At 71.0% G+C, this 54296-nt stretch carries 56 protein-coding genes (2 of these 56 cut by a window edge); 26 read left to right on the top strand and 30 right to left on the bottom strand.

Annotated elements, in window-relative coordinates; translation table 11 throughout:
- On the bottom strand, positions 1 to 803 hold the 5' portion of the coding sequence (locus OG246_RS08095; protein WP_266457934.1) for an alpha/beta fold hydrolase. Its footprint begins 172 nt before the window's first position; the window shows 803 of its 975 coding nt (coding positions 1–803); the start codon lies at positions 801 to 803; its stop codon lies beyond the left edge, outside the window.
- 91 nt (positions 804 to 894) lie between these two features.
- On the opposite strand from OG246_RS08095, the gene OG246_RS08090 reads away from it, so the two are divergent.
- Entirely contained in the window at positions 895 to 3078 is a 2184-nt protein-coding gene (locus OG246_RS08090) for a BTAD domain-containing putative transcriptional regulator (RefSeq protein ID WP_266457932.1), read from the top strand.
- Here the strand turns inward: OG246_RS08090 and OG246_RS08085 are convergent.
- The 4 genes from OG246_RS08085 to modA are packed head-to-tail and all read right to left on the bottom strand — an operon-like array spanning position 3042 to position 6423.
- Complete coding sequence (locus OG246_RS08085; protein ID WP_266457929.1) at positions 3042 to 3506, bottom strand: cupin domain-containing protein; 465 nt, start codon at positions 3504 to 3506, stop codon at positions 3042 to 3044. The genes OG246_RS08090 and OG246_RS08085 overlap by 37 nt on opposite strands.
- A gap of 57 nt (positions 3507 to 3563) precedes the next feature.
- Positions 3564 to 4709 carry an ABC transporter ATP-binding protein gene (locus OG246_RS08080; RefSeq protein ID WP_266457926.1) on the bottom strand — a complete coding sequence of 382 codons (1146 nt, stop codon included), beginning with the start codon at positions 4707 to 4709 and terminating at the stop codon, positions 3564 to 3566.
- Positions 4706 to 5599, bottom strand: a complete 894-nt coding sequence (locus OG246_RS08075) for an ABC transporter permease (RefSeq protein ID WP_266457923.1) — start codon at positions 5597 to 5599, stop codon at positions 4706 to 4708. Before OG246_RS08075 ends, OG246_RS08080 begins: the two co-directional genes overlap by 4 nt.
- The gene (gene modA, locus OG246_RS08070) at positions 5596 to 6423 is read right to left on the bottom strand and encodes a molybdate ABC transporter substrate-binding protein (RefSeq protein ID WP_266457920.1); all 828 of its coding nucleotides are present in this window, start codon (positions 6421 to 6423) and stop codon (positions 5596 to 5598) included. The genes OG246_RS08075 and modA overlap by 4 nt, the downstream gene beginning before the upstream one ends.
- A 191-nt stretch (positions 6424 to 6614) precedes the next feature.
- On the opposite strand from modA, the gene OG246_RS08065 reads away from it, so the two are divergent.
- The 3 genes from OG246_RS08065 to OG246_RS08055 all read left to right on the top strand — a co-directional run bounded on the left by OG246_RS08065 (position 6615) and on the right by OG246_RS08055 (position 9492).
- The gene (locus OG246_RS08065) at positions 6615 to 7115 is read left to right on the top strand and encodes a molybdopterin-dependent oxidoreductase (RefSeq protein ID WP_266457917.1); all 501 of its coding nucleotides are present in this window, start codon (positions 6615 to 6617) and stop codon (positions 7113 to 7115) included.
- Between the two features lie 106 nt (positions 7116 to 7221).
- Positions 7222 to 8154, top strand: coding sequence for a LysR family transcriptional regulator (locus OG246_RS08060; RefSeq protein ID WP_266457914.1), 933 nt, complete (start codon positions 7222 to 7224; stop codon positions 8152 to 8154).
- A gap of 177 nt (positions 8155 to 8331) precedes the next feature.
- Positions 8332 to 9492 carry an NAD-dependent formate dehydrogenase gene (locus OG246_RS08055; RefSeq protein WP_266457911.1) on the top strand — a complete coding sequence of 387 codons (1161 nt, stop codon included), beginning with the start codon at positions 8332 to 8334 and terminating at the stop codon, positions 9490 to 9492.
- A 12-nt stretch (positions 9493 to 9504) separates the two neighbouring features.
- On the opposite strand, the gene OG246_RS08050 is transcribed toward OG246_RS08055, so the two are convergent.
- The gene (locus OG246_RS08050; RefSeq protein WP_266457909.1) at positions 9505 to 9900 is read right to left on the bottom strand and encodes a molybdopterin-binding protein; all 396 of its coding nucleotides are present in this window, start codon (positions 9898 to 9900) and stop codon (positions 9505 to 9507) included.
- 39 nt (positions 9901 to 9939) lie between these two features.
- Positions 9940 to 10494, bottom strand: a complete 555-nt coding sequence (locus OG246_RS08045) for a DUF4231 domain-containing protein (protein ID WP_266457907.1) — start codon at positions 10492 to 10494, stop codon at positions 9940 to 9942.
- A gap of 179 nt (positions 10495 to 10673) precedes the next feature.
- Here OG246_RS08045 and OG246_RS08040 point away from each other — a divergent pair, with 179 nt between their 5' ends.
- Together OG246_RS08040 and OG246_RS08035 are read left to right on the top strand one after the other, a co-directional pair.
- On the top strand, positions 10674 to 12230 hold the full coding sequence (locus OG246_RS08040; protein ID WP_266457906.1) for a serine/threonine-protein kinase: 1557 nt from the start codon (positions 10674 to 10676) through the stop codon (positions 12228 to 12230).
- Between the two features lie 28 nt (positions 12231 to 12258).
- Positions 12259 to 13068, top strand: a complete 810-nt coding sequence (locus tag OG246_RS08035) for a metallophosphoesterase (RefSeq protein ID WP_266457905.1) — start codon at positions 12259 to 12261, stop codon at positions 13066 to 13068.
- 15 nt (positions 13069 to 13083) lie between these two features.
- Here the strand turns inward: OG246_RS08035 and OG246_RS08030 are convergent, their stop codons facing one another.
- From OG246_RS08030 to OG246_RS08020, 3 genes are all read right to left on the bottom strand, one after another.
- Complete coding sequence (locus tag OG246_RS08030; RefSeq protein ID WP_266457902.1) at positions 13084 to 13836, bottom strand: GAF and ANTAR domain-containing protein; 753 nt, start codon at positions 13834 to 13836, stop codon at positions 13084 to 13086.
- Positions 13833 to 14564, bottom strand: coding sequence for an ANTAR domain-containing protein (locus OG246_RS08025; protein WP_266457900.1), 732 nt, complete (start codon positions 14562 to 14564; stop codon positions 13833 to 13835). Before OG246_RS08025 ends, OG246_RS08030 begins: the two co-directional genes overlap by 4 nt.
- 82 nt (positions 14565 to 14646) lie before the next feature.
- Positions 14647 to 15084 carry an STAS domain-containing protein gene (locus OG246_RS08020; RefSeq protein ID WP_266457897.1) on the bottom strand — a complete coding sequence of 146 codons (438 nt, stop codon included), beginning with the start codon at positions 15082 to 15084 and terminating at the stop codon, positions 14647 to 14649.
- A 302-nt stretch (positions 15085 to 15386) separates the two neighbouring features.
- On the opposite strand from OG246_RS08020, the gene OG246_RS08015 reads away from it, so the two are divergent.
- The gene (locus OG246_RS08015; RefSeq protein ID WP_266457894.1) at positions 15387 to 15605 is read left to right on the top strand and encodes a hypothetical protein; all 219 of its coding nucleotides are present in this window, start codon (positions 15387 to 15389) and stop codon (positions 15603 to 15605) included.
- Between the two features lie 83 nt (positions 15606 to 15688).
- A complete protein-coding gene (locus OG246_RS08010) occupies positions 15689 to 16108 on the top strand; it encodes a DUF5994 family protein (RefSeq protein WP_266457892.1) in 420 nt (139 codons plus the stop codon).
- Positions 16109 to 16147: 39 nt separating this feature from the next.
- On the opposite strand, the gene OG246_RS08005 is transcribed toward OG246_RS08010, so the two are convergent.
- Entirely contained in the window at positions 16148 to 16720 is a 573-nt protein-coding gene (locus OG246_RS08005; protein ID WP_266457890.1) for a GNAT family N-acetyltransferase, read from the bottom strand.
- A gap of 86 nt (positions 16721 to 16806) precedes the next feature.
- Positions 16807 to 17781: a TauD/TfdA family dioxygenase gene (locus tag OG246_RS08000; RefSeq protein ID WP_266457887.1), complete on the bottom strand. Its 975-nt coding sequence runs from the start codon at positions 17779 to 17781 to the stop codon at positions 16807 to 16809.
- 165 nt (positions 17782 to 17946) lie between these two features.
- Here OG246_RS08000 and OG246_RS07995 point away from each other — a divergent pair, with 165 nt between their 5' ends.
- Both OG246_RS07995 and OG246_RS07990 read left to right on the top strand, forming a co-directional pair.
- Positions 17947 to 18360 carry a cupin domain-containing protein gene (locus OG246_RS07995; protein WP_266457885.1) on the top strand — a complete coding sequence of 138 codons (414 nt, stop codon included), beginning with the start codon at positions 17947 to 17949 and terminating at the stop codon, positions 18358 to 18360.
- Between the two features lie 56 nt (positions 18361 to 18416).
- Positions 18417 to 19082 carry an SDR family oxidoreductase gene (locus OG246_RS07990; protein ID WP_266457883.1) on the top strand — a complete coding sequence of 222 codons (666 nt, stop codon included), beginning with the start codon at positions 18417 to 18419 and terminating at the stop codon, positions 19080 to 19082.
- A gap of 66 nt (positions 19083 to 19148) precedes the next feature.
- Here the strand turns inward: OG246_RS07990 and OG246_RS07985 are convergent, their stop codons facing one another.
- From OG246_RS07985 to OG246_RS07965, 5 genes are all read right to left on the bottom strand, one after another.
- A complete protein-coding gene (locus OG246_RS07985) occupies positions 19149 to 19487 on the bottom strand; it encodes a MerR family transcriptional regulator (RefSeq protein ID WP_266457881.1) in 339 nt (112 codons plus the stop codon).
- A gap of 499 nt (positions 19488 to 19986) precedes the next feature.
- The gene (locus OG246_RS07980) at positions 19987 to 20313 is read right to left on the bottom strand and encodes an SCO5918 family protein (RefSeq protein WP_266457879.1); all 327 of its coding nucleotides are present in this window, start codon (positions 20311 to 20313) and stop codon (positions 19987 to 19989) included.
- Between the two features lie 71 nt (positions 20314 to 20384).
- Positions 20385 to 21905, bottom strand: coding sequence for a DEAD/DEAH box helicase (locus OG246_RS07975; RefSeq protein WP_266457877.1), 1521 nt, complete (start codon positions 21903 to 21905; stop codon positions 20385 to 20387).
- Positions 21902 to 22114 (bottom strand): hypothetical protein, encoded by a 213-nt coding sequence (locus tag OG246_RS07970; protein WP_266457875.1) that lies wholly within the window; start codon positions 22112 to 22114, stop codon positions 21902 to 21904. The genes OG246_RS07975 and OG246_RS07970 overlap by 4 nt, the downstream gene beginning before the upstream one ends.
- Positions 22115 to 22193: 79 nt before the next feature.
- Positions 22194 to 22397 carry a cold-shock protein gene (locus OG246_RS07965; RefSeq protein ID WP_055611897.1) on the bottom strand — a complete coding sequence of 68 codons (204 nt, stop codon included), beginning with the start codon at positions 22395 to 22397 and terminating at the stop codon, positions 22194 to 22196.
- Between the two features lie 321 nt (positions 22398 to 22718).
- Here OG246_RS07965 and OG246_RS07960 point away from each other — a divergent pair, with 321 nt between their 5' ends.
- The gene (locus OG246_RS07960; protein ID WP_266457869.1) at positions 22719 to 24053 is read left to right on the top strand and encodes a hemolysin family protein; all 1335 of its coding nucleotides are present in this window, start codon (positions 22719 to 22721) and stop codon (positions 24051 to 24053) included.
- Positions 24050 to 25075, top strand: a complete 1026-nt coding sequence (locus OG246_RS07955) for a hemolysin family protein (RefSeq protein ID WP_266457867.1) — start codon at positions 24050 to 24052, stop codon at positions 25073 to 25075. The genes OG246_RS07960 and OG246_RS07955 overlap by 4 nt, the downstream gene beginning before the upstream one ends.
- 37 nt (positions 25076 to 25112) lie before the next feature.
- Here the strand turns inward: OG246_RS07955 and OG246_RS07950 are convergent, their stop codons facing one another.
- Positions 25113 to 27056, bottom strand: coding sequence for an Ig-like domain repeat protein (locus OG246_RS07950; protein ID WP_266457865.1), 1944 nt, complete (start codon positions 27054 to 27056; stop codon positions 25113 to 25115).
- A gap of 348 nt (positions 27057 to 27404) precedes the next feature.
- On the opposite strand from OG246_RS07950, the gene OG246_RS07945 reads away from it, so the two are divergent.
- A complete protein-coding gene (locus tag OG246_RS07945) occupies positions 27405 to 27905 on the top strand; it encodes a hypothetical protein (RefSeq protein WP_266457862.1) in 501 nt (166 codons plus the stop codon).
- Positions 27906 to 27924: 19 nt separating this feature from the next.
- On the opposite strand, the gene OG246_RS07940 is transcribed toward OG246_RS07945, so the two are convergent.
- Together OG246_RS07940 and OG246_RS07935 are read right to left on the bottom strand one after the other, a co-directional pair.
- Complete coding sequence (locus tag OG246_RS07940; protein WP_266457859.1) at positions 27925 to 29301, bottom strand: DUF3500 domain-containing protein; 1377 nt, start codon at positions 29299 to 29301, stop codon at positions 27925 to 27927.
- A gap of 139 nt (positions 29302 to 29440) precedes the next feature.
- Positions 29441 to 31141, bottom strand: a complete 1701-nt coding sequence (locus OG246_RS07935; RefSeq protein ID WP_266457857.1) for a lysyl oxidase family protein — start codon at positions 31139 to 31141, stop codon at positions 29441 to 29443.
- A gap of 375 nt (positions 31142 to 31516) precedes the next feature.
- Between OG246_RS07935 and OG246_RS07930 the strand changes: the two genes are divergently transcribed.
- Entirely contained in the window at positions 31517 to 33424 is a 1908-nt protein-coding gene (locus OG246_RS07930) for a serine/threonine-protein kinase (protein ID WP_266457854.1), read from the top strand.
- On the opposite strand, the gene OG246_RS07925 is transcribed toward OG246_RS07930, so the two are convergent.
- The gene (locus tag OG246_RS07925; RefSeq protein ID WP_266457851.1) at positions 33411 to 33776 is read right to left on the bottom strand and encodes a nuclear transport factor 2 family protein; all 366 of its coding nucleotides are present in this window, start codon (positions 33774 to 33776) and stop codon (positions 33411 to 33413) included. The genes OG246_RS07930 and OG246_RS07925 overlap by 14 nt on opposite strands.
- Positions 33777 to 33844: 68 nt before the next feature.
- Here OG246_RS07925 and OG246_RS07920 point away from each other — a divergent pair, with 68 nt between their 5' ends.
- Positions 33845 to 34363 carry a helix-turn-helix domain-containing protein gene (locus tag OG246_RS07920; RefSeq protein WP_266457848.1) on the top strand — a complete coding sequence of 173 codons (519 nt, stop codon included), beginning with the start codon at positions 33845 to 33847 and terminating at the stop codon, positions 34361 to 34363.
- Here OG246_RS07920 and OG246_RS07915 read toward each other — a convergent pair.
- Positions 34353 to 34808, bottom strand: a complete 456-nt coding sequence (locus OG246_RS07915; RefSeq protein WP_266463964.1) for a DUF5707 domain-containing protein — start codon at positions 34806 to 34808, stop codon at positions 34353 to 34355. The genes OG246_RS07920 and OG246_RS07915 overlap by 11 nt on opposite strands.
- A gap of 342 nt (positions 34809 to 35150) precedes the next feature.
- Between OG246_RS07915 and OG246_RS07910 the strand changes: the two genes are divergently transcribed.
- The 3 genes from OG246_RS07910 to OG246_RS07900 are packed head-to-tail and all read left to right on the top strand — an operon-like array spanning position 35151 to position 38549.
- On the top strand, positions 35151 to 37520 hold the full coding sequence (locus OG246_RS07910) for a histidine kinase (RefSeq protein WP_266457845.1): 2370 nt from the start codon (positions 35151 to 35153) through the stop codon (positions 37518 to 37520).
- The gene (locus OG246_RS07905; protein WP_266457842.1) at positions 37517 to 38200 is read left to right on the top strand and encodes a response regulator transcription factor; all 684 of its coding nucleotides are present in this window, start codon (positions 37517 to 37519) and stop codon (positions 38198 to 38200) included. The genes OG246_RS07910 and OG246_RS07905 overlap by 4 nt, the downstream gene beginning before the upstream one ends.
- Before the next feature lie 31 nt (positions 38201 to 38231).
- A complete protein-coding gene (locus OG246_RS07900; protein WP_266457840.1) occupies positions 38232 to 38549 on the top strand; it encodes an SCO4225 family membrane protein in 318 nt (105 codons plus the stop codon).
- Positions 38550 to 38613: 64 nt separating this feature from the next.
- On the opposite strand, the gene OG246_RS07895 is transcribed toward OG246_RS07900, so the two are convergent.
- The 5 genes from OG246_RS07895 to OG246_RS07875 all read right to left on the bottom strand — a co-directional run bounded on the left by OG246_RS07895 (position 38614) and on the right by OG246_RS07875 (position 43849).
- Positions 38614 to 39711, bottom strand: a complete 1098-nt coding sequence (locus tag OG246_RS07895) for a CU044_5270 family protein (protein WP_266457838.1) — start codon at positions 39709 to 39711, stop codon at positions 38614 to 38616.
- On the bottom strand, positions 39708 to 40406 hold the full coding sequence (locus tag OG246_RS07890) for an RNA polymerase sigma factor (protein ID WP_266457837.1): 699 nt from the start codon (positions 40404 to 40406) through the stop codon (positions 39708 to 39710). Before OG246_RS07890 ends, OG246_RS07895 begins: the two co-directional genes overlap by 4 nt.
- Positions 40407 to 40593: 187 nt before the next feature.
- Complete coding sequence (locus OG246_RS07885) at positions 40594 to 41841, bottom strand: YncE family protein (RefSeq protein ID WP_266457836.1); 1248 nt, start codon at positions 41839 to 41841, stop codon at positions 40594 to 40596.
- 368 nt (positions 41842 to 42209) lie between these two features.
- Positions 42210 to 42788, bottom strand: coding sequence for a hypothetical protein (locus tag OG246_RS07880; RefSeq protein ID WP_266457835.1), 579 nt, complete (start codon positions 42786 to 42788; stop codon positions 42210 to 42212).
- A gap of 71 nt (positions 42789 to 42859) precedes the next feature.
- A complete protein-coding gene (locus OG246_RS07875) occupies positions 42860 to 43849 on the bottom strand; it encodes a helix-turn-helix domain-containing protein (protein WP_266457834.1) in 990 nt (329 codons plus the stop codon).
- Positions 43850 to 43986: 137 nt separating this feature from the next.
- Here OG246_RS07875 and OG246_RS07870 point away from each other — a divergent pair, with 137 nt between their 5' ends.
- The 5 genes from OG246_RS07870 to OG246_RS07850 all read left to right on the top strand — a co-directional run bounded on the left by OG246_RS07870 (position 43987) and on the right by OG246_RS07850 (position 48610).
- Complete coding sequence (locus tag OG246_RS07870) at positions 43987 to 45051, top strand: trans-acting enoyl reductase family protein (protein WP_266457833.1); 1065 nt, start codon at positions 43987 to 43989, stop codon at positions 45049 to 45051.
- Positions 45052 to 45140: 89 nt separating this feature from the next.
- Positions 45141 to 46085 (top strand): RNA polymerase sigma factor SigJ, encoded by a 945-nt coding sequence (gene sigJ, locus OG246_RS07865; RefSeq protein ID WP_266457832.1) that lies wholly within the window; start codon positions 45141 to 45143, stop codon positions 46083 to 46085.
- 123 nt (positions 46086 to 46208) lie between these two features.
- Positions 46209 to 47402 (top strand): NAD(P)/FAD-dependent oxidoreductase, encoded by a 1194-nt coding sequence (locus tag OG246_RS07860; protein ID WP_266457830.1) that lies wholly within the window; start codon positions 46209 to 46211, stop codon positions 47400 to 47402.
- A gap of 111 nt (positions 47403 to 47513) precedes the next feature.
- The gene (locus OG246_RS07855; protein WP_266457827.1) at positions 47514 to 48206 is read left to right on the top strand and encodes a hypothetical protein; all 693 of its coding nucleotides are present in this window, start codon (positions 47514 to 47516) and stop codon (positions 48204 to 48206) included.
- Positions 48207 to 48238: 32 nt separating this feature from the next.
- Positions 48239 to 48610 (top strand): hypothetical protein, encoded by a 372-nt coding sequence (locus OG246_RS07850; RefSeq protein WP_266457824.1) that lies wholly within the window; start codon positions 48239 to 48241, stop codon positions 48608 to 48610.
- Positions 48611 to 48616: 6 nt separating this feature from the next.
- On the opposite strand, the gene OG246_RS07845 is transcribed toward OG246_RS07850, so the two are convergent.
- Positions 48617 to 48922: a hypothetical protein gene (locus OG246_RS07845; protein WP_266457821.1), complete on the bottom strand. Its 306-nt coding sequence runs from the start codon at positions 48920 to 48922 to the stop codon at positions 48617 to 48619.
- Positions 48923 to 49068: 146 nt separating this feature from the next.
- On the opposite strand from OG246_RS07845, the gene OG246_RS07840 reads away from it, so the two are divergent.
- Together OG246_RS07840 and OG246_RS07835 are read left to right on the top strand one after the other, a co-directional pair.
- Positions 49069 to 51417, top strand: a complete 2349-nt coding sequence (locus OG246_RS07840) for a histidine kinase (protein ID WP_266457818.1) — start codon at positions 49069 to 49071, stop codon at positions 51415 to 51417.
- Positions 51417 to 52073 carry a response regulator transcription factor gene (locus tag OG246_RS07835; RefSeq protein WP_266463963.1) on the top strand — a complete coding sequence of 219 codons (657 nt, stop codon included), beginning with the start codon at positions 51417 to 51419 and terminating at the stop codon, positions 52071 to 52073. Before OG246_RS07840 ends, OG246_RS07835 begins: the two co-directional genes overlap by 1 nt.
- Positions 52074 to 52096: 23 nt before the next feature.
- On the opposite strand, the gene OG246_RS07830 is transcribed toward OG246_RS07835, so the two are convergent.
- Together OG246_RS07830 and OG246_RS07825 are read right to left on the bottom strand one after the other, a co-directional pair.
- A complete protein-coding gene (locus OG246_RS07830; RefSeq protein ID WP_266457815.1) occupies positions 52097 to 53014 on the bottom strand; it encodes a peptidoglycan-binding protein in 918 nt (305 codons plus the stop codon).
- A 160-nt stretch (positions 53015 to 53174) separates the two neighbouring features.
- Positions 53175 to 53831: a TetR/AcrR family transcriptional regulator gene (locus OG246_RS07825; RefSeq protein WP_266457812.1), complete on the bottom strand. Its 657-nt coding sequence runs from the start codon at positions 53829 to 53831 to the stop codon at positions 53175 to 53177.
- Between the two features lie 204 nt (positions 53832 to 54035).
- Here OG246_RS07825 and OG246_RS07820 point away from each other — a divergent pair, with 204 nt between their 5' ends.
- On the top strand, positions 54036 to 54296 hold the 5' portion of the coding sequence (locus tag OG246_RS07820) for an MBL fold metallo-hydrolase (RefSeq protein WP_266457810.1). 591 nt of this gene lie beyond the right edge of the window; 261 of the gene's 852 nt are visible here — the first part of the coding sequence; it begins with the start codon at positions 54036 to 54038; the stop codon falls past the right edge of the window.

Raw genomic sequence — 54296 nt, 5'->3', positions numbered from 1 at the left:
CCCCAGTCCTGCTGGAGGACGGTGACCGGCATCCGCAGGCGGTTTCCGGACTCCCGGTCGGCCAGATCGTGTACGACGTCGATGCCGGCGGAGGCACGGTAGTCGGCGACGATGGACGGCACCGCCTCGCGGGACGCCTTCAGGTACGCGGCGCGGATGTCGTCCGGGATCGCCGTCGTCCCCGGGTCCGTTGACTCCGTCTGCCGCGCCCACTGGTCGAGGAAGTGGCCGAAGAACGCGTCCGGGGCCGCGCCGATGAGTTGTTCCGGCAGACCGGGCGGCTGGGCCATGAGGTACAGGTGGAAGGCGACCGCCGCGGTCGTGCCGTGCAGGACGTCCCACATGTCCAGCGTGGGCAGGACGTCGAGCGAGGCGAGGTGTGTGACCGCGCCGGGATGGTCGAGTCCGGCGCGGAACGCGACGAGCGCGCCTCGGTCGTGGCCGGCCAGGGCGAAGCGCTCGTGGCCCAGGGCGCGGGCGAGGGTGACGATGTCGGCTGCCATGGTGCGCTTGGAGTACGTCGACCCGGCGTCGGTTTCCGTGAGTTCGGCGGCTTCGGCCGGCTTGTCGCTGGCGCCGTAGCCGCGCAGGTCGGGGCAGATGACCGTGTGATCGGCAGCGAGGTCGGTGGCTACGTGCCGCCACATCAGATGGGTCTGCGGGAAGCCGTGCAGGAGGACGACGGGGGTGCCGCCGGAGCCGCCGACGGCGACGTTCAGGGACACGTCGGCGGCGACGGGGATGCGGTGGTAGGCGAAGCCGGGGATGGTCGGAGGCTTGGTCGAGGGCGTGGTCGAGGGCACGGGTTTCTGCCTTTCGGAGGGGGCGGGGCAGGGACGACTCGAGCTTGCCGGGCGTGAATCAGCGGTGAATCAGCGCGCGTACGGTGGTGGCGTGGAGCAGTGGATCGACTTCGGGGTGCTCGGGGCCGTCGTGGCCGAGCGCGGCGGGGGCTCGCTCGCGTTGAAGGGGCCGCGGCACCGGGCCGTACTCGCCCGGCTGATCGTGGCCCGGCGGCGGGTCGTGTCCGTCGCGCGGCTGGTCGAAGACCTGTGGGAGGACCCGCCCCCGGGTGCGGTGGGTGCCGTACAGACCTTCGTCGGTGCGCTTCGGCGGGCGCTGGAACCGGAGCGTGCGCCGCGTGCGCCGGCTCGGTTGCTGGTCACCGAGGGGCCCGGGTACGCGTTGCGTGTTTCGCCGGATGCGGTGGACGCGTGGCGGTTCGAGGCGGTCGTCGGGGGTGCCGTGGAGCTGTCGGCCGAGGAGGCGCTCGGGGGGCTGGAGGAGGCGCTCGGGTGGTGGCGGGGGCCGGCGTACGCCGAGTTCGCGCACGAGGGCTGGGCTCGCGGGGAGCGGTCCCGGCTTTCCGAGCTTCGGCTACAGGCCGTTGAGCGTCGCGCCGCTGCCCAGCTCGCGCTCGGTCGTGCCGCCGAGGCGGTGCCCGACCTCGATGCGCACGCCGCCGGGCATCCCTGGCGCGAGGACGCCTGGTGTCTGCTTGCCCTGGCGCTCTATCGGGCGGGGCGTCAGGCGGATGCGCTTGCGGTGGTGCGGCGGGCGCGGGTTGCGCTGGCGGACCAGTTGGGGCTGGACCCCGGCCCCGCTCTGCGGCGCCTGGAGGCGGACATCCTGGTGCAGGCTCCCGGGTTGGAGGTGGGTGGTTTTTCGCCCCCTCCGCCCCTTCCCATTCCCGTCACTTGGGGGCTCCGCCCCCAAACCCCCGCTCCTCAAACGCCGGAGGGGCTGAAACCGGGCGTAGCCCGGAAGCACGGGTCGGGTAGGGGCGGAGGGGGCGAAAAAACCCACGGCCCGCCCCCGGACGCCGCCGCGCAGATCTGGACTCGGGCCACCGCCGCGTACGACCGCGCCGCCGGTGCGGGGTCACGCGCCCGGCTTGAGTCGGCCGTCGGGCTGATGCGCAGCCTCGCGGTGACCGGGGGCGGTGGGTTGGAGGCGGCGCGGGAGCATCGTATGGCGGCCGTCGACGCGGCGGAGGAGTCCGGCGACGCGGAACTGACCGCCCGCGTGATCGGCGCGTTCGACGTCCCCGCGATCTGGACGCGCGTCGACGATCCGGACCTGGCCGAGCGGCTCGTCGCGGCCGCCGAGCGCACCCTCGCGGCCCTTCCGCAGGCCCCGGCGTACGACGCGGCGCGCTGCCGCCTGCTGGCCACGATCGCGCTGGAGATGCGCGGCACCCGTTCCTCTCGCGGACCGGAGGCCGCCCGCGAGGCGGCGGAGACCGCTCGCCGCCTCGACGACCCGGCGCTGCTGGCGTTCGCCCTCAACGGCACGTTCATGCAGTCCTTCACCCGCGCGGGACTCGCCCCGCGCCGTGACGAGATCGGCGCGGAACTGGTCACCCTCTCCGCCCGTCACGGTCTGACCACCTTCGAAGTCCTGGGCCACCTCATCCGCATCCAGGCCCGCAGCGCCCTCGCCGACTTCCCGACGGCGGACGAACACGCCGCCGCCGCAGATCGGTTGGCGGAGCGTCATGAACTGCCGCTCGTAGGCGTGTTCACCGAGTGGTACGGGGCTCTGCGGACGGCCGCGTCCGGGCAACGGCAGGCGGAAGCCGAGGCCGCCTATCGGGCCGCCGCCGCGCGGCTGGACGGCGCCGGCATGCCGGGACTGGAGCGCGGACTCCTCCCTCTCGCGTCGCTGTGCCTGCGCTTGGCGCACCGGGCGCCGACGACGGGGGTGGACCTGCGCGCGGACTGGGGCCCGTACCGCCCCTGGGCCGAGCCGCTCGCCCTCCTGGAGACCGGCCGCCGCACCGAGGCGGGCACGGCACTGCGCGCCCTGCCGGAACCACCCCGGGACCTGCTGTACGAGGCCCTGTCCTGCCTGGAGGCTGCCGCCGCGCTCCGACTCGGCGACCCTCTCGTACTGAGGCGGACACACGCCCGCCTCCTCCCGGCCGCCGACGAACTCGCGGGCGCGGGCAGCGGGTTGATCAGCCTCGGCCCGGTGAAACAGTGGCTCGCGGAGATCGCGACGCGCCTGGGGTCTCTGGGGGCGGCGGCTGCCCCGAGGATTCAGGCTCCCGAGTCGATGAGGTGGAAGTCCTCGTAGTCGAAGCCGGGGGCCACGATGCAGCTGACCAGAACTTCCTGGTCTGTTGCGGGGCGGGCGGACTGCCAGATGCCGCCGGGTACGAGGGCCTGGGGGTGTTCGCCGGTTTCGATGCCGGGGCCGACGCGGACGACCGTCGGGTTCGGGTCGGGGGTGTCGGCGTCGCCTCCGAGGAGGAGTTCCAGGGGGCCGCCGCGGTGCCACAGCCACAGTTCGTCGGAGCGGACCTTGTGCCAGGCGGAGGTGTCTCCGGGGGCGAGGAGGAAGTAGATCGCGGTCGCGGCGGCGCGGGGGCCGGGGTAGCCGTCCGGGCGGAAGGTGTGTGTCGCCTTCCATGTCTCGATGAACCAGCCGCCTTCCGGGTGCGGCTGCATACCGAGGGCTTCGGCCAACGCCGGTGTCTTGGAACGGGGTTCAGGTGAGGTCATTGCATGCGTCTACCACGCCGAGCGGAAGCGGATCAATGTCCGGCGGGCGTGTTCGGGTCACGCCGGATACGCGTGCGTCTGTGCCGCCTTCACCGTCGCCCAGACCGGCGCGCCCTGGTGCAGGTCGAGTTCGGCGGCGGCGACGGTGGTGAGGTCGGCTGCCAGGGGGAGTTCGCCGGTGAGGTCGGCGCGGATCTGGTCGCCGTGGGTTTCCAGGCCGCCGACCTCGCACTGCCAGAGATTGCGGGCGCTGGAGCCGGTGGGGCGGTCCCGGTAGAGGGTGACGGCGCTCGGCGGGAAGGCCACGAAGACGGGGCCGGTGAGGTCCTCGGTGGTCGTGATCGTCGTGATCGCCGGGCCCGCTTGGAGGTCGTCGACGGCTTCGAGGTGGACCGTGTGGCCTTCCGCCCGGCCCTTGTAGAGGTTGAGGCCGACCAGCTGCGCGATGTAGTCGGTACGCGGGTGGCGGGCGATGTCCGACGGGGTTCCGTCCTGGACGACCCGGCCGTCCTCGATGACGACCAGCCGGTCCGCCAGCACCATCGCGTCCAGCGGGTCGTGCGTCACCAGTACGGCCACGGCCTCGAAGTCGGCCAGATGGCGCCGGAGTTGGGCCCGTACGTCGAGGCGGGTGCGGGCGTCGAGGGCGGCGAGCGGTTCGTCGAGCAGGAGCAGCCGGGGGTGGGTGGCCAGCGCGCGGGCGACGGCGACGCGCTGGGCCTGACCGCCGGACAGACGGCGGGGCTTGGCACCCGCGTGGTCGGCCAGGCCCATGCGGTCCAGCCATGCGGCGGCCTGGGCGCGGGCTTCCGCCTTCGGTACGCCCTGGCAGCGCGGCCCGAAGGCGACGTTGTCGAGCGCGGTGAGGTGCGGGAAGAGCAGGTAGTCCTGGAAGACCACGCCGACCGGGCGGGACTCGGGCGGCGTACGGTCCAAGTCGGCGCCGTCCAGGCGCAGATGCCCGCCGGTGGAGAGCGGGGTGAGCCCGGCGAGGGCGCGCAGGGCGGTGGTCTTCCCGGCGCCGTTCGGGCCGAGGAGCGCGACGACGTCGCCGGGCGCGGCGGTGAGCGTGACGTCGAGGTGGAAGGAGCCGCGGTCGACGACGAGGCGGGTGTCGAGCCCCTTGCCGGACGCCTCGGACGCCTCGGACGGCTTGGACGCCTCGGGCGGCTCGGATGCCGACACCAGGGGTACGTCGGTCATGACACCCCCGTCATCCAGCGGTCCCGCAGCCCCGCGAGCACCGCGATGGACACGGCCAGCAGTACCAGGCTCAGCGCGATCGCGGCGGCCGGGTCGCTCTGGAGCGCGAGGTACACGGCCAGCGGCATGGTCTGAGTGCGGCCGGGGAAGTTGCCCGCGAAGGTGATCGTCGCGCCGAACTCGCCGAGCGCGCGCGCCCAGGCCAGTACGGAACCCGCCGCGATACCGGGCGCGATCAACGGCAGGGTGACCCGGCGGAACGCGGTGAAGCGGGAGGCGCCGAGGGTCGTCGCGGCCTCCTCGTAGCGCGGATCGGCGGCGCGCAGCGTGCCCTCCACGCTGATGACCAGGAACGGCATCGCCACGAACGTCTCCGCGACCACCACGCCCGCCGTGGTGAACGGCAGCGTGATCCCGAAGGCCGAGTCCAGCCACTGCCCGACGACGCCGTTGCGGCCGAGGGCCAGCAGCAGCGCGACACCGCCGACCACCGGGGGCAGTACGAGGGGCAGGGTGACCAGGGCTCGTACGAAGCCGCGTCCCGGGAATTCGGTGCGGGCCAGCAGCCAGGCGAGGGGTACCCCGAGGACCAGGCTCACCGCGGTGGCCGCCGTCGCCGTGACCAGCGACAACTGCAGGGCCTGCCAGACCTCGGGGCTGGTCAGCTGCTCCGGGAGGCTCCGCCAGGGAGCCCGTACGAGGAGGGCGATCAGGGGGAGAAGCAGGAAGGCCAGTCCGACGAGGGCCGGTAGCAGGAGGGGCAGCGGCACCCCACGCCGGAGACCCGGAACTCCACGCCGGGCACGCGGTACCCCGCCCCGGACACGCCGACGCCGTGGCCCACCGGTCAGCCGGTCGGTCACGGCGTCGGCCTTGCCCAGGTCGGTCACGGCTTGAGGAACCCCGCCGCCGTCAGCACCTGCTGGCCCTCGGCGGACTGCACCAGCGCGATGAACGCCTTCGCCGCGGCGGCGTTGGGCGCGTCCTTGAGCAGGGTGATCGGGTAGTCGTTGATGGCGTCGGCCGACTCGGGGAAGTCCACGCCCTCCACCTTGTCACCCGCCGCGTTCACATCGGTCTTGTAGACGACGGCGGCGTCGGCCTCCTTCAGCTCCACCTTCGTCAGGGCGCTCTTGACGTCCTGCTCGTAGGAGACCGGGGTGAGCTTGAGGTCGCTCGCGTCCAGCGCCTTCTGCGCGGCGGCGCCGCACGGCACGGTCTTGTCGCAGAGCACGACCTTGAGGCCGGACTTGGTGAGGTCCTTGAGGGAGGCGATCTTGTCGGGGTTGCCGGGCAGGGTCGCGATCTCCAGCTGGTTGCGCGCGAAGGTGGCAGGGGTACCGGACGCGTCCTTCGCGTCCGTCACGATCGCCATCGTCTTGGGGCTCGCGGAGGCGAACACATCGGCCGGGGCACCCCCGGTGATGCTCGCGGCGAGCGTGTCGCTGCCGCCGAAGCTGAACGTCACCTTCGTACCGGGGTGGGCCTCCTCGAACTCCTTGCCCAGCGTCGTGAAGCTCTCCTTGAGCGAGGCGGCGGCGAAGACGGTCACCGTGCCGGTGAGCTCCGGAGAGGCGGAGGACGAGGAGTCGGACTTCACCGAGGAGTCGTCGGAGTCGGAGGAGGAGCAGGCGCTCAGGGCCAGCAGCGCGGCGGCACCGGCACCGGCCACTCGCAGGGTCCGGCGGGTCCGACGTGCGGAACGGGTCTTCACGGGGCTACTCCCTCTGACGCTTCAGATGAGCATGCTGGCTACTCGGGCGGGCATGCGCCGATCATACTGCCGCATATGCAAGGCGTAAGTCTCCTGTCACATCGCATGAGCTGCATGATTACCGCAGGGTGCACGCATGTGCGTTTATACGGGACCGTGATCTGGGTACCGTCTTCCGGGAGGTGGTGCCCATGAGCCGGCCCTCGACGGAAACCCCCGCTCAAGCCTCGGCGAAGCTCGCCCTGACCGGCGACGTCGCCCGCCCGGCCCGGCTGACGGTGGCCGACCTGATGGCCTGGCCCCAGCACCGGGTGCGGGCCGGCTTCGAGTGCGCCACCAGCGGCGTACAGCACCACCGCTTCGGCGGCCCGCTGCTGCACGACGTCCTCACCGACGCCGGACCCGGGTTCGACCCCGTCCGCCGCAAGGACCGCCTGCGCTTCCTCATCGCCGTGACGGGAACGGACGGCCACCACGCCCTCCTGACCTGGGCCGAGATCGACCCCGACTTCGCCCACGCCCCGGTCCTGCTCGCGGTCTCCATCGACGAAACCCCGCTCGACCTGGCGGGCCCCCAACTCGTCCTGCCCCAGGACCGCTGCGGAGCCCGGCACATCAGCGGCATCAACGCGATACGGGTGGACGGCGGCTACTCGTCCTGGCTGTCGGGCGACGGCCCCCGCCTCACCTGACCTGCCGCTGGGAGGGCACCGACCGTGACAGGAGCGCCCGACGTCTGCGACGCTGACCGGCCGGCGGAAACCCGCCGAAACGGACCTCGCCGACAGGAGGTGACGCATGCTGTTGCGCCAGCTGGAGTACCTGGTCGCGCTCGCCCGTGAGCGGCACTTCGCGCGGGCGGCGGCCGCCTGTTTCGTGTCGCAGCCGTCGCTGTCCGCCGCTATCCGGCGGCTGGAGCACGAGCTGGACGTGCCGATCGTGCGGCGGGCCAGGCGGTACGAGGGGCTGACCCCCGAGGGTGAGGTCGTGCTCGCCTGGGCGCACCGCATCCTCGCCGAGCGGGACGCCCTGCGCCAGGAGCTGTCGGCACTGCGCGGCGGCCTGACCGGCACCCTGCGCCTGGGCATCGTCCCCACCGCGCTGCCCGCCGCCTCCCTCCTCACCAACCCGTTCTGCGAGCGCCACCCGCAGGCCCGGGTCAGCCTGCAGTCGCTGTCCTCCGCGGAGATCACCCACGGTTTCGCCGAGTTCGAGCTGGACGCGGCGATGACGTATCTGGACGACGACGAGCTCCGTCACGTACGACGGTTTCCGCTGTACGAGGAGCGGTACGTGCTCCTCACGCCGGACGACGGCCCGCTGGCCACCGCGTCGACGGCGCGCTGGGCGGACGCGGCGGCGCTGCCCCTGTGTCTGCTGAGCCCCCGGATGCGCAACCGCCGGATCATCGACGAGTGCTTCGCCGCCGACGGTGCGAGTGCCGAGCCCGCGATCGAGTCGGACAGCGTCGCCGGGCTGTACGCGCATCTGCCGGGCGGCCGCTGGTCGAGCGTGATCTCGCACGCGTGGCTGCACATGTTCGGCGTACCGGAGGGGATGCGGGTGGTGCCGCTGAAGGGTCCGGCGCACGGGCCGCGGGTGGGGCTCGTGGTGGCCGAGGGCGATCCGCAGTCCGTCCTCGCGGAGGCGCTGCTGAAGGTGGCGCGGGGCGCGGGCGTACGGGACGCGCTGGACGCGCTGCTCCACACCTACCTGGACGTACGGGAATGAGGCGGCCGTCGGCCGGACGCACCGGGCGTGCAGGTGTGGGACAGCCGTCGGCCGGAGCGTCGGGAGTGAGATAGCCGCCGTCTATCCCGGCATAGCAAGGAACGCTTTGACCTGCGGAATCGACCCCGAGGATGGTGAAGGGAACCTTCCGACAACGGAGTTGAGGAGAGCCGCGACATGGCCAAGGTGCTCTGCGTGCTGTACGACGACCCGACCGACGGATACCCCACGACGTACGCCCGGGACGACCTCCCCGTCATCGACCACTACCCGGGCGGCCAGACCACACCCACCCCGAAGGCGACCGACTTCACCCCCGGCCACCTGCTCGGCAGCGTGACCGGCGAACTGGGGCTGCGCCGCTTCCTGGAGGAGCGCGGCCACACCCTCGTCGTCACCTCGGACAAGGACGGCGACGGCTCGGTCTTCGACCGTGAGCTGCCCGACGCGGACGTCGTGATCTCGCAGCCGTTCTGGCCGGCGTACCTGACCCCCGAGCGCATCGCCGCCGCCAAGAACCTGAAACTGGCGGTCACGGCGGGCATCGGCTCCGACCACGTCGACCTCGACGCGGCCATCGCGCACGGCGTGACGGTCGCCGAGGTGACGTACTGCAACAGCATCAGCGTCGCCGAGCACGTGGTGATGATGACGCTGTCGCTCGTACGGAACTACCTGCCCTCCCACCAGGTGGTCCTGGACGGCGGCTGGAACATCGCGGACTGCGTGGCCCGTTCGTACGACCTGGAGGGCATGCACGTCGGCACGGTCGCCGCCGGGCGGATCGGGCTCGCGGTGCTGCGCCGCCTCGCGCCCTTCGACGTGAAGCTGCACTACACGGACCGGTACCGGCTGCCGCGCGAGGTCGAGGAGGAGCTGGGGCTGACCTGGCACGAGAGCTCCCAGGACATGGCCCCGCACTGCGACGTCGTCACCATCAACGCGCCGCTGCACCCGGAGACGGAGGGCCTGTTCGGGGACGAGCTGCTCGGCGCGATGAAGCGCGGCGCGTACCTGATCAACACGGCGCGGGCGAAGATCGTGGACCGGGACGCGGTCGAACGGGCGCTGGTGAGCGGGCAGTTGGCCGGTTACGCGGGTGACGTCTGGTATCCGCAGCCCGCCCCGGCCGACCACCCGTGGCGCACCATGCCGCACCACGGGATGACCCCGCACATCTCCGGCTCCTCGCTCTCCGCGCAGGCCCGTTACGCGGCCGGCACCCGGGAGATCCTGGAGTCGTGGCTCGACGGCACCGCGATACGCGACGAGTACCTGATCGTCGACGGGGGCGCGCTGGCGGGGACAGGGGCGCACTCGTACTCGACGTCCACCTGACCTGGGCGCGAGCTAGGTGCGGTCGATGTGCACGTTCGTCGACTTCACCCTCGCCGTGGCCTCCATGCCGACCTCCAGGCCCAGTTCCTCGACCGCCTCGCGGGTGAGGAGGGAGACAAGCCGGTGCGGACCGGCCTGGATCTCCACCTGGGCGGCGACGTCGCCGAGCTTGACGGCGGTGACGATGCCGGCGAAGGCGTTGCGGACGGAGGTGTAGGAGGAGACCTCCTCCTCGCCTCCGGTCTTCGCCAGCTCGACGGAGAACGCGGCCAGATCCCGGCCGTCGATGAGCCGCCGCCCGCCGTCGTCCCGGTGGGTGGCCACCCGCCCGGCGTCCGCCCACCGCCGGGCGGTGTCCGGGCTCACGCCGAGCAGCCGGGCGGCCTGGCCGATTGTGTAGGACTGCATATGCGTCACGATACGTCGAGCCGCACCGGCCTTTGACCTCTACTGGACCCCGCGCCGGGCCTCCGGAACGGCGGGCGGGAGCTGGACGTCGGAGGTGACCTGGCCGCCCAGCGTCATGACGTTGAGGGTCGCGGCGTTCTCGTTGGCGATCGCCGTCTCCACGCGGGCGACCAGCGTCCGGAACGCTTCCTTCTGCGAGAGGCCGGTGTAGGGGCCGATCTTGGTTTCGAAGTAGATGCGCTCGTGCACGAGGAGCTGTTCGGTCGAGCGGTAGTTCTTCCACTGCTCGCGGTAGCGGTAGACGCTCTCCAGGGACACCGAGCCGACCACGACCAGGCTCAGCACGGTCGCGCCGAGCTTGGCGAACGACAGGTCGAGGTTGACCAGAACCGGCACCAGCGCGCCCCCGACGACGGACAGCGTCCGCATCCTGAGGTGCATGGCCTTCATCTTGACGGCTTTCCTGTCGTACCAGCCCCGGTACTGGTCCAGCCTGCTGTCCACATAGCCCTGCGCGGTGGCCGCCTCCGGCCCGGGGGTGGCGGGGTGGGCTTCGAGTAACTGGTCGTCGCGCTGGTCATCCGTCCCTGGCATGCGTGGGAGTACATCGGTGACCTTGGGCACAGTCAAGCCCCGCCAGCGCGCGGAGACGGTCCCGCAACCTGCGACGGTTATGGTGTCGACGCGAATCGAACAAAAAGCACACAGCTACACAGCTACGGAGCTGCACAGCACAGGGCAAGTGGCGCGGAGAGAGTCGGCGAGGGCGCGTTGTGTCGGACGAGGGGCGGCTGATCGCCGGACGGTACCGGTTGGCCGAGCAGATCGGGCGCGGTGGCATGGGCACCGTGTGGCGGGCCGAGGACGAGGTGCTCAGCCGGCATGTCGCGCTGAAGCGGCTGCATGTCCAGCGGCATCTCACCGACGACGAGCTCGGCACGCTCTACGAACGCACCCGCCGCGAGGCGCGCAGCGCCGCCCGGATCGCCCACCCCAACGTGGTCGTCGTCCATGACGTCGTGGACGACGAGGGGCTGCCCTGCATCGTCATGGAGTACGTGCCCTCGACCACCCTCGGTGCGCTGCTCAAGGGCGGCGGCGCACTCCCGCCCGGTGAGGCCGCCCGGGTCGGGCTCGGCATGGTCGCCGCTCTGCGGGCCGCGCACGCGGCCGGGGTGCTGCACCGCGACGTGAAACCCGGCAACGTACTCCTCGGCGCCGAGGGCCGGGTCGTCCTCACCGACTTCGGCATCGCCATGGCGAGCGGCACCTCGACGCTGACGAAGACCGGCGAGCTCGTCGGGTCGATCGACTACATCGCGCCCGAGCGGATGCGGGGCCGCAGGCCCGGACCCGCCGCCGACCTCTGGGCGCTGGGAGCGACCCTGTACCAGGCCGTCGAGGGACGGCCCCCGTTCCGCAAGGACACCGCGGTGGAGACGGCGTACTCCGTTGTCGCCGACCCGCTCGAACCGATGAAGCAGGCCGGGCCTCTCGAACCCCTCATCGAAGCGCTGCTGGCCAAGGACCCGGACGAGCGGCCGTCGGCGGAGGAGACGGAACGGGCGCTGCGGGCGGTGCCGCCTGTCGGGGCCGGGGAGGCACCGACGCGGGCCCAGACGTACGCCCCGGCGCAGCCACCGACCGCGTTCACTCGGCGGGAGCCCGCACCGGCGCCGATCCCGGCTCCGGCTCCGGCGTCGGCTCGGCCGAGGAAGAAGCGGCGTGCGTTCGCCTGGAGCCTGGCCGCCGTGACGCTGGCAGCCGCCGTCGTGGCCGGTTGCATCCACGTCATGTCGCGCGACGAGGGCAGCGGTGCGGGCGGCACCGCCCAGGGCACCGCGACCACCCCCGCGCCGACGACTGCGTCCACCCCTCCCCCCGTCCCCAAGGGTTTCCACCTCGTCACGGACAAGACGCTGGGCGTCGCCTTCCCTGTCCCGGACAGCTGGAAGCGCGGCAACGCGACGAGCGAACAGGTCGACTACGCCGACAAGTCGGGCCTGGCGGGCCTCACGATCGGCATGGTGGAACCCGCGGGCGCGAGCCCCATGTCGCACTTCCTGACCATCGAGGCGAACACCAAGGTCAACTACCCCACGTCGTACCGGAAACTGCGTATGCAGCGCACCACGTTCCAGGGACTGCCCGCGGTTGTATGGGAGTTCACCTTCGAGGGACGGGTCCGGATGTTCCGCGCCATCGACTTCGGCTTCGGGCAGGAGGGCGGCCGGGAGTACGACATCTACCTGTCGGCGCCCGACAAGCAGTGGGACACTTTCCGCCCTGTCTTCGACAAGGTCAAGGCGGGCTTCCGCACGCTCCGTTGAGGGTTTCCCGCCGGAAGGGTCGGTCCCGATGGACGACGACGTCACCCTGCACGGCCCGGCGGGCTGGGAAGGATCCCCGCGCCGGTACGGCCCGGTCGCGCGGGTCGCCGTGCTCTCCGACATCCACGCCAACGTCCCCGCTTTTGAAGCGGTGCTCGCCGAACCGGACGTCGCTGCCGCCGACTTCGTCGTACTCAACGGCGATCTGACCTGGGGACCGCAGCCGCAGGAGACGTACGAACTGATCGCCGCGCTCGGCGACCGGGCCCTGTGCGTACGGGGCAACTGCGACCGCTACGCCGCCGAGATCGGCACCGGTGTGCGGGTGGCCGACACCCCGCGCCAGCAGTGGATCGCCGACCGGCATTCGCCCGAGGCCCTCGGCTTCCTCACGCGCGTGCCCTTCGGAGTCGTCGTCGAGATCGACGGACTGGGCCCGGTGCACTTCTGCCACGGCTCCCCGCGCAGCGACCACGAACTGGTCACGCCCGCAACGCCGTCCGAGCGGTTCACGCGGCTGTCCGCGGCGATCGACGCACGCGTCCTGGTCACCGGCCACTCGCACCTCCAGTTCGACCGCGCGGTGGCCGGCCTGCGCAGCGTCAACCCGGGAAGCGTCGGGCAGCCGTACCACTCGGGCGAGCCGGGCACCGCGCACTGGGCGCTCCTCGGCCCCGACGTCCGGCTCAGGAGCACCCGTTACGAGGTCTCGGACGCCGTGGCCCGCGCGCATCGGGCGGCCGACCCGGACGCGGAGCGCTATGTCGCCGCCCTGCTCACTCCGCCGGCTCCCGAGGAGATCGTCGAGGAGGCGGAGAGCCTGGTCTTCGTGAATTGAGTCGACTGACGGACGTCACTGGCCGGGGACGGCCGGCGCCGGGATGTCCGCGGTGTCGAAGTCGCCGGCGATGATCAGCGCGGCGAGGTCCGACAGCCGCAGGTGACGGGCGCGCGCGTAGGAGCGGAACGCGGCGAAGGCGTCGTCCACCGAGGTGTTCCAGCGCTCCGCCAGTACGCCCTTGACCTGTTCGACCAGGATGCGGCTGGTCAGCGCGTTCTCCAGCTGGCTCTTCTCGATGTGCGACTGCTCCAGTGTGCGTTGCTGGAGGATCGCGATGGTGGCCACGTCGGCCAGCGCCTGGGCGAGCGCGATGTCGTCGTCGCCGAGGCGGTGGGGCGTGGTCTGGAAGAGGTTGAGGGCGCCGACGACACGGTGGCGCAGGCGCAGCGGAATCGCGTGGGTCATCACGTAACCCGTCTCCCGCGCGCGTGCGGCGAAGCGCGGCCAGTCCGCCGTCACGTCCTGGCGCGACAGGTCTATGTTCGTCCGGGCCGCACCGGTGCGGTAGCACTCGACGCACGGGCCCTGGTCGTGCTGGAGCGCGAACAGCTCCAGCAGACGCGTGTGTTCGTCCGACGCGGCGATCAGCTGCAGTTCGCCGTGCGCGTCGACGAGCAGGATGCCGGCCGCCGACACCTTCAGCAGTTCCACGCAGCGGGTGGACAGCCGTTGCAGCAGATCGAGGACGTCGAAGTCCTCGACGAGGGAGTCCGCCACCTCCACGAAGATCTCCACCAGGCGTCGTTCGCGGGCCATGCCGATCATCCCTCTCCACCGTCGGGCGAAAAAGGCCCGCTCATGTCGTCCATATCGTCGTCGAAACGGAGCCTGCGGGCGACCACGTCGTCGGCCACCTCCCCGAGGGGACGCTCACTGCTGTAGGCGAAGGCCCGCAGGCGCAGCATGGCGTCCGCCATGGACACCCCGGCCTGGACACTGATCATGCCCGTGGCCTGGTGCACCTTCGCCCTGTGGAGCCCCGTCGGCCACGCCAGGAACGTGCCGGGACCCTGTGCGTATCCGCCGTCCCCCCGCCGGTCCCCGTTGAGGAACGCGCCGGTCAGCGCGCCGGCCAGGGCCGTGGCATCCGTCCACTGCTGCTCGCTGATCCGCCGGTCCCCGTCGCTCAGCATGGTCAGTACGCCGATCCGGATGGCCCCGATGCTCAGCGGGAAGCAGCTCACACCGTGTACGCCCAGCTCCCGCGCCGACGGAAGCAGCGCGGGCCAGCGGTCGGGGCGTACCCGGTCCAGGTCCGGCTCCGTGACGGGGGTGCCGGTGCGGACCGCGTCCGGGCCCGGCCCCTCGCCCAGCGTGAACTGGAGTTCCTCGAAACGGGCGCTCACCTCGGGGTGGCACCAGAGCGGCTCGGGTGTCCGGCCGTCGCCCACCAGGAGCGACAGCGCGACGCCCTCGGCGCGCAGCGCCCGCGCGCACGCCTCGGCAGGATTCCCGCGCCCGCCGAGGCGCAACGACCGCAGAACGTCGGCCATGCCGTCGCTGATCACCGGATCCCGTTCCGCAGCGGCCGGGGCTCCTCGGGAGAGGCGCCGAGCGGCCTTCGCCCTCCGTACCCTACGCGGGCAGGTCTCCCGCCGCGCTGTACTCCTTCAGGGGTTCGGCGGCGACTCCGCGCCGGGCGTCGTGGGCGGTCGCGTACCGGGGGAACCGCTCGTCGACGGAGGCAGCGCGGAGCACCAGACCTATGCCCGGCCGGGTGTAGACGACGCGCGCCCACCCGCGCCGCTCCTGGCAGTCGTCCCACGCCGCGCACAGCGGGTCCAGGACGCTGCCGTCCATGAACGTGACGCGGCTCAGGTCGACGACGAGGAAGAGCCGCCCGGTGCCGTGGCGGACGTCTTCGAGGTCGCGGGTGAAGTCCGGCGCGGTCGTCAGATCCAGCTCGCCGTCGGCGCGGACCGTACGGCACTCGCCGTGCGGGTCGTGATGGTCGTAGGGGTGACGCGGGTCGTACGGGTGGCGCGGGTCGTGCGGATCGGGATGCGGGTTCATGTGCCCCATCTCCTTTGTCTGCCTGCCGGATGGCTTTCGCCTTGCGCAGTGCCTCTGTTGCGCGGAACGGGACTGCACGGAGAGGGCCGGGGGCAGGGGCTGCCGCACACTCAGCGTATTGCTCTGGGGGTGTGGGGAGTTGCTCGCTTCGGTATCTGGCCGAGTGGGTGATCGGCGGGTGATCGGAGAGGCTCTTCCCGTCCGGTTACCGGCGGTTCGGGGGCGAAAGGCGTCCGGTCTCCGAAGTCCGCCTCGGCCATGGGCGGGGTACGGTGGGTGAACCGAGGGCATGTCGTACGCCGGTGATCGAGCCGGTCTCGTTCTCGGCGCAGGACGACGCCGGGCCGATCGTCGCCCGTGGCAGGTTCCGCCCTATGACCGCCATTCGGTCCCTACGCCGGCTCCTCGTCCTCGATGTCTCTGTTGCGTTCGACGGCTCTGTTGCGTTGAACGCCTCTGCTGCGTTCGACGGCTTCGATGTCCCTGACGGCTTCGAGGTGTTCGACGCCTTCTGCCAGTGAGCCTGTTCCGTCCCGCGTGCCGCGGTCCGCCGCGCACGAGCCACCGGCACGCCGAAGTCGTGCCCCCAGACAGGAGCGCTTCCATGGCCACCGCCGTCCAGCCGCTGCCCTCCCAGCCCCTCGCCCGCCTGAGCCTGCCGCCGCACAGCACCCTGCCCCGGCGCGTCGACGGGGCATGGTGGCCCCGCTCGCGCGACCTTCTGGTCGAACTCCCGCTGCTGATAGGCGAGTTGCCCCGTGCGTGGGGTCAGATCACCGGCGTGTCCGTGAACTCGGAGATGTGGCACGCCTCGCCCGGGCGGATGCTCGTCGCCAACCATGTCGTACGGCTGCACAGGACCTCCGGGCCGCACGGCCGCCACGTCCTGCGCCTGCTCAGCGGCCAGGGCAGGGGCCGCCGTGACCTGCTGGTCGTACCTCCGGAGCTTGTCGCGGCGGACGCGGAGCCGCTGATGGCGGCCGTGGCGGCTGCCGAGGCCGGCGGCGCCCGCTCGCCTCGCTGAAGTTCCGCGCGCGCCGCAAACTGAAGTCCTGCCCCCGGATCACCGCAGCGGTCTGCGGATCCATACGTCCCGAGCAGCCGTTTCCCGCCCGGGAGTTGAGGCACCGGGGCCGAGTTCGCCGAGTTTCGACCAGCCCCAGGCGTGCAGGGTGCTCGCCGCCGCGTTCTCACGGGTGTAGCCCTCGGGACGCTCCACGGCGGCGACGACGAGGTCCGCACCGAGACGGAACAGCAGTCGCTCGCTCAGCCGTGTCGCGATGCCCTGGCGGCGGTGGGCCGGCAGCACCATCAGGCCGGCCAGCCGGAACGTCCGCCCGGAGACGGCGAGTTCCTCGATCTCCTTCGGCAGGTCGCCCCGGAATCCCGACCACCACTCGCCGGTACGGGCGAGCCGGAACCCGTAGGCGCAGCCGACAAGACCTCCCCCGTCGGCGACCGTCATGTCGAAGCCGGGCTGCTGCACATGCTGTTCGAACCGGCGCAGAAAGCCCTGGCGGTCGCGGTACTCGGCACCCGCCACACCGTCGTACGCCGTGACATGGACGTCCGCGACGGCGTCCCGCTGCTGCTCGGCCTGCCACCGCGACAGCCCGCGCAAGTACACCTCGGTCATACGGGCCTCTCTGTCACTGTCATACGGGCCTTCGCCAACGGGGCCTCCGTGCAAGGGATCTCCCCCGGCCGCGGGACGGTCACTCGTCACCAGCGCCCCGGCTCGGTGCCGACGATCGGTTCGGAGGGCTTGCCGTCCACGCCGACCGGGACGTCACCGGTGAGCATGACGCGGTGCATGACGCGCGGGAAGTCCAGGTGGGCCAGGTCGTTCGGGGCCAGGTGGATGGTGGCGCGGTTGTCCCAGAACGCCACGCTGCCCGGCTCCCACCGGAACCGGACGGTGTACTCGGGCCGGACCGCCTGCTCGAGCAGCATCTCCAGCAACAGGCGGCTCTCCGCGCGGGACACGTCCTGGATCTGCTCGACGTAGTAGCCGTTGACGAACAGCACGCGCTCACCGGTCTCCGGGTGCACCCGCACCAGGGGGTGGCTGGAGGCGACCTGCCGGTCCAGCAGATGCCGCAGGTACGCGTCGTCGCCCGGCCGCGGCTGGTACCCGACCCCGAGCCGGTGCTCGGCGCGCAGCCCGTCGACGAACCGCCGCACCGGCTCCGACAGTCCCGCGTACGCCGCCGCCAGGTTGGACCACGTGGTGTCGCCGCCGTACGGGGGTACGGTCTCGGCGCGCAGGATGGTCGCGGCCGGCGGGTCGATCCTGGCGCCGTGGTCGCAGTGCCAGCCCCTCAGCAGGGTGTGGCGGCGCCGCTCCAGCCACTCGGCGTGGTCCATGCCGTACCGTCCGCCCAGCTCCAGCCGGTCGGCCGTCGTCTCCACCTGCGGGAACCCCTCCGGAGACGCGCTGCCACGCTTCCCCAGCGTCACCGGCTCACCGAACCGCCGCGCGAACGCGACATGGGCCGCGTGATCCAGCCGCTGCCCCCGGAAGAACACCACCTTCCAGCGCAGCACAGCCGCCCGGACCACCGCGACCACCGCGTCGTCCAGCGGCCCGGCCGCCAGGTCCACCCCGGTGATCTCCGCGCCGATCAGCCCCGCGACCGGCTTCACCTCGACGCCTTCGACACCATCGACGCCTTCGACTCCGTCATCTGTCGTCATCTGCGCTCCGTTGACCGTGAGTCCGACCCCGTCGAAAGAATCATGGACCGCCGCCCGGCCTTCAGGACAGGGCGTGTGACGCCCACGAAGCGAGGAAGCGCAGGCCAAGGGGCGGCCGTAGGGTGAGAGGAAGGTTCGGCCCGACCCCCACTCAGGAGAGCCCCCGTGGAAATCCTCAAGCCGCAGCCCACCACCAAGGCCCCTGCCGACTGGTTCACCGGAGACGTCTGGTTCGACGTCATCTACGCGGGCCAGGAACCGTCCCGGATGCGCGTCAACATGGTGCGCTTCTCGCCCTGCGCCCGTACCGACTGGCACTCGCACGCCCTCGGCCAGACCCTGCACATCGTCTCCGGGACCGCGCTGATCGGTACCCGCGACGGCACGGTCATCGAGGCCCACCCCGGCGACACCATCCACACCCCGGCCGGCGAGGAGCACTGGCACGGTGCCGCTCCGGACCGCTTCATGGAGCACCTCGCCATGTGGGAGGGCCTCGGCGACGGCAGCCCCGAGACCGAGTGGCTCGAGAAGGTCAGCGACGAGGTGTACAGCGCCCCGCGCAGCAGTACCCGCTGAGCGGCCGGACCCGGAACGAACGAGTACGTCACGCCCCCGGCCACCGAAGGAAGTCCATGACCACCATCGCCATCATCGGGGCGGGCCCCGGTCTCGGAGCCGCCGTGGCGCGGCGGTTCGGCCGGGAGGGCCACGACGTCGCCCTCGTTTCGCGCGACCGTGAACGCGTCGACGCCCTCGCCGCCGGCCTGACCGGCGCCGGCATCACGGCACGCGGTTTCGCCGCCGACGTACGCGATCCGAAAGCCCTGGAAGCGGCCCTGGACGCCGCGGCCGCGACGCTGGGCCCGATCGAGATCCTGCAGTACAGCCCCATCCCGCACCGGGACTTCATGCGGCCGGTCCTTGAGACGGCCCCCGCCGATCTCGTGGGCCCGATCGAGTTCTCCCTGTACGGACCCGCCACGGCCGTCCGCCAGGTGCTGCCCTCCATGCGGTCGCTGGGCCGCGGCACCATCCTCCTGGTGAACGGCGGCACCGCCGTGGTCCCGCACCCCGACCGGGCAGGCACCTCGATCGCCTTCGCGGCGGAGAGTGCCTACGGCCACCTGCTGCACGACACGCTCGCAGGCGACGGCATCCATGTGGCGCAGCTCGTCATCCCGGGCGCGATCATCTCGGGCCACGACAGGAAGGACCCCGCGGTGCTCGCGGACACCCTGTGGGGCATCCACAAGGAGCGGCACGGGTTCCGGCACTACGCGGACGACCTCGACAGCTGATCGGGAGCCCTGAGGTGTCGCCGCCCAGGCGGACCGCTCAGAGCCGGCGGGTCCGCGATCCGGCGCTCAGCTGGAACCGTTGGAGGATTCCTTCGCGGCGCGGCGGTACTCGGCGTTGATGCGCTGTGCTTCCTCGAGCTGGTCCTCGAGGATGACGATGCGGCAGGCGGCCTCGACCGGGGTTCCCTTGTCGACCAGCTCGCGGGCGCGCGCGGCGATCCGCAGCTGGTAGCGGGAGTACCGCCGGTGCCCGCCCTCGGAGCGGAGCGGAGTGATCAGCCTGGCTTCGCCGATGGCCCGGAGGAAGCCGGGCGTGGCGCCGAGCATCTCGGCGGCCCGGCCCATCGTGTACGCGGGGTAGTCGTCGTCGTCCAGACGGCCACTGAGCGGAGTATCTGCTGTCATTTCACCTCGATGTGCAACGCGTCGAGGGGCCCTGGCGCCGTACGGCACCAGGGCCCCGAAGGAAATTCAACACCATCGGTCGGCTCTACTGCTGCGCCGACCTTCTGTTTCCGCTGCCCGGCCTGTGTGAAGGACGGGACTGCGAGGATCGCGGATGCTTGACCGGGGACCACCTTCCATTCCGGGGTCTTGCGGTACCCGGGCCGCAAACTGCTCGGTCCGGGCGATCCGATGGCGTCTGCTCCTCCGTCCTTCCACTGAGTCGATCACTTGGCTATGAAAGAAACCTTAGCCACGACACCAACCAATGTCTACTCTGGCGAGCATAGATTTCAGAGCCCTAGAGGCGTAAATATTCTGCGGTCCCAGGGAGTGGGAGGCGTGGCGGCGAGTACCCGTCGAAAACGCGATGAGGGCCCTGCCGACGCGCGTCGGCAGGGCCCTCATCGCTGTACTGGTGGGGCGGCGTACTGGTGTGCCGGCTTTCGCCGGCCCTTCCTCAGACTTCCAGGGGCGCGGAGCTGCCGAGCATCGCCGACGCGTTCTGGAGCGGTGTGAGGGCGGGCGCGGGCGGTGCGGCCGGCGCGAGCGCATGGTCGTTGCGGCAGGTGAAGCCGAGGCGGGCCATGGCCCGGGTGACCTCCCCGGCGGTGAAGTCGCGGCGGTCCTGCCGGGTGATGACCTCGCCCACTTGCTTGACGGGGTAGTGGCAGCGGCCGATGATCACGGACTCACCCGTGATCGGCTCGGGCTTGACACCCTTCATCGTGTCCAGCACCCCGCTCTTCGTGAGGTCGAACGGGAAGCGGGCGATGACACAGCGCATGATGCCTCACAGGGGAGGGAGGAGGGGGAGGGGACAACGGGCTGCTGCTGACCGGGATTTCACCGGCGCTGCTATGCCGCCGGGTTGACGGCGGGCCGCCGGGGCCCGGTGCGACCGCGACGTCCGCGGGACGAGGACGACGAGGACGACGAGGATGCGGAGCGCCGGGGCCGCTCCACGACCGGCGCCTTGATGACGACCGGGATGCCCGAGGGGGCCTGGGCGCCCGTGATACGGCTCAGCTCCGCCTCACCCGAACGTACTTGGGTGTTCTGCGGGGTGATTCCGGCGGCGACCATGAGCCGGGTCATCTCGCGGCGCTGGTTGGGCGTCACCAGGGTGACGACGCTGCCCGACTCGCCGGCGCGGGCCGTACGTCCGCCGCGGTGCAGGTAGTCCTTGGGGTCGGTGGGCGGATCCACGTTGACGACCAGGTCGAGGTTGTCGACATGGATGCCTCGGGCGGCGACGTTGGTGGCCACCAGCACCGTGACGTGTCCGGTCTTGAACTGGGCCAGGGTCCGTGTGCGCTGCGGCTGGGACTTGCCGCCGTGCAGGGCGGCGGCGCGGACACCGCTGCTCAGCAGGTGCTCGGTCAGCCGGTCCACCGCGTGCTTGGTGTCCAGGAACATGAGGACCCGGCCCTCGCGCGCCGCGATCTCGGTGGTCGTCCGGTTCTTGTCCGCGCCGTGCACGTGCAGGACGTGGTGCTCCATCGTGGTGACCGCGCCCTTGGACGGGTCGACGGAGTGGACCACCGGGTCGGTCAGGTAGCGCCGGACCAGCAGGTCGACGTTGCGGTCCAGGGTGGCGGAGAAGAGCATCCGCTGCCCCTCGGGGCGCACCTGGTCGAGCAGCGCGGTGACCTGGGGCATGAAGCCCATGTCGGCCATCTGGTCGGCCTCGTCGAGGACGGTGATGGCGACCTGGTTCAGCCGGCACTCACCACGGTCGATGAGGTCCTTGAGCCGGCCCGGCGTGGCGACGACGACCTCGGCCCCGCCCCGCAGCGCACCGGCCTGCCTGCCGATCGACATTCCGCCGACGACGGTGGTCAGCCGCAGCCGCACGGCGCGGGCGTACGGGGTGAGCGCGTCGGTGACCTGCTGGGCGAGCTCGCGGGTGGGGACGAGCACGAGGGCCAGCGGCTGGCGCGGCTCGGCGCGCTGACCGGCCGTACGGGCAAGGAGCGCGAGGCCGAAGGCGAGGGTCTTGCCCGAACCGGTGCGGCCGCGGCCGAGTACGTCACGGCCCGCGAGGGAGTTCGGCAGGGTCGCCCCCTGGATCGGGAACGGCTCGGTCACGCCCTGCCGGCCGAGCTCGGCCAGCAACGCCGCCGGCATCTCGAGATCGGCGAACGCCTCGACGGCGGGAAGCGCCGGGGTGATCGTCTCCGGCAGGGCGAACTCGCCCTGCGGCGCGGCCGGCCGGCGTCCGTAACCCGAGCTGCGGCTCGGAGCGCCGGAGCGGCCGCCCCTGCTCGAGCCGGAGCCTCCGGAGCCGTATCCGCCGGAGCCGGAACTGCCGGAACCTCCGGTGCGGGTGCGGGTGAAACGCTCGTTCGAGCGGCTGCGTGTGCGGTCGCGGTTCATGCGGAACCTTCCTTGATATGGCGCGTATCAAGGAATTCCCGCAGCAAATGAGCAGCGCAGAGAATCGCAAGAACGGGCCGATGAAAATGCTGAACCGAATCGGTCGGATTCGGTCGGCGGTAAATACTCGCGGGATGCGGCACCGAGGAAATCGGCGTGATCCCGGCAGTGATCTCGGGAATTCCATGCGGACGGCTTTGGTGATTCATCGCGTCCGCGTCCTGGAATGCAGCAAGCTGGGGCCCGCACCCCAAGGTGCGGGCCCCAGCTGCGAAGTAAGCGTCAGCGTCAGGCGGGAACGATGTTCTCGGCCGTCGGGCCCTTCTGGCCCTGCGCGATGTCGAAGGTCACCTTCTGGCCCTCCTGGAGCTCGCGGAAGCCCTGGGCGGCAATGTTCGAGTAGTGGGCGAAGACGTCAGCGCCGCCGCCGTCCTGCTCGATGAAGCCGAAGCCCTTTTCCGCGTTGAACCACTTAACGGTACCGGCAGCCATGTTGAATCTCCTTCGGGGGGTGCGTCGGAGTTCACACTGTGTGCACTCCGAGTCGCTGTGATGATTACCCCGCAGGATTTTTCTGGGGACCACAACTGCAACTGAGATCGACAGTAGCACGCTGCGATCGGCCATGTGCTCTCAATAACTCTGCTCCGCCTGTCGACCGAATAACCCTCATCGCACGTCACGTCAATTTCTCACTTCGCGGACACAGATATTGACCTGCCTCGGGCGCAGCGTTCGGGTGCCCGTCGGGCGCGGGCGCCCCGGGCCGTACCGCCGGGTCCGTGACTTTGCGATTCCTTTACACTGGGTGGGGTGACCGAGATTCTGCTGTTGCTCCTGGCCCTGCTGCTCACGCTCGCGTGTGCGGTGTTCGTGGCGGCCGAGTTCTCCTTGACGACCGTCGAGCGGGGTGATCTGGAGCGGGCCGCCGAGGCGGGGGAGCGGGGCGCGGACGGTGCGCTGAAGGCCGTACGGCGGCTGACTCTGCAGTTGTCCGGCGCTCAACTCGGCATCACCGTCACCTCGTTGGTGATCGGCATGCTCGCCGAGCCGTCGTTCGCCGCGCTGTTGCGCGGTCCGCTGGAGGCGGTCGGCCTGGGTGGCGCGGCCTCCTCCGTGGCGACCGTGCTGGGAGTGGTCGTCTCCACCGTCGTGCTGATGGTGGTGGGCGAGCTGGTGCCGAAGAACTGGGCCATCTCGCGTCCGCTGGCGGTCGCGAAGGTGGTGGCCGGCCCGCAGCGAGGGTTCACGGCCGCGTTCGGGCCGTTCATCCACCACCTCAACAACACCGCGAACCGTGTCGTACGCCGCTTCGGCCTGGAACCCGCCGAGGAGCTGGCCTCCGCCCGCAGCCCCGAGGAGCTGGTCGCGCTCGCCCAGCACTCGGCCGCCGAGGGCGCGCTGGAGGCGGACTCCGCCGAACTCTTCGTACGCACCCTGCACTTGGGCGAGCTGACGGCGGAGAACGTGATGACCCCGCGGGTGGACGTGCGCGCGCTGGAGTCGCGCGCCACGGCGGCCGACGCCGCCAACCTCACCCACGCCACCGGCCTGTCCCGCTTCCCGGTCTACCGCGACAGCCTCGACGAGGTCGTCGGTACCGTCCACATCCGCGACGTACTGGCCCTGGAGCCCGCAAGGCGGGCCGTCACCCCGGTCACCGAGCTGGCCACCGCCGCGCTGCTCGTGCCCGACAGCCTGCCCGCGGACCGGCTGCTCGAGCGGCTGCGCGAGAGCCGCACGATGGCCGTCGTCATCGACGAGTACGGGGGTACGGCGGGGGTGGCGACGGTGGAGGACATCGTCGAGGAGGTCGTGGGCGAAGTACGCGACGAGCACGACCCCGTCGAGGTCCCCGACCTGCTGCCCGCGCCCGCCACGGCCGACGGCCGCTCGGTGTGGGAGGCGGACGGCGGCGTACGGATCGACGAGCTGACCGGCATAGGACTGACCGCACCCGAGGGGCCGTACGAGACCGTCGCCGGACTCATCGCCACGCGCCTCGCCCGTATCCCCGTCGAGGGCGACACCCTCGACCTCGGCGGCTGGGCGCTGACCGTGCTGGACGTCGAGCACCACCGCGCCGACCGCGTCCGCATCACCGAACCGGTGACCGTGCCGCACCAGATCACCGAGGAAGCCCGATGACCGTCGTCCAGCTCGCCATCGGCGCTCTGACCCTGCTGACCAACGCGTTCTTCGTCGGCGCGGAGTTCGCCCTGATCTCCGTACGCCGCAGTCAGATCGAACCCCGCGCCCAGGAGGGCGACAAGCGTGCCCGGATGACGCTGTGGGGGCTGCGGCACATCTCCGCGATGATGGCCACCGCCCAGCTCGGCATCACCGTCTCCTCGCTGGTGCTCGGCGCGGTCGCCGAGCCCGCGATCGCGCATCTGCTGGAGCCGGCCTTCGAGACGGCGCACATCCCGGACGGTCTGGTGCACCCGATCGCCTTCGTCATCGCGCTGACCGTGGCGACGTATCTGCACATGCTGATCGGCGAGATGATCCCGAAGAACATCGCACTCGCCGCCCCTGTGACGACGGCACTGTTCCTCGGGCCGCCGCTGGTGGCCCTCACCCGGGCCCTGAAGCCGGTGGTCTTCGGGATCAACGCCTTCGCCAACGTGCTGCTGAGGCTGATGCGCGTGGAGCCGAAGGACGAGGTGGAGTCGGTCTTCACCGACGACCAGCTCGCCCGCATGGTCGTGGACTCCAGCGCGGCCGGACTGCTCACGCCCGCCGACGGCGAGCGGCTGCGCGACGCGCTGGAACTGGGCACCCGCCCGGTCGGCGAGATCCTCGTCCCGGTGCCGAAGATGCGCACCGTGGACCACGCCGTGACCCCGGCGCGCCTCGAACGGGCGGCCGCCGAGGCGGGCTTCTCCCGCTTCCCGGTCACCGGCGAGGACGGCACCCTGCTCGGCTACCTGCACATCAAGGACACCCTGGGCGTCGCCGACCGCGACCGCCCCTTCCCGCGCAGCGCCCTGCACCCCGTCACCCGGGTCCGCATCGACACCCCGCTCGACGACACCCTCACCGCCCTGCGCGCCATGGGCAGCCATCTGGCCGCGGTCACCGGCGAGAAGGGCGCGGTGCTCGGGTTCGTCACGATGGAGGACGTGCTGTCGGAACTGGTCGGCCCGGCCCCCGCCACGCGTACGTGACCGGAACCGGGCCGCTTCAACTCCCGCTGATCCTGGGCTAGTTGGAGAAGTACAGGTACTTCCACGGGCCGTACGTCGTCGAGTTCACCGTGTCGCCGGACGAGCTGTTGACGTACGTCGACCGCATCCGCGCCCGGATGCCGGACTCGCCGGGCGCGCCGAGGCTGACCGCCGACTTGCCGTTCGTGGCGAGTGCGAAGTACTGCGAGTCGCCCGAGTACCAGGTGCCCTGGTAGTAGACCTGGAGGTCGAAGCGCTGCATACGGCCCGGGTAGTACGTCATGGTCGTGGTGAGCAGCGGGTCGGTGTTCTTGTGGAACCAGTAGTACGACTGCGAGCCGATCTTGGCCGTCTTGTAGTGCTTGGAGACGGCGGTGGAGATCTTGACCCGGGCGAAGGCCGTCACCTTCACCGTCCTGGGCGCGTAGCGGGCGTCGCCCTTGAAGACTGCGGTGATCTCGGTGTCCCGGGTCATGTCGACCCAGGCGCCGATGTTGCCGCTGGAGTTGACCTTCCCGGTCTTCACCAGCTTGTTGGGCTTGTCGCTGCCGAACGGGTTCGCCCAGATCTCGACCGAGCGGTTCTTGTACGTCGAGCCGAGGTGCGCGGTGAAGGCGACGTCGGTGCCGTAGTTGTAGACCTTGCCGTTCTTGTTCAGGGTCAGCGTCGGCTTCGCACGGGAGACGGTGACCTTGTCGGACGCCGTGGCCGCGATGTGCGCGGCGTCGCCCGCGTAGGCGACCTTGTACGTGACCGTGCCGCCGGCCGGCGGGGTGTCGGTGAAGCTGTACGTGCCGTCCGCCTTCACCGTGACGGCGGGCAGCGCCTTGCCGTTCGGGCTGTCCAGGTCGGTGCGGGTGACGGCCAGCTTGGCGCCCGTCGGCAGCGGCACGGTCGCCGAGAGCTTGCCGGTGGCGGTGAGCTTCTTGGCGCGGTCGGCTGTCGCCGGGGCGTTCACCGTGAGGGTGGGGACGCTCATCGCCGGGTCGGTGAGCGCCTTGAGGGTGTACCGGGAGTTCGTGTCCCTCACCATGGCGAAGAGCCGCGAGGAGTCGGGGGCCCAGGCCAGCAGGTCCCTGCCGTAGGCCGCGGCGTCGAAGGTGCGGACCGACTGGTCGGAGCCGGGCTTGTAGACGGACACACGCCGGTCGTAGACGCGGGCGACCAGGCCGCTCGGGGAGACGTCGGCGTACCCCGTCACCTCCGGGTAGGACCCAGACTCGGTGAGGGTCCCGCTCGGGTAGGAGAACCGCTGGTTGCCGTTGACCAGCACCTGGGCGCCGGGCACGAGGTCGACGTCGCCGAAATAGCGGTTGGCGCTGCTCTTGGCGATCACCTGGGGTGCGGCGCCGGACACGTCGAGCACGTTCGCCGCGCCTTCCCAGGCGCCGCTGTCGGTGTAGGACAGCAGCCCGGGGGCCGACAGGTCCGCGTCCAGGAGCGCCGAGTCGCTGTACGGGGCGACTCCGTCCGGGAGTTGGTCCAGGAGCAACGCGTCCGTTCCGCCCGCCGGGTTCAGGGAACCCAGGTTTCCGTGGAAGGAGCCGTCCTCGCCCGTGGTCCGGTAGGAGAACCAGAGCCGGCCGCCGGCGAAGGCGACCTCGCGCGGGGTGGCGTCGGCGCCGATGTCGTGGCGCGACCTGACCTGAAGGGTGGCCGGGTCGAGGGCCACGATCTCGTGGCTGCTCGGCAGGGCCGCGTACAGGGTGGCACCGTCGTCGGACAGCGCCAGGTCGCTGAGGTCGCCGAAGCCGACGTTCACACCCACGACGGTGCCGCTGTAATCGGCGGCCAGGATCCGCCCGTTGTCCTGGTCGCCGACGAAGACGCGCTTGAGGGCGCCGTCCGCGACCATGCCGACCGGCGTGGTGACGACAGCCTCCTGCGCCGCCGCCGCGGGCCCGGCCGTGACGACGCTCAGCGCCGCCGAACTGAAAAGAACCGCGAGCGCTGTCGCGGTCGAAATGCTGCGCCTGCGCACAGTGATGTACCCCCCACAAGAAACCCGGTGGTCGCCGGGGATTGAGAGCGCCGCGCAACGCCCGGACGTGACCGCTGACGTGCGGTGACGCGCGGGGCGCGGCTGCTGTGGAGAGCGTATGGCATGCCTGTGACAGAAGTGGAGGGAGTTTCCTGCCAGTTGGCGTCCTGGAAGCGGACGTACGGCGCGTTCCCGGCGCATTCTCGAAGCGTTCCCGGCGCGTTCTGGATGCGTTCCGGACGCGTTCCGTACGCGGCGAAACCGTGCGGCCGTCCCAGCCGTCTCACACGCCGACACACGGGTGGCGTACGGCTGTTCGCCCGAAGGAACCGCAGCTGGAGGCATCCCATGGCCATGGTCGGTCTGTTCTGGATCACCGAGGACGCCGTGTACCTGGGGGCCGAGCCCATCGGGACGGCGTCCGGCGTGCGGCTGACGGAGGACGGGGTCGAGACCCTGGGGATGGGCAACGGCGCGTCCTGGAGCTGGGAGCAGATACGCCGGATCGAGGTCCGCGACCTGGTCGTACGGTCCGCGGGCCGGCGGCTCGTCTCCATGGCCATCGACTCGCTGGTCGTACTGGTGACCGGCGACGGCGAGCTCCCGCCCGCCTTCACCGTGCACCTGGAAACGGTCACCGAGTCCGTCGACGTGAGCGCCCTCCCAGCGGTGGCCGGCGGCATCTACCCGCAGACCGAGCGCGAACTCTCCCGCACGCTCCTGGAGCGCCTCGCCGACGGCGGCGCGGCCGTCGGCGACCTCCTCGCCTGGCGCCGCGAGCAGCCCGACGACAGCACCCCGCGCCGCGAGGAACGCGAGGCGCTGCTGCGGAAGTGGGCGGGGGAGTAGGTTCCCCCCGTCCCTTGCCTCAGTGGTCGTTCTCCAGGTGGAGCTTGAGCAGGTCCACGCCGTAGTCGCCGCCGTTGGGCGTGCGGATGATGGTGTGGATGTGCTCCTGGGACGGCGTTCCGCCGCCCATGCCCATACCGCCGCCGGGGCCGCCACCGTTGGAGTCGGCGCTCGCGCTGGCACTGGCGCTCGCGGTGGAGTCCCCCTTGTAGAAGAGGGGCGCCTGCGCGTCGTACTCGATGAGGACGACCGGGCTGTGGATCCGGTAGTAGAAGGCGGAGTCGTCCTCCGTCTCGCCCATCCAGTAGAAGTACGTGTCGTCCAGGTGCTTCTCCACCTCGGCCAGCTTGACCTCGGCGTGTCCCTCGCTCATGTAGCCGATGTACACCCCGGCCAGGTCGAGCAGCTTCTGCTTCTGCGCCGAGGTGAGGCCGGAGCACTGCAGGCCCTCGTAGGCGAGCTTCAGGTTGTCCTGGCCCGCACCGGCTTTCATGTCCTCGTTGCCGTTGGGCTGCGAGGAGACGGCCTTCTTGAGCTGCGCCGCGGTGAGGGAGCGGATCATGGCCAGACCGGCCGTGGTCTCCGGCTTGAAGAGGGTGATCTTCTCGCCCTTGTACGTGCCCGTGGTGGGTTCCGAGCCCATGAAGGTCGGCGTCATCACGACCTGGTCACCCAGGACGAAGTAGTTGATGGCGACGTGGTGGCCCTCGTACTGGAACCCCCACGGCTTCGTGGTGGACGGGGTGCCCATGAAGGTGAAGAAGTAGTGGCCCTCGGTGAGCGTCTTCTGGTTGCCGCCGTTGGAGTCGCCCAGGAACGCGTTGAGCTTCATGATGCCGCGGGTCTGGGTGAGACCGTCGGCGGAGAGGGCCTCGCCGAGGAGCGCGTAGCCGAGGTTCTGCTTCTTCTCGGTCATGTCGCCCATGCGGACGCCCTTGCGGTCGTAGCCGTCGACGTTGCTCCAGGCCGTCCACTCGTCGGCGTCGATGTCGAACACGCAGGACTTGCGCTCCGTGGCGGAGAGCCCGTCCAGGAACGCCTGCGCGGCCTTGACCAGCGAGTCCGTGGAGACATCCGTGGAGTGGATCGTGTACAGGTCCTCGACGACCTTGCCGTCGGTGGTGACGCCCACGACATCCGCGTACTTGACCTGCTCGGCGCCGGGGCCCATGCCGCCGCCACCGCCTCCGCCGGGCCCGCCGGAAGGCATGCCGCTCGGGGCACCGCCCGGGGCGCCGGAGGACGAGGCGGAGCTCGCCGTGTCGGAGGAGCCCGAGGAGCAGCCGGTCATGGTCGCCACGGCGGCGACTCCGCCTGCCAGCAGCGCCTTGTTCATGAACCAGCGCCGGCTGCGCTCGGCCTCGGGAGTGCGGGGGGTGTGTCCGTGTCCATACATGCAGCCAAGCTCCAGGAGAAACCTGAAGCCCGGCTGAAGTCGCCGGTGGGCAGGCTGTGCCCGGGGGCCGAACCCCTGGAGCCCGTGCGGCGGACATGCCGGGGGCCCAGGGGTACGGCCGTCTCCTACGGGGTGTCTCCTACGGGGTGTTGATCAGGTCGTACGGCGGAACGGTCACCGTGCGTGCGCCCGGCTCACCGCCGAGGATGACCTTGCGCAGCGAGACGTTGTTGCTGGTGCTGGTCTCCTGGAGCCGCTTCTCGGGGTTGGCGATCACCTGGATGTAGTACGTGCCGTTCGCCAGGCCGGTGACGTCGAAGGACTGGCCGGGACGGTACTGGGTGTACGTGTCACCGGAGCCGACGTCGAGGACCTCGCGGACGGAGATCGAGTTCTGCTGACCGCAGGCGGTCGACAGATCGGTGTTGTACGGGTGCCAGTTGGCGTTCTTCACCGTGTAGTCGACCGCGTCGGTGTTGGCCAGGCAGAACGCCTCCTTGCCGCTGCGCACCTCCTTGGTCTGGTCCTCGCTCAGCAGCCGGTAGCTCGCGAAGTCCGTGAAGTGCCAGTGCTCGTGGCCCTCCCGCGGGTCCCACTCCATGGTGCCGCTGGGCGTGTAGCCGACCTGCTTGCCCGCGGTGTCGTAGAAGTACTGGTAGGAGTCCATCAGGTCCTTGCCGGGACTGCGGAAGCCGTCCACGACGAGCGGGGCGGGACCGGCGTTCCAGACGTTGGCGCTGAAGGCGAGATAGTCCTTGCCGGGAACGTCCCCGTCCTCGCCGTCGGTGATGGCGATGTCCCAGGCGGGCAGCGAACGCAGGTCCGGCTTGGGCACGTTGGCAGGGACGCCCGCCCGGCCGGTGGGCCGCGCGGTGCTCGCCTTCAGCCCGGGTGCGATGCGCGAGCCGTCGGTGTGCCCGGTCCCGTCCCCCAAGTGGTGTGCCAGGCCGCGGTCTTCGAGGGCGTGCGACAGGGCGGACGGGGTGGGTGCGTCGGCGCCGCGGGGGCCGTAGTGGTGACCCGCGGCCGAGCCGAGCGCGGAGGTGTTGTGGGCGGAGTGCGCGTCGTGCCCGCCGCTGTGCTGTGCGGAGGACAGGGTGGACGGGGCCGCTCCTTCCCCACCTCCGCCACCGACCTGACGTACCGTCACCTTGATGGTCGGCTGGTCGTCGGGAATGCCGAACAGGTCGCGGTACTTCTTCGCGACCGCGACCTTGGCGGTGTACTCGCCCGCGGGCAGGTCCACGGGTGTGTCGTAGTCGACCGTGCTGGAGTTGGACGCCCAGCCCTTCTCGACGCCCCACACCGAGCCCAGCGTGAACGGGTTGGTGGGGCAGCTCTCCGGGTACTTCGAGGTCGCCGGTGCGTCCGGACGGATCCGGCCGGAGGCGTTGTTCGGGCAGAAGGTGCCCTTGCTCGTCGACACCTCCTCGCCGGCCGCGTTCTTGATCGACACCTCGAGGAAGCCGGGCAGGCCGGAGAAGTCCTTCACCAGGCCGGCGGGCAGTGTCTTGGTCTGCGTACTGCTTCCGTTGCGGATGATCTGCTGGGCGACGACAGGGTCCTTGTACGACTTCCGGGTCACCTTGAACTCGAGGGGCACGTCGTCCACCGTGACGTACGTACCGAGGTCCAGATAGACGCCCGGCTCCCCCTCCCAGCGGTCGAGCGTCACGGAGTTCGACGCGGCGATCAGTTTGAGCTTCGGCTTGGCTGCCGTGCTGTCCGCGGCCTGCCCTGCCCCGGGGGCGGCCCCGGCTCCGGCGACAACGACGGTGAGTGCGGCTCCTGTGGCGAGCGCCGAACGCTTTAAGCGACTTCTGTGTTGCTGACTGGTCATCGGTTCCTCGTCTGCGAGTGCCGTGGTCAACGGCATCGGACTGGACAGCCCACGGCCGGCCGACGGTATGTGCGCACCCCACGCGCCCGAGGGCCGAAACTGTGAGCAATCTGTGAGACGGGTGAAGCCTGTGTCCGGGTTGCCTGGTGGGAGGGAACTTGGCCCGATTACGTGACTCGTCACCCGACCAAGGGACCCCCAAGTGGCGTGATCCATTGGGTCGTTGTGTGTGCGGAGACCGTGATCCCGGTGCGCTGTGGGGGTTCTGGGCGGGTCCGCCCCAAGTCCTGTGAAGCGGATCACTGTTGAGTGCCCGCTGAGTACACTCCGTCACCGTGTGGCAGGACCACGTGCGAGTGGGCGAGGAGTGGCGGGGTGCTGGTTACGCCGGAGGCCGGGGACAGGATCGCGGGCCGGTATCTCTTGCAGGAGCCCATCGGCAGAGGCGGGATGGGTGTCGTCTGGCGGGCCTGGGACGAGCGGCTCGAGCGGTGGGTCGCGGTCAAGTGCGCGCGCCTGGACGACGACCGGGCCGCACAGCGGCTGATGGGCGAGGCGCGCAACGCCGGGCGGCTGCACCACCCGAACATCGTGGGCGTCTTCGACTTCGTCGACGAGGGCGCCACCTGCTGGATCGTCATGGAGTACGTGCCCTCGCGCAGCCTCGCGCAGATCCTCAACGAGCGCGGCCCGATCGCACCCGAGGAGGCCGGGTCGATCGGCTGCCAGATCGCGGACGCGTTGACGAAGTCCCACGGCGAGGGCGTGGTGCACGGCGATGTGACACCGGAGAACATCCTCGTCACCGAAGAAGGCGTCGCGAGACTGACCGACTTCGGGATCTCCCGGGCCCTGTGGAGCGACGCCACGCAGACCGCGACGGGCAGTGTGCGCGGCAAGCCCCGGTATCTGGCCCCCGAGGTGGCCAGGGGGCAGCCCGCGGGCGAGAAGGCCGACGTGTTCTCGCTGGGCGCCTCCCTGTTCGCGGCGGTGGAGGGCCGGTCTCCGTACGGGGAGGCCGAGCACCTCATGACGTATCTGGCCCGGGCCGTCGAGGGGCACATCGAGCCCGCGCACCGGGCCGGCCCGCTGACCGAGCCGCTCACCGCGCTGCTCGAGGTGGAACCCCGACGCAGGCCTGACGCCGCCAGGGCACGGAAGCTGCTGACGCGCGCCGCCCCGCCGCCCCCGCACCTGCAGGAGCAGCTGCACGAAAGCCGCACGCTGGACCTATCCGCCTTCACGCTCCAACTGCCGCGTGCCGTACGCCGTCGCCGCCGCCCCCTGACGATCACGGCGGTGGCGCTGGCGCTGGCGGGTGCGCTCACGGCCGGCCTCGTCCTCTACGGGCCGTGGGCCTCGAAAGGCGAGGACGACGCACACGCCGTGGCCGACGCGAAACCCCCGGCCACGGCGAAGGCCGGCGCCATGGGGGACGACCGTACGGCCGACCCCTGCAAACTGCTCGACGCCGCCTCGCTGAGCCGCTTCGGCGGCACCGAACTGGACCCGGACTACGGGGAGATCGACAGATGTGACGTCCTGGTGCACAACAGCAGCGGTGACGACAACGCCGACGTCCAGGTCAACCTCGACGCGGACCAGGACACGTTCGACGGCGACCTGTCCACCCGGCTGGTCGGCAACATCACTGTCGTGACACTCCGGCGCGAGGGGAACGCCTGCCGGCGGGCCGTCATGACCGCCGACCGCAAGCAGATCCGGATCATCGGGAAGCAGCTCGCCGAACAGTCGCCCGACCCGTGCGAACTCGCCGACGCCGCAACCGATCACGTGGTCGGCGTGCTGGACGACGGCCCGGTACCCCGGCGTTCGTCGGCGCCGGCCGCGAACTCACTGGCCCGGGTCGACGCCTGCAAGCTGCTCGACGCCACCGCGCTCGAGCGCCTTCCCGGCGTCGAGGCGGGAAACCAGGACCGCGGCTTCGGCTCCTGGAACTGCGACTGGTCGAGCGACGACGGCGAACGCGAGGTGGAGATCCAGTTCAGCCGCGACAACGAACTGGCGGACGACGGCGAGCGGGTGGACGTCTCCGGGACGACCGGCTACGCCATCGCGGACGAGGCCGAGGACGACAGCTGCACCGTACGGACGCCGCACCGGACCTACACGAACTCCGTCGGCGACCACACCATCGAGTTGTTCCAACTGACCGTGTACGCCCCGCAGCCGACGAAGCAACTGTGCGACACCGCCACGGAGTTCGCGGCCACCGTCAAGCGGAACATCGCGAAGCAACTGCCGGGGCTCACGGCCCGATGACCAGGCGTCCGATGGCATCGCCGTGCAGCGCGAACCGGTACTGCAGGTCGACGGTGCCGCCGGGGAAGTCGCCTTCGAGGTGGTGCACGGCGACATAGTGGGTCGCGCCGGTCCGCTGGGCCCCGGTGAGTTCGATGGTGTACGTGAACTCGGTCGCGGAGCGGTTCAGCCACTCCTCGATCGCCGCGACGCCCTGGTACGTACGGCCGTCGTCGATCACCGTGGCGTCATCGGTGAACGAGGTGACCGCGGTGGCGGTGTCGTGGGCGCGGTGCGCCTTCAGATAGCGGGTGATCACCTCGGGCAGCGCGTCCGGGGTGATGGTCAGGGGCTGGTCCTGGTTCTGGTTCATGACGATCTCCTCCCTCGGTTACTGCTAAAATAGAAGCTACTAACTTCGACTTTAGCAGTAACTGGGAGATGGTCACGGTGGCGAGTCGCATCAGGCTGGAGGACCGGGAATGCCCGCTGTCCACCACCGTGCAGCACGTCGGTGAGTGGTGGACGCTGCTGATCCTCCACGACGCCTTCGACGGCTACACCCGCTTCGACCAGTTCCAGGAGAGCCTGGGCATCTCCTCCAGCATGCTCACGACCCGCCTGAAGACCCTCGTGACGGACGGCCTGCTGGAGCGTCGGCCGTACCAGACGAACCCCGTCCGCCACGAGTACGTACTGACCGACCTGGGCCGCTCCCTGCGCCCGGTCATCGTGGCCCTCGCCGCCTGGGGCAACTCCCGCCTCGCGCCGGAGGAACGCAGCATGATCCTCGTCGACGCGAACAGCGGCGAAGAGGTCGAGCCCACGGTCGTCGATGCCGGCACCGGCCGCCGCCTCGACGACAGCGACGCGTACGTCTTCACGGCGGGCCCGGCCGCGAGCCCGGCGATGCGCGACCGCTACGCCGGGCCCGGCCGAAGCGGGCGGGTCAGCGGGTGACGTTGAAGCGGGCGGTCATGGAATCGAACTTCGTGTCGCCGTCCTTGGCCGTCGCGAGCGCCGAGATGTACCAGGTGCCCTGGTCCAGTTCGGCCGCCTCCTTCTTCGTGACCTTCAGCGTGTAGGTGCAGCGGGACGTCTCGTCCGAGGTGCTCTTGCACTTGGCGCTTTCCCCGTGCTGAAGGTCCGCCTCGGTCAGGCCGAGCGCCGAACCCGCGGGCCACGGGATGACCTTGAGACCCTTGATGCCCGAGTCGTCACTCACGTCCGTGGTGAAGGTGAGCGAGCCCGCCTTGCTGCCGGACGGAGCGACGTAGCGGGCCGAGCTGTTCTCCAAGGTGGGCTTCGTGGCGGCAGAGGCCGAGGCGATGGCGAGGCCGCCGGCGGTTATTCCGCCGATGACGGCAATGCCGACGAGCGACGACACGACAATGCGCTTGGACATGGGCTTGGACATGGGAGTTCCCCCTGAATTCGTTGGGAGCAGGTGCGGTGCACCTGCGGAATGGAACGGGAAAGCGATACCGGAAAAGCCTGTAAGAAACCGCTGGTGGAGCCGGTGGTCGATCACTTTCTCGGTCGCTTTCTCGATGTGTTCGAGACTAGGGCCCGGGGCATTGCGCCGTCCTCGGGCTGCGGGACGATTACCGCGTTGAACCAGGGGTGGAGAACGCTGCCGAACCGTCCTCCGACCGGGCGCCGCCGCATCTATAACCCAGGTAAGAGAACGGAATCCGCCTTCAGCCGGACACCGCCCGCGTACCCGCGCCCATAGCCTGGTTCCGTCATGAATCGAACCGACGACCGGCTGCTCCCGGTCCTGCTGATCTGCGCCCAGGCCCTGGTGTGGCCCGGGGCGGCGCTGCTGCGCGGGTCCGTCCCCTCCGCGTCCGCCCTGCTCGTGGCGGCCCTGGTCGCCGGACCGGTGACGGCCGCGCTCGCGCTGCGCCGTACCCGCCCGGTGACCACCCTCGTCCTCGTCGCGGCCGCATGTGCGGTCGGCGCCGGGCCGCTGCCCACCGGGGCGATGGCGGTACTCGGCACCGCGGGTGTCGCGCTGGCCCTGTTCACGGTGGCGACCGAACGCGACACCTTCACCGCCGTGTTGTGCGTGGTTGCGCTCGTCGCCTGGCAGCTTCTGCAGGGCCTCAGCCTGCACGGCCTCAGCGACCGGAACGGACTCGACCTCGTCCTGACCGCTCTGCTGTACGCCGTCGCGTGCGGCGCCGGCCTGCTCGTACGGCGGACCCGTCGCGCGCGACAGACGGCCGAACTCCTCCTGAAGCGGGCCGAGACCGAGCGCCACCGGCTCCCGGCGGTCGAACGGCGCCGTATGGAAAGGGAGTTGCACGACGTCAGCGCCCACCATCTGACGGCCGTGGTCGTCACGGCGGGCGCGGCGCTCGGACTGCGCGACCGTCGCCCCGAACTGGCCGCCGAGGCACTGGAGTTCGCGGTCGGGACCGGCCGCGAGGTGACCCGCGCACTCGGCGCCGTACGGGCCCCGGCACCCTCGCGGGAGGACCTGCCCTCGCCGGAGGACCGGCTCCTCGACCTGGTCGCGGGGTTCCGTCGCCTCGATCAGCAGGTGGACTGCGAGATCGACCCCCTGCCGGACGGCGCCCTCGCGGACGCGGCGTACGGCATCGTGCGCGAGGCGCTGACCAACGTGGCCCGGCACGCCCCCGGTGCGCAGACGACGGTGCGGTGCCGGTACGGCGACACCCGCACGGACGTCGTCGTCACCAGCGCGGCGCCGCCGGAGGGTTCGACGGCGCACGGCGCCGGCCTGGGCGGGGGACGCGGCCAGGGCTTCCTGCGGTCCCGGGCACGGGAGGCGGGCGGCACCCTGCACAGCGGCCCGACGGCGGACGGCGGCTGGGAGGTGCGCGCGGTCCTGCCCGGCCGGACCGCCGCCCCGGCGGAGCGGTCCGTCCCGCGGAGCTACCGCGTGGCCCAGCTGACAGCCGCCGTCGGCCTGGTCCTGCAGCCGCTGCTCCCGGTGCTGGTGATCCGGGCGGAGACGGCGTCGAGCAGTTCGCATGTGTCGGCGGGCGTGCTGTTCGCCCTGCTGGCGGCGGCACAGGCGGTCGCGCTGCTGTGGCTGCGCAGGGCACCCCGCACGGCTTACGGCGTCCTGCTGGGCCTGGCCCTGCTGTGGCCGGTGGCGATGGCGGTGGGCGACTACAGCGGGCCGGTCGTCCTGCCACCGGCGCTGAGCATGCTCGCCACCTGTGCGGCCCTCGCGGCGGAGGCGGCTCGTAAGGCAGCGCCCCGTACGACAGGGCCCCGAAAGGGGCGCGGGGAACTGCGCGACCAGCCCCCACGGACCCGCAGTGTTACGACTGCTCTCCGCGCGGAGCGCATCGCTGCTGTGGTCGTGCACACGGCCGCCCTGACCGTCGCCGTTCTCGACCGCGGCACGACGGTCCCCGCCTGGGCGGTCGCCGCGTCGGCCACGGCCGGGGCGTCCCTGGCGGTCGGGGCGGCCTGGTGGGGCGGCATCCTGCGCGGACGGCGCGACCTGGCCGCCCGGGGTGTGCGGGAGGAACAGCTCGCCACCTGGACCGGGGAAGCCGTCCGCGACGCGTGGGCCGAGCGGCGCCGGATCGCCGCGGGCCTCGAGACCACCGTGCTGGCCCGCACCGCCGACATGGTCGCGCAGGCGGAGGCGGGCCGGCTCGACGAGACCGCCGAACGCGCCCGCGAGGCCCTGGCCGCGATGCGCGCCCTCCTCGACGCGGTCCGCGAGGGTGAGGGCGAGACAGGGCCCGAACTGCGCCCGCAGCCCACCCTCCAGGCCCTCGACCTGCTCGCCCACCAGTCCCGGGCCACCGGCCGCGAGGTGGAGATACGGCTGACCGACCGCGTACCGGAACACCTGCCCACCGCCGTGGACCTGGCCGCCTATCACGCCGCCGAGACGGTGCTCGCGGCCGGTGGCGAGGAGCCCGCGGTGCTCGAACTCGACGTGCACGACGGTACGTTGACGCTCACGGCCACCGGGGTTCCGAGGGCCGCCCGTCCCGCCGTACGGGAGCGTCTTGCGGCCCGGGTCGCGGCTCTCGGCGGCACCTTGACCAATGATCGGCCGGGTACGGTCTGCCTCCGGCTGCCTCTCGCGGCAGCGCCGGAGAGCGAGGAGAGCGCACGATGAGCCTCAAGGTGCTGGTCGTCGACGACCAGGGCATCGTACGGGCGGGGTTCGCCGCGGTGATCGACGCCGAGGAGGACATGACGGTCGTCGGTGAGGCCGCCGACGGAGTGGCCGCGGTACGTCTCGCCGCGGAGCTGGCCCCCGACGTGATCGTCATGGACGTACGGATGCCCGAACTCGACGGCATCGCCGCCACCCGCATCATCACGGGCCGGGAGAACGCGCCCCGGGTCCTGGTCCTGACCACCTTCGACCTCGACGCGTACGTCTTCGACGCGCTGCGCGCCGGTGCCTCCGGCTTCCTGCTCAAGGACGTGCACGCCTCCGAACTGCTGCACGGCATCCGGGTGGTGGCCACCGGAGAGAGTGTGCTCGCCCCGTCCGCGACCCGCCGCCTCATCGGCCACTACGCGTCCCGGGCGGCCACCGGGACCCGGGCCGGGAGCGGCCCCCGCGAGCTGGACACCCTGACCGGCAGCCAGCGCAACGTGCTCTCCCTGGTCGCGTCCGGTCTCAACAACACGGAGATCGCCGGGGAACTCGGCATCACCGTCGGCACCGTGAAGTCCCATGTGAACGCGCTGCTGCGCAAGTTGGGCCTGCGCGACCGCGTACAGGCGACGATCCTCGCGTACGACCTCGGCCTGGCCCGCCCGAACCCGCCCGGCACCCACCTCTGACGTCCCCACCCACATTCGAGGAGCCCACCCCGTGACCGGTACCGATTCCGGCCGAACCCTCCCGCGCCGGCTGCGCCACGCGCTCGGCGAGGTCGCCGCCCTCATCTACCTCGCGGCCTGCGCCGCCCTGCTCGTGTGGGCGCTCGTGGTGAACGCCCGCGACAGCTCGGACGAGTCCATGGCCGGAGTCGTCCCACTCCTCGCCACCGCCCCCGGCAGCTTCGTACTGTTCGTGCTGCCGGACGGCGCCGCCATGGGCCTCCTCGCCGTGGTTGTCGGCGCGCTGGTCAACGCCACGGTCATCGGCTGGTGCGCCCGCGCACTGCGCCGCGGCAACAGCCGGGACTAGAAACCCCCCGGGTCAAGGACCCGGGGGGTTTCTTCGTTACCCGGCTGGTGGGGGTACGGGCGTGTCAGCCGGTCTGCGACGGGGTCTGCTTCATGTCGTCGACGATGGCCCGGTTCATGATGGCGCTGGTGTAGACCACCGTGCCGGGTGTGATCAGTCCGTCCGTGCCGCCGTTCTTGCGCACCTGGACGGTGCGGTCGCCGAGGAAGACATGGCTCTTCTTGTCGAAGATCCATTCCTCGCGCTGGCCGCTGGTCTCGTCGAGCCGGGCCACCGCCACCCCGTGCCGCCCTGCCGCGTCCACCGCGTCGTCGACGACGACGACGCCCGGGATCTTCGCGGCGGCCTCGAAGAGGGCCGAGTAGAGCTCCGCCGGCGGGTAACTCTCGCCGAGCAGGTCACCGATGGTGCTGAAGGCCTGCTGGTCAGGGGTGTTTCCCTGGCCCTTGGTCTCCTTGTAGATCTTGGCGAGGAGTGCGTCGGGGTCGGTGGGCAGCTTGGTGAGGTAGTCGTACGACGGAGCGCCGAGATGCGCCGTCGGGGTGTTGCCCTGCTCGTCGGGCAGGGTCAGGGTCTCGCCCTCGGGGCCGTCGTTGACCGCGGGGTCGATCAGCCAGCCCTCGACGCCGTCCGCGGACTCCCAGATCTGACGCTTGTGCAGTTCATGGCTGGCCAGGGAGGACTTGTCGTTGACGGTCTTGATGAAGGTGTCGGCCGTCTTGGACTCGATGTAGACGTACTGGCCGGGCTTGACGTCCGGGTGGGAGGTGTCGGCCGCCGCGAGCGAGATCTGGTCGAGCAGCTGGGGCAGGCCACTGGTGCTCGCGGTTCCGATCTCCGTGGTCAGGGCCGGTCCGGTGGCGACGCCGCCGTCCCTGACCCCGCCGCCGTCGGGGCCCAGCACGGAGGCCAGGACGACCGCCCCCGCGGCGGCCGCGACCATCGCGGGCAGTGCGAACGCCGGACGCGGCAGCTGGAACCGTCGTGCCTTGGCAGGGGTCGCGGTACGGGAGTCCTGCTGCTGCGTGTCGTGGATCTGGGCCATCAGACGCTCCTTGTGGAACTGGTGACGGCCCGTAGGCAGGTCTCGCGCTGTCCGGGACAGGAGCTCATCGCTCTCGTCCCACTCTGCCGGGCTCTGCCGGGACGTGTTCGCGTTCATCGGTTTCCTTCCTGTGCGGGCCGGATCGCGTTTGCGTGATCGCCTCTTATCTGTCGGGCGGGGAGTCCGACTTCCCGTTTCTCGCGAACTTTCTTGCGCGCTGTTTCCGTTGCGGGGCGCGACAGTTCGGTGGCCGGACGGAGCGACTGGGCCGGCGGGCGGGCCAGTTCGGCCTCGGCCAGCGCACGCAGCTTCCTGCGGGCCCGGGACAGCCGGGAGGCGACCGTGCCGACCGGGATGCCGAGCGCTTCCGCCGCGGCCTCGTAGTCCAGGCCCTCGCCCAGGCAGAGCGCGATGACCTCGCGCTCCGGTCTGCGCAGTTTGGCGAGGGCGCTGAGGGCGGTGGCGAGACGCCGGCGGTCGTCGACCCGGCCGGCCACCTCGTCGGCGTGGTCGGGCATCGACATCTCGGCCGCGGCGGCGGCGTTGGCGGCGGCCCGGTAGCGGCGGTTGCTCCGGTGCTGGTTGCGCGCGGTGTTGGTGGCGATCCCCAGCAGCCAGGGCCGCAGGGAGCCGCCCTCGGGGTCGACCCTGTCGCGCAGCCGCCACGCCTCCATGAAGGTCGCGGCCATCACGTCCTCGGCCGTCGACCAGTCGGCGGTCAGCCGGAAGGCATGGTTGTAGACGGCGCGGGCGTAGCTGTCGAAAAGCTCCGCGAACGCGCTCGAATCCCCGGCCCGTACCCGGGTACGCATATGAGTGCTCACCTCAATGAGCTGTCCGGCACCCCACACCGACTTCCCGTGACCTGCGTCACAACGTCACACCCGACGCCTGATGTGTCATCCGAAGCGGCAGCAGGCGAGATGCTCCCACGCAAAGCGCCCGGCCGGGAAACCCCGGCCGGGCGCCTTTTCGAACTGCTCGCGGCCCGGAAGGGACTCAGTCGGAGGTGATGTCGACCGTGACCGAGCCGTAGGCGTAGGCGTGCCGCGCGTCGCCGTAGTACTGGACGGTGTACTGGACATTGCCCTTGGCCCTGGGACAGTCGGTGTAACTGAACGTTCCGTCGGCGGCGACGGGCGCGGACCCGATCAGCGTGCCCTCACCTGCCAGGGGGTCGTCGAGCCGCCAGATGTCGACGGTGCTTGTGGTGCTGAACCCCACGGGTGCTTCGAGCTTTCCGGTGAGGGTGAGGTCCTGGTTCCGGGGGGACGAGGCGGGCGCCTGCACGGTGACGGTGGTGGCGACCTGCGGGTGGTTCAGGACCTGCAGCGTCAGGGACGAGGAGCCGCTGTCCTTGGTGACCGCGAAGATCCGGCCGGCGTCCGGAGTCCAGGCGAGACCACCGGGCTGGAGGGTGGTGGTGGCGTAGGGGGACGGCGCCGGGAAGTCCCAGGTCTTGTACGCCGTGGAGTCGCCCGGTGCGAACAGGTGGACGTCGGGCTCGGAGGCGCCGTCGACGCCCGCGGCGATCGTGCCGTCGGGGGCGATGGCCACCGCGTCGGGGTAGTGGCTGGTGGTGTACCGGCCGTCGTCCGCCAGGTCGGCGGTGCGGAACGCCTGGTGGTAGTAGGGCGAGGCGCAGGCGACGACGACCCGCGCGGCGTCCGGCGTCAGGGCGAGGTCCTGGAGGCTCGCGCACCCGTCAGGACCCGGAGCGACGCGCATCGCCTGAGCGTTGGCCTGGCCCGTACTCACGTCGTACACGGCCAGGGCGGCGTTGTTGCCGTCGGACTCGGCGGCGACGAGGGTGTCCGGATGCTCCGGCGTGGCGGCCAGGCGGGGCGAGCCGCGGAACAGGTCGGGGCCCTGGCCCAGGGCGACGACCGGCTGCGGGCCGCTCAGGTCGAGGGAGCCGAGGGCACCGTGCCAGATGTCGGTGCTGTAGCCGAACCAGAGCTTTCCGCCGGCTGACGCGAGGGAGGTCGGGCCGGCGTAGGCGCCCGCGCCGGTTCCGGTGTCGTACCGGGCGGTCTCCTGCAGGGTCGCGGTGTCGATCGCGGCGATCGCGCCGGCGTCGCGGAGTGCCACGTACAGCGTGCTGGAGTCGCTGGAAAGCGCGAACCCCCAGGCGCCGTCCTCACCGCTGATCAGCTTCACGACCTGGCCGCTGTAGTCCGTCACCAGGACGTTGTCACCGAACGGGTCGCTGAGGAAGACCTGTTGATGGGCTGCGTCGACAGCCATGTCGCGATACGAACTGATCGGCAGTGCGGTGCTGGTGTCCGCGGCTGCCGGGGTCGTCCCGAAGCCCGTGGTCGTTCCGAGGCCGAGGAGCGAGAGGCTCAGGGCAGCGGAGAGTGCTGCTCTTTCTGCGAACTGTCTTATGCGCACGTGTTCGGCCGCTTCCTTCAGTGGGACGTCTGCGGGTGAGCCGCAAAAGGCAGTACGAGCAGAGCGGTTGGGTGCTCTGCTCGTACTGCCACTGTCTTGATCGACAGGCGGCACTCATCCAGCGCACAGTCCCGGCCGGACGTCACACCCGGCGGATCGCGGATCGCGAGTGTGCTTCAGATGTCCGGGGAAGGCTCCGCGTCAGTGCCGGACCTCAGGCGTCACTTCGAGCTGGTGGCCGTGAAGTCGTAGGTGCGGACGCCCGTGCCGTCCTCGTCCCAGTTGAGCCGCAGAGCGCCGTCGGCGTACGCGGTCTTGCTCCCGACCTTCTTCTTGATCGTGGACGAGGTCCACGAACCGTTGCCCGCGCCGTTCATGGCGGCCAGCTTGCCCTGGATGTCGAAGTCCTTCTTGACCAGGACGGTGTCCGCGCCGGCGTCGGCGTGCTTGAGATAGAGCCGGAATCCGGCGCTGTCGAAGACTTCAGCCAGGTTGTCGGTGGATCCGGAGTACCACGGAGGAGCGTCCCACTTCACCGTGGCCTTGGCGTAGACGTAACTGCCGGACCGGGCCACGCAGTTCGTGACTGTGAAGTCCCAGTTGTCGCCCCAGGGACCGGAGTACCCCGCGTCGTCGATGGTCTTGGAGCTGCTCTTGCACGTCCAGCTCAAGGCCGACGCCGGGGAGACGGCCAGTGCCGAAACGCCCGCGACGGTGACGCCGACCAGCGCGACCGACATGGCCTTCCTGCCCGCGGACGAGCGCCGTGCAGACGGTATTCGGCGCAGATTCAGCTTCATGTGTTCCCTCGTTGTTTGGTGTTGGTTCCTGCTCCTGTGAGGAGCGGAACGATCACCCTACAAGATCTTCGCTACTGCACATGATCCAGGGCAACTGGAGGAACAGACGGCACAGTTGGTTCATAGCGTGAGCGAAAAGTCCGGCGGTAGGTGTCCGGGGGTACGCCGACCGTGCGGTTGAAATGGCGGCGCAGCGTCGTGGCGGTTCCCATGCCGGTGGCCGCCGCGATGGTGTCGACGACGTCGTCCGTGGTTTCCAGCAACTCCTGGGCGCGGCGGATCCGTTGGGTCAGCAGCCACTGCAGCGGGGTGGTGCCGGTCACCGCCCTGAAGTGGCGGCCCAGATTGCGTGAGCTCATCCGCGCCCGGCGGGCCAGGTCCTCCACGGTGAGGGGTTGGTCGAGGCGTTCGATCACCCAGGGGAACAGCGCGGCGAGCGGGTGGTCGTCCCGGCTGGGCATCGGGGTGGCGACGAACTGGGCCTGGCCGCCTGCCCGGTGCGGCGGCACGACCAGGCGGCGGGCGACGGTGTTGGCGACCGCCGAGCCGTGGTCGAGGCGTACGAGGTGCAGGCACAGGTCCAGCGCGGCGGCCTTCCCTGCGGAGGTGAGCACGCTGCCGTTGTCCACGTAGAGGACGTCCGGGTCGACCGCCACTCCGGGGTAACGGGCGGCCAGGATCTCGGTGTGCGCCCAGTGCGTGGTCGCGCGCCTGCCGTTCAGCAGGCCGGCGGCGGCCAGCACGAACGCGCCCGTGCACAGGGACGCCACCCGCGCACCCGCCTCGTGGGCCGCACGCACCGCGTCGACCAGATCGGCGGGCGGGTCCACGTCGACGTCCGCCCAGCCGGGGACGATCACGGTGTCGGCGTACCGGAGCCGGTCGAGTCCGTGGTCGGGCTCCAGCCGGAAACGGCCGACCCGCACGGCGTCCGGTCCGCAGACGGCGAGGTCGTACCAGGGGACGGTCACGGCGGCCGGGGCGGGGCCGAACACCTCGTACGCCACGGACAGTTCGAAGTGAAGCATCCCGTCGGTGACGGCCAGCGCGACAGATCCCATGTCCGTAATTGTACGGGGCATGGCGTTCCGGACACTCGCGGCGGGACACCGGCATTCGCCAGGATGTCCGTAACGGATCAATCGAGTACGGCGGATCGGTCGGGTACGGCGGATCAGTCGACTACGGGGGAGAACTCATGGGATCGGGACAGCCGGAACAGTCCGGTCAGACGGTGGCGGTGTTCGGCGCGTACGGGCACACCGGGCGCTTCGTGGTGGCAGAGCTGCTGGATCGCGGGTTCGTCCCGGTTCTCACCGGCCGCGACGCCGACAAGCTGCGGGCAATGCAGGCGTCCCGTCCCGGACTTGACGCCCGGCCGGCGTCCGTCGACGATCCGGCCTCGCTCGATCGCGCACTGGCCGGAGCCGCGGCCGTGATCAACACGGCCGGGCCCTTCGCCACGACCGCCGCCCCCTTGATCGAGGCGGCACTGCGTGCCGGAATCCCGTATGTGGACGTGGCGGCCGAGCTCGAGGCCAACCTCGACACGTTCGCGCACTTCACGGACCGCGCCCGCGCCGCGGGAACGGTGATCGTCCCCGCGATGGCCTTCTACGGCGGCCTCGGCGACCTGCTGGCCACCGCGGCGATGGGCGACTGGACGGAGGCCGACGAGGCCCACATCGCGTACGGGCTGAGCAGTTGGCACCCCACAGCCGGCACGCGCGCCGCGGGCGAGGTCTCCGGGGCCCGGCGAGGCGGCCGGCGCCTGCGCTACACGAACGGGCGCCTTGAGCACCACGACGACGCCCTGCCCACCCTGGACTGGCCCTTCCCCGACCCGCTGGGCACCAGGTCCGTCCTCGGGGAGTTCACGATGGCCGACGTCGTCACCATCCCCAGCCACCTGTCCATCCCCGAGGTGCGCACCTACATGACGACCGAGGCGGCCAGGGACCTGTCGGCCCCTGACACACCGTCGCCGGCCGCGGTCGACGAGCACGGGCGGTCCGAGCAGACCTTCCTCGTCGACGTCGTCGTACGCTCCGGCGGCACCGAACGGCGCGCCGTGGCCAGGGGCCAGGACATCTACGCGGTCACCGCGCCGCTCGTGGTGGAAGCGGTCCACCGCATCCTCACGGGGCAGACCAGGACGGTCGGAGTCGCCTCCGCCGGCGAGATCTTCGACGCACCCGCCTTCCTCCACGCGCTGTCCCCGCACATCTCCCTCGACCTGTTCCAGCAGCAGACGGCGTCCTGACCGTCGCAGCATCTCGGCCGCCGTGCACGGCCGCCGGGCACGGCGGCCCATGCCGCGGCCGTCGCGCCGCGAGAGTTAGGATCCGGTTCATGGCCCTGACCATGAACGATGTGGACCGGTTCGAGGCCTCCAGACCCCGCATGGAGGCCATCGCCTACCGCCTCCTCGGCTCGGCGAGCGAGGCCGAGGACGCCGTGCAGGAGACGTTCCTGCGCTGGCAGGCCGCCGACGTCGACCGCATCGAGGTCCCCGAGGCATGGCTGACGAAGGTCCTCACCAACCTGTGCCTCAACCAGCTCACTTCGGCCCGCGTACGGCGCGAGACCTATGTGGGCCATTGGCTGCCGGAGCCGCTGCTCGACGGGGACTCGATGCTCGGCCCCGCCGACACCGCCGAGCAGCGCGAATCGGTCTCGTACGCGGTTCTCGCCCTGTTGGAGCGACTCTCCCCCAACGAGCGGGCGGTGTACGTGCTGCGGGAGGCCTTCGGCTACTCGCACCGGGAGATCGCCGAGATCCTCGACACCACCGAGGCCGCCGGCCAGCAGATCTTCCACCGCGCGAAGAAGCACGTCGCGGACGGCAGGGCCCGCGCCGAGATCGACGAAGCCGCCGCCCTGCGGGTCGTCGAGGAGTTCCTCGCGGCCGCCACCAGCGGCCGGACCGAGCCGCTCGTGCGGCTGCTCACCGAAGACGCCATCGCGATCGGCGACGGCGGGGGGAAGATCCCGGCCCGCGCCAAGGCGTTCGAGGGTGCTCTCGCGGTCGCCAAGTTCATGCGGGGCCTGTTCAAACCAGGCCAGAGCAAGCGCGCCCTGGTCGGCGGCTCGCCCGGGGTCTACACCACGACCGCCAACGGAGCCCCCGCCCTCGTGGCGGTTCTCGGCGACCGGGTCATCGGCGTCATGTGCCTGGAGGTCACCGCCGAGGGCATCGCCGCGTTCCGCAACCAGGTCAACCCCGACAAGCTCGAACGCGCGACCCGGCGCTGGGCGGCCGCCGACCACGGGGAACCCCTGCTCCACGCCTTCTGAGCCCGGTGCACCCCGGTACACCCCGATGTTCCCTGATGTGAGGTGCTTCACATCGTGCTGCTGTCAGGAAACGGCGGGCTGCCCGGTTCAAGAGGCGAATCCGCTTGAGACAGGAGCAGGGACATGCAGCACCGCATCATCGTCCTCGGGGCCGGATACACCGGAGCCATCGCCGCCGGACGCCTTGCCAAGCGGCTGCGCCGCGAAGACGTCGCCATCACTCTCGTCAACGCCGAGCCCGATTTCGTCGAGCGCGTGCGGATGCACCAGCTGGCGGTCGGCCGGAACCTCACGCCCCGGCCCTTCAGCGAGATGTTCGCGGGCACCGGCGTCGAACTGAAGCTCGCGAAGGTCACCGGCGTGGACGTCGACCGCAAGACCGTCGCCGTCCTCGACGCGAACGGCGCGGAGGAGCTGGAGTACGACAGCCTCGTGTACGCCCTCGGCAGCGGCTGGAACGACCAGGGCGTCCCCGGCACCACCGAGCACGCCCACCAGATCGCGAGCCGCCCCGGAGCGCTCCGGCTGCGCGAGCGGCTGGCCGGCCTGGACGCCGGAGAGACCGTGGCCGTCGTCGGCGGCGGCCTGACCGGCGTGGAGGCCGCGACCGAGATCGCCGAGGCCCGCCCGGACCTCGACGTCGTCCTCGCCGCCCGCGGCGGCCTCGGGGACTGGCTCTCGCCCAAGGGCAGCCGGCATCTGCGCAAGGTCTTCGACAAGCTCGGCATCACCGTGCACGAGCACGCCGCCGTCGCCGCCGTACAGGCCGACCGGATCGCCACCGCCGACGGCACGTCCATCCCGGCCGCGGTCACCGTGTGGACCGCCGGCTTCGCCGTCCACCCGATCGCGAAGGCCACCACCCTGGAGGTCACCGGCACCGGCCAGATCGTGGTCGACCGGACCATGCGCTCGGTCTCGCACCCGGATGTGTACGCGATCGGCGACGCGGCCAGGGTGATGGGCCCCGGCGACAAGCCGCTGCGCATGTCGTGCGCCTCGGGCGTCCCCACCGCGTGGCAGGCGGCCGACGCCATCACGGGGCGTCTGACCGGCGGCAAGCTCCCGAACGTGCCGATCCGCTACTACAACCAGTGCATCTCGCTGGGCCGCAAGGAAGGCCTGATCCAGTACGTCACCGCCGACGACCGCGCCGTCCGCGCGGCCCTGACAGGACGGGTCGCCGCCGTCTACAAGGAACTGATCTGCAAGGGCGCGGCCTGGGGCGTCGCCAACCCGAAGGTCATCCCGACCCGGCGCCGCCCGGTTGTCCGGGAGCTCGCCCGGGCGGGCTCGACGGCCGGTGCACCGGCCTGACCCGCACACCGGAACGGGCGCCCTCCACGCAAAGGCGCCCGCTTCCGCTGCCGTACGCGGCCATACGTATTTGGATCGCGTAGGCGTACCGGACAGGCGATGATCTGCCCCATGACAGAGGTGGCGGGCCCGGGTACCGACGACGACCAGGGGTGGAGCGAGCGCTTGGCGTGGGCCTACGGCCTGACAGCCCCGGACCCCGCCGAACGTGCCGCTGCCCTCGTCCGACTGGCCAGTGCCCGCAGCGAGGTCGAGGCTGCTGTTCTCCGGGTCCAACAAGCCTGGCACCCGACCCCCTGTTTGCGACTCAAGGCGCGGGACCGGGCGGCCGCGGACAAGGCCTACGACGAGGCGGCGAGCCGTAGCCTGCCTGAGGCACTGTGGAGCAAGCCGTACTCCCAGGAGATCACCACGTGGCCGGGGCTGCCCTTCGCCCTGCTGTACCTGGAGTGGGAGGTCCGGTACCCCCGGGAGTGGACACAGCACGCCAAGGCATGGGGCACGAAGCAATCCCTGATAAGGCAACTGGCCGCTGCCGACCACGACCACCAGGTGAGGGCGAGACTCATCGACCTGGTCGGCCTCGTCGTCCAGCGGTCCCACCGGTGCAAGGACCGTGAGTACGTCCGGGTCGCCCGAGCCGTGGACGGAGACGAGCTGCGCGACAGGCTTCGCAGGGCTCATCGCTCGGAGAACCCCACGGCGCGGCTTCACGCGGGCTATGTGCTCTGGCTCCTCGACCGTCCCGAGATCCCGAACACCCGGCATGTCTGGCGCATGTGGCTCGCCGGCACGCTCACCTGACGATTCACGGCGCGCAGCGGCAGGATGGCCTCATGACAAAACTGCCCGTACGGTCGGTCCGTCGCGCCTCCTCTGGTTCGGTGCTGTCGTTGTGGTCCCAGGACTCCGTGTTGTCGATCGGCTCAGTGGGATCGGTGCTGTCCGTGGGGTCCGTCGGTTCGGCCCTGTCGGTCGGCTCGATCGGAAGTGCCCTGTCGGTGGGCTCGATCGGTTCCGCCCTGTCGCTGATCTCCACCGGGTCCTGGCTGAGTACGGGATCGGTGTTTTCCGCGCAGTCGCGGTGGTCGGTGCTGTCCTGGCGTTCCTCGCACGGTTTCATGGCCGCGGGCGCGGTCGGGGCGGCGGCCGGAGGCGCCCTGCTGCTGGCCCAGATGCTGCACAAGGCCGAGACCGGCACCGAATGACGTGGATCAGGCCGAGAGGGCGTCGGTGGTGTGTTCGTCGTCGGCGCACGCGCGGCTTTCCCTGCTGACGAAGAAGCTCAGCAGGGCAGTGAGGCTGGAGGCGATGGCGATCCGCACGGCCCATTCGCCGACGGCGCCGTTCCCGACGGCCGATGTGTAGGCGTGCGCGTTGAACAGGGCGTTGCTCAGGGGCCAAGAGCCCGCACAGGTCAGCACATAGACCCACAGGGGCGGTTCGTTGGAGGCGGTGAGGACGCCGGCCGCGGCGATCACGACCACGCTGAGTGCGACGGTGAGCGAAGTGATGTCCATGGCCACCAGCCTTCCGCCGGGCGGCCGTTGAATCGTCGGCGCAGCGGAGGACCGGATCCTCTACCGCAGGATAGAGACGCCTCACGCGGGTAGGGCCGGAGGCCCGATGCCCTGACCGTGCGGCGGGCCTTACGCTCGTGCCCGACATGGAGACGACACGAAACTGGGCGCTTCCGGGGCTGCTCGTCGCCGTGCAGGTGGTGTTGCTGTGGCCCGGGTCCGGTCTGGTGGAGACCGGGACACCGGGCCCGGTCGGTGTCGTCGGCATTCTCGTCGCCGTCGCGGTGGAGACCGTAGCGCTGAGCCTGCGGCGGCGCGCGCCCGTGCGGGCGCTGGCGTGGACCCTGGGTGCGTCGGCGCTGGGCCAGGCGACGGCGTACGACGCATACGCGGATCTCGGCCTGTTGGTCGCCCTCTTTTCCGTCGCGGTCCGAAGTCCCGTCGCGGTCACCTCGCGTGCCTTCGCCGCGGCCGTCGGCACGTCCTGGCTGCTGGCGGCCGTACGGCTCGGGTTCCACCCCGCGCTCGCCACCCAACTGGCGCTGGTGGCAGCCACGTACGTCGTCTGCGCGGGCCTCGGGCTGGCGCGGCGGCAGTGGCTGGCCGGCAGGCTGGCGGCGGCCCGCCTGCTGGCCGGGGCGGAGGAGAGCCGGCAGCAGGCCGGCGAAGCCGAACGCGGCAGGCTCGCACGCGAGTTGCACGACGTCAGCGCACACCATCTGACCTCGGTCGTGGTCACGGTGGACGTGGCTCGCAGACTCGGCGACCGCAAGCCCGAACTCGTCGCCGAGGCACTGGAGTTCGCCGAGCGGACGGGGCGGGAAACCCTGGCGGCGATCCATCGGCTGGTCGCGGTGATGCGGGACGCGGGCCACGCCGACGCCCGGCCGATGACCGGACGCATCCATGAACTCGTCTCCGGATTCGGCCGGTTGGGCCGCCCGATCGTCACCGAGATACCCGACGACCTCGCCGGACCCGCCGCCGAAGCGGTCCACGGCATCGTGCGCGAGGCCCTCACCAACGCCCTGCGGCACGCGCCCGGAGCTGCTGTGCGGGTCGTCGTAGGCCGTGCGGGCGGGACGCTGGAACTGACCGTCGACAACGCCGCCGCACGCGGCACGGCCGACTACGGGGGAATGGGATCCGGCAGGGGCGTCACGGGCATGCGGGAGCGCGCGGCGGCCGTCGGCGGGGAACTGACGGCGGGACCCGGGCCCGACGGGGGCTGGCGCGTGCGCGCCCAACTGCCCGACGCCACAGGGCCCCGACAGTCCGACGTACGTCCCCGACGGCGCGACTTCCTCCGCGAGCAGAGACTGACGGACACCGCGCTCGCCTTCACCGCGACCGTGCTCCCCCTGGTCTTCCTGCTGGTGGACGCGGAGGACTGGAAACCCCACGACGGCACGACCGGACCTTGGGTCATCGGCCTGGTGTCCGCGCTGCTCGCTCTGCACACGCTGCCGCTGCTGTGGCGGCGACGCGCACCCTGGCTGGTTCTCGCCGCGGTGCTGGCCACGTCGTGGCTGTGGCCGGTGGCCTGTGTGTCGGCCCCGCTGTCAGGACGGGTGTCGCCCTTCCTGGCGGGCGGTCTGGTGGTCGAGACGCTGGCCGTGTACGCCCTGGGAGCCTACGGTCGCGGCGCCGCGTACACCTGGCCCTCGCCGCTCGTGGCCGCTGGTGCGAGCGCCGGTGTGCTGACCGTGACGGCCGCCGCCGACGGCGCGCTGGTCGGCGACGAGGGCCCTTCCCTGCTCACCGTGGCGCTGCTCGTCGTGCCGCTGGGCATGCTGCTCTGTCTGATGTTCGCCCTGGCATGGAGCGCGGGGCTGATCGTCCGCGGTCGACGGCTGCGCGCTGTGGCCCGCGACGATCTCGCCCTCAGCAACTCCCTGTGGGAGGCGCACTCCGCGGCCGGTGTCGAGCGGCACCGGCTGGCGGCCCGGCTGCGTGACGCGGTGCTCCACCGCACCTCCTCGCTCGTCGAACTCGCCCACCAGGGACGCCTGGACGAGGTGGCCGCCGAGGCCCGCGCCACGCTCGCCGCCATGCGGGAACTGCTCCACGAGATGAACGACGTACATCCGCGCTCACCGCAACCCACCGTGGCCGACCTCGACGCACTGTGCCGGACAGCGGGCCCCGCAGGCCGGAAGGTGACCGTACGCGGCATCCCCGAATCCGCCGCAGGGCTGCCGGAGTTGGTGATGGCGACGGCGTACCGGATGGTGGAAGCGGCGCTCGGCGCGGGGGACCGGGGGCCCGCCCGGGTGAGCCTGCGGCGGCGCCGGGGAGCGCTGCACCTCACGATCACCGGCGTACGCCTGGCGGTGAACGGCCCGGTCACGGAACGCCTGCGGGTGCAGGCCACCGCCGCGCAAGCCCGCGTCACCTTCGAACCGACAGGTACGGTAAGGGCGTTGCTGCCTCTGCGGACCGGACCGAGTCCGGACGCCCCGGCCCAGGAGGTGTCCCCGTCGCCACACGCGTGATGGTCGTCGACGACCAGGCAGTGGTCCGCGCCGGATTCGCCGCCATCGTCGACGCCGAACCCGACATGACCGTGGTCGGCGAAGCCGGCGACGGTGCGAGCGCCGTGCAGCTCGCCACCCGCGAGGCGCCCGACCTGGTCCTGATGGACATCCGGATGCCGGGCATGGACGGCCTGACCGCGACCCGTTTCATCACCGCGCTGGAGACGGGCCCCCGCGTTCTGGTGCTCACCACCTTCGACCTCGACGCCTACGTGTACGAGGCGCTGCGGGCCGGCGCCTCGGGCTTCCTGCTCAAGGACGCCCAGCCCGAGGAGCTCCTGACCGCGCTGCGCGTCGTCGCCTCCGGCGAGGGCATCCTCGCCCCGGCCGTCACCCGCCGCCTGATCGACACCTTCGCCCAGGGCGCGCCCCCGCCGCCCGCCGTAACCGGCGCCCTCGGCCAACTCACCCCGCGCGAACGGGAAGTGCTGCTCCACATCGCCTCGGGCCTCGCCAACGCGGAGATCGCGGCCACCCTGGGCGTGACCACCGGAACCGTCAAAACCCACGTCAACGCCCTGCTCACCAAGCTGGGGCTGCGGGACCGGGTGCAGGCGACGATCCTGGCGTACGAGAGCGGCCTCATCCGCCCAAGGGGCGCGCCCGCCGGGTGACTTGGACTCCGTACCCCTTGGTCTCAGGAAAACAGGAGGCGCCAGGTCAGCGGTCCCGGGGTGCCGTCGGCGTCGCCGCGCAGTTCCTTCCGTGACTTCTGGAAGTCCCGCACGTTCAGCCGGTCCGCCTCGCCCCAGGTCCTGCTGGGGCCGACCTTGTAGTGGTCGCCGAAGCCGCGCTTCACCAACTGCTTGCCGAGCTGCAGGACGTACGCGTTCGACGCCCCGGCCACGAAGTGCTTGCGTCCCGGGAACGCGGGGACCTTCGGCTTGGCGGGTGTGGTCGGTTCCGGGGTGTCGTCGCCCAGATCCAGGTCCGCCTTCGCGTGCTTGAGGAGCCTGGCGAAGTCGATCGCGCCGGGGTCGCCATGGACGTTCTCGGGCACGTGCATGTGCCCGCACACTCCCTTGAAGTCCGTCCACTGCGCGGCCTTCAGCCGCTGGCCTGCGCGGTTCGCGTACGAAGTGGGGTACGCGGGCCACGACTTCGGGCCGGACAGCGGTACGCCGTGCTCCTCGTGCATCCAGGCCAGGAAGCGGGCGACGCCCTGCAGTGCCCAGTCGGGCGCGTCCGGCCAGTAGATGTGCGCCCGGCCCGCGGCGTTCCACTTCGCGTGCGTCGCCGGGTCGCAGGTGCCGACCAGCTCGACCTGGCACACGTTCATGGTGTTCGTCTCGACGCCGCCCCGCAGATTGACCAGCGCTCTGGAGGAGGTCTCTATGTCGAAGTGCTGGTACCACTTCAGCTTCTTGGCCCCGAGGTCGGGGACCGCCGTCAGGTTCGGTGCGGAGGAACCGCCGCCGTATCCGGGCAGGCTGGAACCTTCCGTGGTGTGCAGGACGACGACGTCGACCTGCATCGGGTCGCCGCCGAAATCGTCCTGGTACCAGTTCGCACGGCTTGCGGCGGGGTATCGCTGTGGCCCTGTCTTGGTGCTCATCACAGACTCCTGAGGTGGCGGAGGATTTCTTCAATCCTCGAAGAACGGCCACCCCGGCACATCGGCTCAGAACCTGATCTCCGCACCGACGGTCTGTATCCGGAGATAGAGGGCGGACTACGACCGAGGTCGCATCCCGCGCACCATCTGCCGGCCCGGTTCAGCGGCCGGAAGGTACGCCCTCCCCTTCCCGGTCGAGAATGCCGAGCAGGATGACGTCGAGGGCCCCGTCGAGCCGGTCGCGCAGGTCGAAGGGGGCGGGTTCCACCCGGATCCAGCGCAGGACCGTGGAGAAGTAGCTGGCGGCCAGCATGGCGCCGACCTGGTCGGCGTCGACACCTGTCCGGAGCTCGCCGCGCTGCCGTCCCCGCTCGGCGATCTTCGCCAGTTCGATCTCCAGGGACCGGTCGTGCAGGAGGCTGCCGACCCGGGCGCCGGCGTCCATCAGGACGGTGGTCTCCGGCCGGGAGGCGATATTGAGCTCGGCCATCTCCCGTAGGTAGCGGCGCAGTTGGTCGCCCGTCGACAGGTCCTCCAGCTGCGACGAGCCGAGGATCTCCGCGACCCGCGCCCGCCGCCGGGCGCCCCACTCCTCCAGGAAGCCGACCTTCTGGGAGAAGTGGTTGAAGACGGTGGCCCGGGCCACGTCGGCGGCCTCCGCGATCTGCTCCATGGTCGTCGTCTCGTAGCCCTGGGTGACGAACAGGTCCAGCGCGGCGGCGTAGAGCTGATCGCGCACCTGCCGGCGCTTGCGCTCGCGGCGTCCGGTGGGCCGGGTGTCCGCTGCGGCTGTGGCTCCTGCCTCCGGGATCTGCATGGCCCCCAGTACAGCACGGGCGTGCACGGGTCTTGACCCGCCCGACCCCTCCTATTTACATTGCAGTCCATTGGTGGACTTGAGTCCATCAATGGACTCAAGTCTTGCACTGGAGGCAGCGTGGCTTCCCTGGTTTCTCCCCTCCGCCCGGTCGATCTCGGCCGTGGCTGTCATGCGTGGATCCCGAGCGCCGGCGGCTGGGGAATGAGCAACGCCGGACTGGTCACCGGCCGCGGCGAGTCCCTGCTCGTCGACACCCTCTTCGACCTGCACCTGACCGGGGCCATGCTGGCCGGCCTTGCGCCGCTGACCGACACCGCGCCCATCTCGACCGTGGTCAACACCCACGGCAACGGCGATCACTGGTTCGGCAACCAGCTCGTGGCCCACGCCGAGATCATCGCGGCCCGCGGATCGCTGACCGACATGCGGCAGGCGGGCCCGGCCGAGGTGCGGGCGCTGCTG

The organism is Streptomyces sp. NBC_00620, assembly GCF_026341825.1.
GTDB lineage: Bacteria > Actinomycetota > Actinomycetes > Streptomycetales > Streptomycetaceae > Streptomyces.
The sequence above is the reverse complement of the archived record's forward strand: the minus strand, read 5'-3'. Positions and strand labels throughout refer to the sequence as shown.

Coding starts and splice junctions, on each gene's coding strand:
- OG246_RS08085 (WP_266457929.1), bottom strand. CDS start 3,506: ATGACCTCACCTGAACCCCGTTCCAAGACACCGGCGTTGGCCGAAGCC.
- OG246_RS08080 (WP_266457926.1), bottom strand. CDS start 4,709: ATGACCGACGTACCCCTGGTGTCGGCATCCGAGCCGCCCGAGGCGTCC.
- OG246_RS08065 (WP_266457917.1), top strand. CDS start 6,615: ATGAGCCGGCCCTCGACGGAAACCCCCGCTCAAGCCTCGGCGAAGCTC.
- OG246_RS08060 (WP_266457914.1), top strand. CDS start 7,222: ATGCTGTTGCGCCAGCTGGAGTACCTGGTCGCGCTCGCCCGTGAGCGG.
- OG246_RS08055 (WP_266457911.1), top strand. CDS start 8,332: ATGGCCAAGGTGCTCTGCGTGCTGTACGACGACCCGACCGACGGATAC.
- OG246_RS08050 (WP_266457909.1), bottom strand. CDS start 9,900: ATGCAGTCCTACACAATCGGCCAGGCCGCCCGGCTGCTCGGCGTGAGC.
- OG246_RS08045 (WP_266457907.1), bottom strand. CDS start 10,494: ATGCCAGGGACGGATGACCAGCGCGACGACCAGTTACTCGAAGCCCAC.
- OG246_RS08035 (WP_266457905.1), top strand. CDS start 12,259: ATGGACGACGACGTCACCCTGCACGGCCCGGCGGGCTGGGAAGGATCC.
- OG246_RS08030 (WP_266457902.1), bottom strand. CDS start 13,836: ATGATCGGCATGGCCCGCGAACGACGCCTGGTGGAGATCTTCGTGGAG.
- OG246_RS08025 (WP_266457900.1), bottom strand. CDS start 14,564: ATGGCCGACGTTCTGCGGTCGTTGCGCCTCGGCGGGCGCGGGAATCCT.
- OG246_RS08020 (WP_266457897.1), bottom strand. CDS start 15,084: ATGAACCCGCATCCCGATCCGCACGACCCGCGCCACCCGTACGACCCG.
- OG246_RS08010 (WP_266457892.1), top strand. CDS start 15,689: ATGGCCACCGCCGTCCAGCCGCTGCCCTCCCAGCCCCTCGCCCGCCTG.
- OG246_RS08005 (WP_266457890.1), bottom strand. CDS start 16,720: ATGACCGAGGTGTACTTGCGCGGGCTGTCGCGGTGGCAGGCCGAGCAG.
- OG246_RS08000 (WP_266457887.1), bottom strand. CDS start 17,781: ATGACGACAGATGACGGAGTCGAAGGCGTCGATGGTGTCGAAGGCGTC.
- OG246_RS07990 (WP_266457883.1), top strand. CDS start 18,417: ATGACCACCATCGCCATCATCGGGGCGGGCCCCGGTCTCGGAGCCGCC.
- OG246_RS07985 (WP_266457881.1), bottom strand. CDS start 19,487: ATGACAGCAGATACTCCGCTCAGTGGCCGTCTGGACGACGACGACTAC.
- OG246_RS07980 (WP_266457879.1), bottom strand. CDS start 20,313: ATGCGCTGTGTCATCGCCCGCTTCCCGTTCGACCTCACGAAGAGCGGG.
- OG246_RS07975 (WP_266457877.1), bottom strand. CDS start 21,905: ATGAACCGCGACCGCACACGCAGCCGCTCGAACGAGCGTTTCACCCGC.
- OG246_RS07970 (WP_266457875.1), bottom strand. CDS start 22,114: ATGAATCACCAAAGCCGTCCGCATGGAATTCCCGAGATCACTGCCGGG.
- OG246_RS07965 (WP_055611897.1), bottom strand. CDS start 22,397: ATGGCTGCCGGTACCGTTAAGTGGTTCAACGCGGAAAAGGGCTTCGGC.
- OG246_RS07955 (WP_266457867.1), top strand. CDS start 24,050: ATGACCGTCGTCCAGCTCGCCATCGGCGCTCTGACCCTGCTGACCAAC.
- OG246_RS07945 (WP_266457862.1), top strand. CDS start 27,405: ATGGCCATGGTCGGTCTGTTCTGGATCACCGAGGACGCCGTGTACCTG.
- OG246_RS07940 (WP_266457859.1), bottom strand. CDS start 29,301: ATGTATGGACACGGACACACCCCCCGCACTCCCGAGGCCGAGCGCAGC.
- OG246_RS07935 (WP_266457857.1), bottom strand. CDS start 31,141: ATGACCAGTCAGCAACACAGAAGTCGCTTAAAGCGTTCGGCGCTCGCC.
- OG246_RS07925 (WP_266457851.1), bottom strand. CDS start 33,776: ATGAACCAGAACCAGGACCAGCCCCTGACCATCACCCCGGACGCGCTG.
- OG246_RS07920 (WP_266457848.1), top strand. CDS start 33,845: ATGGTCACGGTGGCGAGTCGCATCAGGCTGGAGGACCGGGAATGCCCG.
- OG246_RS07915 (WP_266463964.1), bottom strand. CDS start 34,808: ATGTCCAAGCGCATTGTCGTGTCGTCGCTCGTCGGCATTGCCGTCATC.
- OG246_RS07910 (WP_266457845.1), top strand. CDS start 35,151: ATGAATCGAACCGACGACCGGCTGCTCCCGGTCCTGCTGATCTGCGCC.
- OG246_RS07905 (WP_266457842.1), top strand. CDS start 37,517: ATGAGCCTCAAGGTGCTGGTCGTCGACGACCAGGGCATCGTACGGGCG.
- OG246_RS07895 (WP_266457838.1), bottom strand. CDS start 39,711: ATGAACGCGAACACGTCCCGGCAGAGCCCGGCAGAGTGGGACGAGAGC.
- OG246_RS07890 (WP_266457837.1), bottom strand. CDS start 40,406: ATGCGTACCCGGGTACGGGCCGGGGATTCGAGCGCGTTCGCGGAGCTT.
- OG246_RS07885 (WP_266457836.1), bottom strand. CDS start 41,841: ATGGCTGTCGACGCAGCCCATCAACAGGTCTTCCTCAGCGACCCGTTC.
- OG246_RS07880 (WP_266457835.1), bottom strand. CDS start 42,788: ATGAAGCTGAATCTGCGCCGAATACCGTCTGCACGGCGCTCGTCCGCG.
- OG246_RS07875 (WP_266457834.1), bottom strand. CDS start 43,849: ATGGGATCTGTCGCGCTGGCCGTCACCGACGGGATGCTTCACTTCGAA.
- OG246_RS07870 (WP_266457833.1), top strand. CDS start 43,987: ATGGGATCGGGACAGCCGGAACAGTCCGGTCAGACGGTGGCGGTGTTC.
- sigJ (WP_266457832.1), top strand. CDS start 45,141: ATGGCCCTGACCATGAACGATGTGGACCGGTTCGAGGCCTCCAGACCC.
- OG246_RS07860 (WP_266457830.1), top strand. CDS start 46,209: ATGCAGCACCGCATCATCGTCCTCGGGGCCGGATACACCGGAGCCATC.
- OG246_RS07855 (WP_266457827.1), top strand. CDS start 47,514: ATGACAGAGGTGGCGGGCCCGGGTACCGACGACGACCAGGGGTGGAGC.
- OG246_RS07850 (WP_266457824.1), top strand. CDS start 48,239: ATGACAAAACTGCCCGTACGGTCGGTCCGTCGCGCCTCCTCTGGTTCG.
- OG246_RS07845 (WP_266457821.1), bottom strand. CDS start 48,922: ATGGACATCACTTCGCTCACCGTCGCACTCAGCGTGGTCGTGATCGCC.
- OG246_RS07840 (WP_266457818.1), top strand. CDS start 49,069: ATGGAGACGACACGAAACTGGGCGCTTCCGGGGCTGCTCGTCGCCGTG.
- OG246_RS07835 (WP_266463963.1), top strand. CDS start 51,417: ATGGTCGTCGACGACCAGGCAGTGGTCCGCGCCGGATTCGCCGCCATC.
- OG246_RS07830 (WP_266457815.1), bottom strand. CDS start 53,014: ATGAGCACCAAGACAGGGCCACAGCGATACCCCGCCGCAAGCCGTGCG.
- OG246_RS07825 (WP_266457812.1), bottom strand. CDS start 53,831: ATGCAGATCCCGGAGGCAGGAGCCACAGCCGCAGCGGACACCCGGCCC.